Genomic DNA, 57,671 nt, shown 5'->3' on the forward strand with positions numbered 1-57,671 from the left:
CGTCGACGATCTTGCGGAGCCGCTTCGCCAGGTCGTGCGGGGACGCCGGGTCGTCCTGCGTGGTGTACGCGATGCCGAAGCCGCCGCCCAGGTCCAGCTCGGGCAGCTCCACGCCGCGGGCGTCGCGGATCTGTGCCTGGAGGGCGAGCACCCGGCGGGCGGAGACCTCGAAGCCGCTGGCGTCGAAGATCTGCGAGCCGATGTGCGAGTGCAGCCCACGCAGCTCCAGCACGTCCTCGTCGAGGATCCGGAACGCGGCCGTCGCGGCGGCGCCGCCGGCGAGGGAGAAGCCGAACTTCTGGTCCTCGTGCGCGGTGGCGATGAACTCGTGGGTGTGCGCCTCCACGCCGACGGTGACCCGCAGCAGCACCCGGGGGCGGACCCCACGCTCGCGGGCCAGCGCGGTGAGCCGGTCGATCTCGGTGAACGAGTCGACGATGATCCGACCCACGCCGGTGTCCACCGCCCGGGTCAGCTCGGCCACCGACTTGTTGTTGCCGTGGAAGCCGATCCGTTCCGGCGGCATCCCGGCCGAGAGCGCGGTGGCCAGCTCACCGCCGGTGCAGACGTCGAGGAACAGGCCCTCCTCGGCGATCATGCGGACCACCGCGCGGCAGAGGAACGCCTTGCCGGCGTAGTAGACGTCCGCGTCCGGGAAGGCGGCCCGGAACTCGCGGCAGCGTCCGCGCAGGTCGTCCTCGTCCAGCACGTACGCCGCGGTGCCGAACTCGGCGGCCAGGTCGCGGACGTCCAGGCCGGCGACGGTCAGCGCGCCGGCCGGGCCGCGCGCCACGTGGCGCGGCCAGAGCTGCGGCACCAGGGCGTTGACGTCGACCGGGGTACGCAGCCAGGCGGGCCCCCGGTTGCCGATGTCGCCGTGCAGGGCGCCGGCCTCATGCGCGCGCACCGGGGATCACATCCTTTCCGGCGCGGAGACGCCGAGCAGGCGCAGGCCGTTGGCGATGACCACCCGGGTGGCGTCGTTGAGCCAGAGCCGGGCCCGGTGGGTGTCGGTGATCTCCTCGTCGCCCTGCGGCGCGATCCGGCAGTTGTCGTAGAACCGGTGGTACGCCTGCGCGACGCTCTCCTCCAGGTAGCGGGCGATCCGGTGCGGCTCGCGCAGCTCGGCGGCGGTGGCCACCACGGCGGGGAACTCGGCGAGCGCCTTGAGCAGCTCGTTCTCCTTCTCGTGGCCGAGCAGCTCGGGGCGGAACGCCGCGGCGTCGGACCGGGTCAGCCCGATCTCGGCGGCGTTGCGGGCCACCCCGGCCGTGCGGGCGGCCACGTACTGGACGTAGTAGACCGGGTTGTCGTTCTTGGCCCGGGTCCACAGCTCCACGTCGATGTCGATCGGTGAGTCGGCCGAGTAGCGGGCCAGCGCGTATCGGGAGGCGTCCACGCCGATCGCGTCGACCAGGTCCTCCAGGGTGACCACGGTGCCGGCCCGCTTGCTCATCCGCACCGGGGCGCCGTCGCGGACCAGGTTGACGAGCTGGCCGATGAGGATCTCCAGGTTGCGCGCCGGGTCGTCGCCGAAGCAGGCGGCCATCGCCTTCATCCGGCCGATGTAGCCGTGGTGGTCGGCGCCCAGCATGATCACGACCCGCTCGAAGCCGCGCTCCCGCTTGTCGAGGTAGTAGGCGCAGTCGGCGGCGAAGTAGGTCCACTCGCCGTTGGACTTGCGCAGCACCCGGTCCTTGTCGTCGCCGAAGTCGGTGGTGCGCAGCCAGGTCGCGCCCTCGGACTCGAAGACGTGCCCCTGCTCCCGCAGCCGGGTCAGCGCCGCCTCCAGCTCGCCCCGGTCGTGCAGGTCCTTCTCGTTGAAGTAGGTGTCGAACTCCACCCCGAAGTCGCGCAGCGAGGACTTGATCTCGGCGAACATGAGCTGGACGCCCTCGACCCGGAACACCTCCTGGGCGGCGTCGTCGTCGAGGTCGAGCACCTCGGGCCGGCGCCGGATCACCTCGGCCGCGATCTCGGCGATGTACGCGCCGCCGTAGCCGTCCTCCGGCGCCGGCTCGCCCTTGGCGGCGGCCAGCAGGGACCGGGCGAACCGGTCGATCTGCGAGCCGGCGTCGTTGAAGTAATATTCCGTGCCCACGTCCGCACCGGTGGCGCGCAGCAGGCGGCTGAGCGCGTCGCCGACCGCCGCCCAGCGGACCCCGCCGATGTGCACCGGGCCGGTCGGGTTCGCCGAGACGAACTCCAGGTTGATCCGCTGCCCGGCCAGGGTGTCGCTGCTTCCGTACGCCGGGCCGGCCTCGACGATGACCTTGGCTAGCTGGCCGGCGGCGGCGGCGTCGAGCCGGATGTTCAGGAAGCCGGGGCCGGCGATCTCCACCGACTTGACCCCCGGCGCGTTGCCGAGCTGCTCGGCCAGCGCGGTGGCCAGCTCCCGCGGCGGCACGCCGACCTTCTTGCTGAGCTGCAACGCCAGCGTCGAGGCGTAGTCACCGTGATCGGGGTTACGGGGTCGCTCGACGGTGGTCTGCGCGGGCAACGCGGCAGGGTCCAGGCCCCGCTCGTCGAAGACGGCGTGGGCTGCGGCGAGGACGACCTCGGCGAGTTCTGCGGGAGTCACCGAACCATGTTATCGGGGGTAGACTCGGGCACCGCGGCGGCGACCCAGCATGTGAACAGGCCCCGCGCTCCCCTGACCGACCGACCTGACGAGGCACGATGAGCATCAGCACCCCGGGCGGCCCGGAACGCCGTCCCACCGTGGTCAGCACCGGCAAGAAGCCGGCCGCCGGCCGGCCCGCGGCTGCCGAGAAGCCCGCCGCCAAGGCCGGCGCGACCAAGCCCGGCGGCGGCAAGGGCCCACGGGCGGGCGCCGGGGGCAAGGGCCGCAAGCCGGTCACCCCGGTCAAGGTGAGCCAGGGTCGCTCGTGGGGCCCGATCGCCCTCTTCGTCGCGGTCGGCGTGCTGGCCGTCGGCATCATCGGCATCGGCGCCTGGGCGGTCTACCAGGGCGCCCAGCCCTGGCAGAAGCGGGCCGACGCGATCGACGGCATGGTCGACTTCCGCAAGAAGGACAAGGACCTGGTCAAGGGCGGAAACCACCAGCCCGGCACGATCAAGTACGACGTCTCCCCGCCGGTCGCCGGCCCGCACAACCAGGCGTGGCAGAACTGCATGGGCGACGTCTACGACGCCCCGATCGCCAACGAGCACGCGGTGCACAGCCTGGAACACGGCACGGTCTGGATCACCTACCGCCCGGACCTGCCGGCCGACCAGGTGGCGAAGCTCAAGAGCAAGGTGCAGGGCAAGGAGAAGCTGATGCTCAGCCCGTACGAGGGGCTGGACAAGCCGATCTCGCTCCAGGCCTGGGGCTTCCAGCTCAAGGTCGACAACGCCGACGACGGCCGGATCGACGAGTTCATCAAGACGCTGCGGGTGAACGCCTCGATCGAGGGCCCGAACGCGCTCTGCGACCAGGGCGTGACGGCCACCGGCACCACCCCGCGTGACAACCTCCAGCAGAACATGCCCGAGCAGCCCACCCAGTGAGGACGCCGCGATGACCGCCCCGGTGACCACCGACAGCGAGCTGGACGAGGCCCCGGCCGCCGACGAGGCCGGCCGGCCGGCGGCGCGCCGTTACGGCCTGCTGGCCGTGGCCGCCGCCGTCGTGGTCGGGCTGCTCCTCGGGTACGCCGGCGGCCTGCTCACCCCGACGCTCACCCGCCCGGGCCAGAACTCGGCCGAGGCCGGTTTCGCCCGGGACATGACCGCCCACCACAACCAGGCGGTGGCCATGGGTCTGCTGGCGTTCCGCCAGGGGCAGGACGCGGAGGTCCGCCAGGTCGGGGTGGACATCGCCACCGGGCAACAGGGTGAGATCGGCACCATGCAGACCTGGCTGCGCTCCTGGAAGCTGGACCCGACCGGGGACCAGGCCCCGATGGCGTGGATGCCGGACGGCGCGGGGCTGGTCAGGAACGGCCTGATGCCGGGCATGGCCACGCCCGAGGAGATGGCGAAGCTGCGGTCGGCGAGCGGTCGCGAGTTCGACGTGATGTTCCTGAAGATGATGATCCAGCACCACATCGGCGGGGTCCACATGATCGACGGCATCCTCGCCGAGGGGCACGACGACGACGTGCTGGCGGTCGCCCAGGTCATGAAGAACACCCAGCAGAACGACCTGGCCAACCTCACCGCGGCGCTCAAGCGCCTGGGTGGCACGCCCTGACGGTCCCGCCCTCCGCTCACCGGAGCCCGCGTCGCGCCCGCGACGCGGGCTCCAACATGTCCGAGCCCAGCAACTTTGTCCGTTATGCCGCTCGTAGACTTTTTCTACCCACATATCGTGACCAGTTGTGATTCGGGGTCGTTGCGCAGGACGTGGGGGTTGCACTCAGAGACGCAGGGCGGTCGGTGACCAGCTGGTGCCGACGCCACACCATCGGCGGTGACGGAGCGGTGGCAGCCGTCCGTCGCGGACTGCGGCAGGGCGAGCCGGGAACGCTCAGCCGCGAACAGGAACTCGAACTCATCGACGTACTGCGGGGCGTCCACCCGGACGAGTTCGGCCTCGACGAGGAGCTGTGGACACGGCAGAGCCTGACCACGCTCATCGAACGCCGGTTCGCACTGGCCATGGACGCCGGCACCGTCGGGGCGTACCTCCGGGCCTGGGGCCTGGGCCCCCGCGAGCCGCGCGAGCGGGCCTGCGGGCTCTGCGTGGGCGCGGTCGAGCGGTGGGTACGCAGCGAGTACCCGGCGATCACCCGGGCGGCCCAGGAGCACGCGGCGGAGATCTACTGGCTCGGCCGGGTCCGGCTGCGCGGCACCATGCCCGCCGCCGACGTGGTCTCCGCGGTCTCCTCCCGGGGGCGGGTGCGGTTCATGGTCACCACGCCGTCGGTGGACCCGCCGCTGCCCCGGGACTTCGTCCTGCGGCTCAGCGGCGCCGACCAACGCCCCGTGCACCTGATCGTGGACGGCTCCTGGCCTCGCAACGAGTGGCCCCGACGACTGCCCCGCCGCATCGCGCTGCACCCGCTGCCGAGCTGCGGTCGCACCGTCGCCGCCGCCTGACCGGTGAAGATCGACTCGCGGGCGATACCGATTCGGTGATCCGGGAAGGGGTTTGCTACTCTTCTCGGGTCGCTGAGCCCCCGTAGCTCAGGGGATAGAGCACCGCCCTCCGGAGGCGGGGGCGCAGGTTCGAATCCTGCCGGGGGCACCAGACAACATCTCGAAGCCCGGGCCGTCGCGCCCGGGCTTTCGCGTTGCCGGTCAGCCGGCTTCCCGGCGGGCCCGGGCCCGCCGCTTGCCCTCGTGCATCGCCTGGACCCGGGCCACCGGGATGGTCCGCCCCTCGGCGACCAGCTCCGCCGGCAGCGACTGCGGCGCGGGCAGCGCCTCGGCCCACGGGTCGCGGTCGCCGAGCAGCGCGGGCACGGTCTTCACGGTGAAGTCGGCGGGCGTCGCCGACTCCAGGTCGGCCCAGCCGATCGGGTACGACACCGGCGCGCCGGGCCGGATCCGCGGGCTGTACGCGGCCACCACCGTCGCCCCGTGCGCGCGGGTCGAGTCCACGAAGACCCGGCCCCCGCGGTCGGCCACGATGAACGCGGTGGTGGCCAGCGCCGGGTCGAGCCGTTCGGTGTGGGCCGCGAGCGCCCGGGTCGCGGCGGCGGCCTCCTCGGCCGTGGTCTCCGGTGTCACCGGCACGATCACGTGCAGGCCCTTCGCGCCGCTGGTCTTGACCGCACCGGCCAGCCCGGCGTCGCCGAGCGCCTGCCGCACCAGCAGCGCGACGCGTACCGCCGCGCCGAACGTCTCCCCCTCCGGCGGGTCCAGGTCGAGCACCAGGTGGGTGGCGTGCTCGGGCGCCCCGGCGCGGGCCAGCGTGGGGTGGTACTCCACCGCCCGCTGGTTGGCGAACCAGAGCAGCGTCCGCCGGTCGTCGCAGAGCGCGTACGAGATGCGCCGGTGCGACGCCTCCGCCCAGACCTCGGTGCGGCGCACCCACTCCGGCGTGTGCTTCGGCAGGTTCTTCTGCATGAACGGCTCCTGGCCGGGCCGGACCCGCAGCACCGACAGCGGCCGGTCGCGCAGCTCCGGCAGGATCCGCCCGTGCAGCGCGTCCAGGTAGTCGACCAGGTCGCGCTTGGTCGCACCGGCGGAGTCGAACAGCGGCTGGTCCAGGTTGGTCAGCGAGATCCCGTCCCGGGTCTCGTCAGGGGCGCCCATCCGACCACCTTCCCGGCCCGGCGGCGGCTCGGCAACCCCGACACGGCGCCGGCGTGACAGCCCGCCTGGGGGCGGGTGTCCGAACTCCCGCTGGGCGAAACGTCGAACGCCTGGGTGATGCGCCACCACGCTACGAACTTGATGGCGTGAACGGGTCAACGGGTGCGTGACGCACGTCCGGAGCCACGGTGTGGGTCGGCTCGGCCCGGCGCCCCTGAGGTCGCCCGGCTCGGCACGGTCCCGGCCCGGAACATGCCGCCGGGCTGCCCTCTCGGCGGCTGATGCATTCATGCCATCAAGTTCGTAGGCGGGAACAACCCAGGTCTTCACCGGCCCGGCACGCGGTAGCCGTACGCACTCCGGGCGGTCGGCTGCCACCCGTGACGCATGATGGTCACCGAGGCTCCCGTCGGGGCCGAGCGGAAGGAGCCGCGGTGACAACCCAGGACGACCGGTGCGCGTCCGACCCGGCCGGCCGGACCGCGGACGGGACGCAGGCGCGGGCCTGCACGGTGCGGGAGGCGCTGGACCGGGTCGGCAGCAAGTGGAGCATCGGCATCCTGATCGCCGCCTCGACCGGCCCGGTGCGCTTCACCGAGCTGGAACGGCGGGTGGAGGGCATCAGCCGGCGGATGCTCACGCTGACGTTGCGCAACCTGGAGCGCGACGGGCTGCTGGTCCGGCACGTGCATCCGACGGTGCCGCCGAGGGTGGAGTACACCGCCACCCCGATGGCCCGGGAGCTGCACGAGTCGCTTGTCGCGCTCACCCGCTGGGCGGAGCGGCACCGCGAGTCGATCAGCGCGGCCCGGGCCGCGTACGACCGGGAGCATCCTGTGGCGAAGCCCACCCGATCCGTCTGACCGATCGGTCAGGTGCTGACCGATCGGTCAGGCATGCTGGAGGGCATGGCACGCGCTACCCCGGCCACCCACGACGAGCTGCTCACCGCCGCGGCCCGTCGGTTCGCCGTCACCGGCTACAAGGGCACCTCGCTCCAGGACATCGCCCGTGAGGTGGGCTGTTCCAAGGCCACCGTGCTCTACCACTTCGCCAGCAAGGACGCCCTGCTCTGCGAGCTGATGGCCCCGGCCATCGCGATGCTGGAGGCACTCGACGCCCGGCTCGCCGACCTCACCGGCGCGCCGGCCCAGCGGGCCGCCGCCGAGGGCTTCGTCGACCTGGCGGTCCGCTACCGCCGGGAGATCGCGCTGCTCCGCGGCGAGTTCCCGGACCTGCTCCAGCAGCCGGCGTTCGCGCACATCCAGCAGATCTCCGAACGGCTGGTCGCCGCGTTCGCCGGCTTCTCCGACCGGCCGGTGGCCCGCGTCGCCGCGCTTGTCGTGCTGGCCGGCATCGCCGAGACCTGCGGCGAGTTCCTGGACATCCCCGACGAGGAGCTGCGACCCGCGCTGCTCGCCGTGGCGCACCGCGCGCTCGAACCCACCACCTGATCCCACCAGTTCGCACCCGAGGACGAAGGAAGGTCCATGGCGACCCTGCTGTACCGGCTCGGCCGGGCATCCCTACGCCGACGGCGACTCGTCGCCGTCGTCTGGCTCGTCGTACTCGTCGGCCTCGGCCTGGCCGCGGCCACGCTGCGGGGCCCGACGGCGAGCAACTTCACCATGCCCGGCACCGAGTCGCAGCAGGCCATCGACCTGCTCGCCGACCGGTTCCCGGCGGCCAGCGGCGCCACCGGCACCATCGCCGTCAAGGCGCCGCAGGACGGCGCGCTCACCTCGCCGGCCGGCCAGGCGGTGGTCAAGCAGGTCACCCAGGAGGCGGCCACGCTGCCCGGCGTGGTCGGCGCGATCGACCCCTACCAGGCGCAGGCGCTCACGCCGGACGGCCGGTACGCGCTGATCCAGGTGCAGTTCGCCGGCCGCGCGGACGACGTGACCACCGAGCAGCGCGACGCGTACGAGAAGGTCGGCCAGCAGGCCGAGGCGCAGGGCTGGCAGATCGCCCCCGGCGGCGAGGTGCTCAACGGCGAGCCGGAGGTCGGCTCGACCGAGGCGCTCGGTGTGCTGGTCGCGGCGATCGTCCTGGTCATCACGTTCGGCTCGCTGGTGGCGGCCGGGATGACCATGCTGAACGCGCTGATCGGCGTCGGCGTCGGCATGGCCGGCCTGTTCGCGCTCAGCGGCGCGGTGGAGCTGACCAGCACCGCACCGATCCTGGCGCTGATGCTCGGCCTGGCGGTCGGCATCGACTACTCGCTGTTCATCACCTCCCGGCACCGGCAGAACCTGCTCGACGGGCTCTCCCCCGAGGAGGCGGTCGGCCGCGCGGTCGGCACCGCCGGCTCCGCCGTGGTGTTCGCCGGCGCGACGGTGGTGGTGGCGCTGGCCGGCCTGGCCGTGGTGGGCATCCCGTTCCTCACCGTGATGGGCCTGGCCGCCGCCGGCACCGTCACCGTGGCCGTGCTGGTGGCGATCACGTTGGCCCCGGCGCTGCTCGGCTTCGCCGGCCGCAGGGTGCTGCCGCGCAAGCTCCGCAACCGTGAGGCGGTCGCGGACCCGGGCACCGGCTCGGAGGACCGCTCCGGCTTCGGGTTCCGCTGGGCGAACTGGGTGACCCGGTTCCGCATCCCGGTGATCCTGGTCGGCCTGCTCGGCCTCGGCCTGCTGGCGATCCCGTCGCAGGACATGCGCCTGGCGCTGCCGGACGCCTCCACCGCCGCCGAGGGCACCCCGGCCCGGGTCAGCAACGACCTGATCCGGGAGGGCTTCGGCCCCGGTTTCACCGGCCGGCTCGCGGTCGTGGTCACCGCCGACTCGCCGCAGGCAACCCAGGCCGCCATGCCGCAGGTCGCGTCGCTGATCCAGAAGACCGACGGGGTGCTGGCGGTGGCTCCGCCGCAGCTCGACCCGTCCGGCCGCACCGCGCTGCTCGGCGTGATCCCGAAGACCGGGCCGACCGACGAGAAGACCGAGGATCTGGTGCACGACATCCGCCGGCAGGTCGGCGGCATCGGCAACGCCGAGGTGCTGCTCACCGGCGTCACCGCGATCGGCATCGACGTGTCGGAGAAGCTCTCCGACGCGCTCCCGGTCTACCTGCTGCTGGTGGTGGGCCTGTCCGTGCTGCTGCTGATGCTGGTGTTCCGGTCGATCCTGGTGCCGGTGAAGGCGGCGCTCGGGTTCCTGCTCACCGTGGCGGCCACGTTCGGCATCACGGTCGCGGTGTTCCAGCAGGGCCACCTGGCCGGGCTGCTCGGCGTCGACACGCCGGCGCCGCTGGTCAGCTTCCTGCCGATCCTGCTCATCGGCATCCTGTTCGGCCTGGCCATGGACTACGAGGTCTTCCTGGTCTCCCGGATGCGGGAGGACTTCGTGCACGGGGACACCGCCCGCCAGGCCACCATCAACGGCATGGGGCACGGCGCCCGGGTGGTCACCGCCGCGGCGCTCATCATGATGTCGGTGTTCGGCGGCTTCGTCTTCCTGGACGACCCGATCATCAAGTCGATGGGCTTCGCGCTCGCGATCGGTGTCGCCATCGACGCGTTCGTGGTCCGGATGACCATCGTCCCGGCGGTGATGTCGCTGCTGAACAACGCCGCCTGGTGGCTGCCGCGCTGGCTGAACAAGCTGCTGCCCAACGTGGACGTCGAGGGCGAGGGCCTGCGCGCCCACCTCGCCGAACGCGAGCCCGCCCCGGTGAAGTGAAAGGAGGGGCCCCCTGTTAACGCCTGGCGTATAGCAGGGGGCCCCTCCCAACACCCCACTTCACACGCCAGCGGGATACGTCTCCATCTCGCCCGGTGTCACCAACGCCGGCAGGGGATGCAGGGCGGTCGTCTCGTCGCACCAGACGAACGCGTCGTACCGCTCCCCCAGCCGGGTCGGCACGTAGTTGCCCCACGACTCGAAGCTCGGGTCGTACACCACGCCGACGGCCCGGTGGTCCGCCTCCCCGGTCACCCACTCCGGCTCGTCCGGGCCGCCGAAGACCAGCACCGCCCGGTCCGGCATCAACTCGTGCAACAGGTGCTCCACCGACCCCTCCCGGGCCGGCGGCACCACCATCGTCTCGGCCGGGGAGCCCCAGCGCGGGGCGGCGATCACACTCCCCCGCCAACTGCCGAAGCCGATCAGCGCCACCGCGTCGCGGCCGTGCCGTTCCCGACCGAGCTGACCGATATTGACCATGCCGTCCGCCCCCATCTCGGTGGCCCGCGCGTCGCCGACGTGCGTGTTGTGCGCCCACACGACGCCGCGCGCGTCCGGCCCGTAGCGGTCGAGCAGCCGGTCCAGCGTGTCCGCCATGTGGATGTCGCGGACGTTCCACGACTCCGGACCGCCGCCGATCATGGCCCGGTAGTACCGCTCCGCGCCGGCCACCACCTCCGCGTTCTGCCAGGCCGAGAAACGGTCCGGGCCGTCCGCGGCGGCCTGTTCCCGGGTACGCGCCAACAACCGGACCACCTCCTCCTCGCACCGGGCGGAGACGAACCGGCTGGCCAGGCCGTACTCCTCGGCTTGTTTGCCGTACGGCTCGAAGCAGCGGTACGCCTCCTGGGCCGCCTCCAGCGACGCCGGGTCCTCCTCGCCCAGGTAGTCGAAGATGGCCTGCATCGACTCCCAGAGCGAGTAGACGTCGAGGCCGTGGAAGCCCGCCCGCTCCCCCTCCGGCCGCTCCAGGTTCCAGGCGCGCAGCCACCGGCAGAACCGGGCCACCTCCGCGTTCGCCCACATCCAGGTGGGCCAGCGTTCGAACCGCTCCAACGCGACCATCGGATCGGCCAGTCCGCCCGGTGCGCCCACCACTGAACGGTGCACCCGGTCGCAGTCCGGCCAGTCCCCCTCCACCGCGACGAAGTCGAAACCCTGCTCGGCGATGAGTCGCCGGGTCAACTGCTCCCGCAGCCGGTAGTAGTCGTAGCTGCCGTGCGTCGCCTCGCCGATCATCACGATGCGGGCGTCGCGGACGCGCTCCAGCAGGGGGTCGAAGTCGCTCGGTGCGCCGAGCCGCTGAACCAGCATGTCCGCGGCTACCCGGGCCCCGCCTGGGCAAACCGCCGTCGGGACCGGCATGCCGCGCCGCCCAGCGGGTAGCCGCGCGACATGACCGTCAGCGACGCGCAGTTGCAGGAGTTCGTCGCCGGACTCGACTACCCGGTCTCCCGGGAGGACCTGGTTCGCTGGGCCCAGGAGAACGGCGCCAGCACCGAGACGCTCCAGATGCTCCGGACGTTGCCGGCCGAGGAGTTCGACACCCCCGCCGAGCTGGGCGAGGCGCTGGCCCCGTACACCGGCTAGCCGGGGCCCCGCACGATGCCGCGTGTTAAGCGGGGCCCCCTCCTCTACCGCAGGCGTTAACAGGGGGCCCCTCCTTTCACCGCACGGTGAGGGTGATGGTGTGGTGGCCGGTGGCGCCGTCGGGGAACGGGGTGCGGCGTTGCTCGGGCTGCGTCGCTCCGGTGCCGTCGGTGGCGCGTACCCGCAGGCTGTGCGGGCCGGCCGGGGCAGGCCAGGCGTAGCGCCACTGCACCCAGGTGTCGGTGGAGGCGGTGGGTAGCAGCTCGGCCGCCCGCCACGGGCCACCGTCCACCGACACCTCCACCGCCGCGATGCCCCGGTGCTGGGCCCAGGCCACCCCGGCCACGGTGACCGGTCCGGCCGGGATGCGGGCGAACGGCGCGGGCCGGTCGATCCGGGACGCGGTCCTCACCGGCGCCTCCCGCGCCCAGCCCCGCCGCACCCAGTACGCGTCGAAGGCGTCGAAGGTGGTCACCTCCAACTCGGTGACCCATTTGCACGCGCCCGCGTAGCCGTACAGGCCGGGGGTGAGCATCCGGACCGGGAAGCCGTGCGCGAAGGGCAGCGGCGCCCCGTTCATCCCGACCGCGAGCATGGCGTCCCGGCCGTCGAGGAGCGTCTCGATCGGGGTGCCGATGGTCATTCCCTCGTCCGAGCGGGCGACGAGCTGGTCGGCGCCGGCCCGGATGCCGGCCGCCCGCAGCAACGGGGCGAGCGGCGCCCCGAGCCACCGGGCGGTCCCCACATAAGGGCCGCCGACCTCGTTGGACACGCAGCTCAGCGTGATGTCCCGCTCGATCAGGCCGCGGTCGAGCAGGTCGGCGAAGCTCACCTCGACCGGCCGCGCCACCAGGCCGTGCAGCCGTAGCCGCCAGGAGTCCACGTCGATCCGGGGCACGGTGAGCGCGGTGTCCACCCGGTAGAACTCCTCGGTCGGGGTGCGGAAGCCGGGGGCCACGCCGGCGGGCAGCGGCCGGGCCGGCGAGGCCGGCGCGGGCAGCCGGACGGCCTCCCGGGACCGGGCCGCGTCGGCCACGGTCAGCCGGCGCAGCACGGCCGCGCCGGCCCCGGCGAACACGGTTCCGGCAGCGACCAGCGTCGCGTTCCGCACCACCGTCCGCCGTGTCGGCCCGCCCGTCGATCCCGAGCTACCGGAGCCGCCCGCACCATGGCCGTCCCCATCAGGGCCGCCCTCGCCAGGACCGCCCACCCCGGCGGAACCGGCCGCGCCGCCCCCGGACGCCTCCCGGCCCACCCCCACCGGGTCGGCGGCGGCGTCCGGGGTGTTCGGGGCGGCCGGCCGGCCGGGCAGGGGCAGCCAGCGCAACAGGGCGGCGGCCACCGCGGCGCCGGCCAGGGCCGGCAGGGCGTCGGCCGGGCTGGCGTCGGGTCGGGTCAACGCGGCGCCGACGCCGGCCACCCCGAGCACCGCCGGCCCGAGCAGGCCCAGCACCGGGCGACGCCGGGCGGCGATCCCGGTCAGGGCGGCCAGCAGCGCCAGCGCCAGTGTGATGCCGCCGAGCAGCAGCGGCTTGTCGTACGTGCCGAACGTACGCACCGCCCCTTCCTTGACCGGGGTCGGCGCACCGTCCACGACGGCGCCGCCGACCGCGACCAGTGGCGCCGCCTGCGGGCGGACGGCGGTGGCGAGCAGTTCCGCGACCGCCACCCCGGCGGCGGCCACGAGCAGGCCCGTCCCGGCGGCCGCCAGGGTACGGCGGATCATCGGTCTCTCCTCTCGCCGCTCGCCGGCCGCGTCAGGACTTCGGCATCAGGACCGAGTCGACGATGTAGACGGTCGCGTTGGCGGTCTGCACGTTGCCGCAGATCACCATGGAGTTGCCGTTCACGGTGAACTCGGTGCCGCTGCCGGCGACCGTCACCTCGCCGCCCTGGAGCGTCTTGTGCGCGCCGGCGAGCTGGTCCGGGCCGAGCCGGCCCTCGACCACGTGATAGGTCAGCACGTCCGTCAGCATCTTCTTGTCGGCGAGCACCTTGTCCAGGTCGGCCTTGGGCAGCTTGCCGAACGCGTCGTTGCTGGGCGCGAAGACGGTGAGGCCCTGCGCGCTGTTCAGCGAGTCGACCAGGCCGGCCTGCTTGACGGCGGTGACCAGCGTGCTCAGCACCGGGTTGCCGGACGCGGCGGTGGCCACCGGCACCTTGGCCATGGCGGCGAAGCTGCCCGGGTTCGACGCGTCGGTCGGCACCGCGGCGCAGCCGGGGCCGAACTGGCCGTCGGCCATCGCGGGCGCGCTGCTGGCCGGCGCGGAACTCATCGGGGCGCTGCTGGCCGGCGCGGCGGTGTCGGTGTCAGTGTCGTCCCCGCCGCAGGCGGCGAGTCCGAGGCTGAGCGTGGCGGCAAGGGCGACAGCGGTGAACTTCATGGGACGCATCAGGTAAATCCCTTCAGATGGTGAACTGTCGGTCTGGAAGGGATTCGGTGCCCACCGGCCCGTGGATGGGTCGGTCCGCGAAAAAGATCAGGCGAGCGCGACCGCCACCAGCGGGGTCGTGGTCGGCCGCGCCGACCCGCCCGCCGGCTCCTCGGTCACCCCGAGGAGACCCTTGCCCCGCACCCCGGACAGCAGCGTCGAACCGCCACCCCGGCCGGCCGGCAGCACGCCGGCCGAGGTGGCCGTCGCGCCGTCGATCAGCCAGAGCTGGTAGGCCCGGCCGGCGGCGGGGACGGTCAACCCGTCGAGCAGCGCCACTCCCTCGTTCCGGCTCGGCGACGCCACCACGGTGACCCGGCCGCCCGCCGGAACCGCTCCGGTCCGGACCACCGCGTCCGGGGCGGCCAGCACGGCACGGATCCGGCCCGCCTCGTCCCGCGCCGCGCCGGCTTCGGTGCGCGCGTCGCGTACCCGCTGCTCCTGGACTGTCCAGGTGGCCGCGCCCGCGCCGCCGGCCAACAGCACGGCGGCGGCCGCGACGGCCGCCCGACGGCGCCACCCCCCGGTCCGGTCGCGGGCCGCCCGACCGACCGGGCCGGGTCGCTCCTGCGGGGTACGCCGGATCTCCGCCAGCACCGACGTACGCAACGCGGGCGGCGGCACGGACCAGGTCGGGTCGGCCAGCCGGGCCGCCGTCTCGTGGAACTCGGCCAGCTCCAGCGCGCAGCTCTCACAGCCGGCCAGGTGCCGGACGAACGCGGCCCGCTCGACGTCGTCCACCGCGTCGAGCACGTACGCCCCGGCGAGCGCGTGGATGTCGGTCATCGGCTGAACTCCACTCCCAGGCAGTCGCGGAGACGGATCAGCCCGTCCCGCATGCGGGTCTTGACGGTGGGCAGCGCGGCGCCCAGCAGGCCGGCCACCTCGCGGTAGCTGTGCCCGCCGTAGTAGGCCAGCGTGATCGCCTCGCGCTGCATCTCGGTGAGCACGTCCAGGCAGTGCCGCACCTGCTGCCGTTCCCACCGGGCCGCCGCCTCCTCGGCCACCTCGTCGTACGGCGTCTCGGCGGATCCGGCGGCGACGCGGCGGGTGCGGTCGGCGCCGGCCTGCTCGGACCGGACCCGGTCCACGGCCCGGCGGTGGGCGATGGTGAAGATCCAGGCGGTGGCCGAGCCCTTGGCCGGATCGAAGCGGGCGGCGGTGCGCCACACCTCGACCAGCACCTCCTGCGCGACCTCCTCGGCCTGCGCCGGGTCGCGGAGCACGCGTCGGGCCAGTCCGTAGACCCGGGGCGACACGATGTCGTAGAGGCGTTCGAACGCCGCCTCGTCGCCGCGCGCCATCGCCCGCACCAGTTCGTCGGTCTCCGCCCGCTGGTCCGGGGCGGCCGGGGGCACGACGTGCAGCCTCGACCGCCCCGGCACGTCACCGGCGCTGTCGCCCTCGGTCATCCGGTCCCGCCTTCCGTCCGCTCCGTCTGCCAGCACGGTAGGCATTCGGAGTCGGCGCCGCCGCGGATGGCCCCGAATTCCCGGCCCGTCCCGGATCAGCGGCGTGCAGCAGGCGGAACAGCACCAGCCACTGCTCGGGCCAGACCAGCCCGACCGGGGTGTCCGGCGCGATCCGGGCGGCCCGCAACGCGCCGTCGACCCGGCGGCGCGGGTGGGCGGTGCGCAGCGAGGCCGCGAGCGAGCCGCCGACCCCGCCGAAGCCCAGCTCCACCATCCTCCGGTACGCGGGCAGCACGCCCGGCGCCAGCAGCGGTACGGTCCGGCGCTCCAGGCGCAGGATGCCGCCGTCCACCGCGGGCACCGGCCGGAACGCGCCCCGGGGCACCAGGCCGGCCAGCCGCCAGTGGTGTTCCGGCCAGGTGAGCACCGTGAGCCGGCTCCACCGGCCGTGGTCGCCGGCGCGTTTACGGGCGTAGTCGAGCTGGGTGAGCAGCGTGGCCGCGCGCAGTCCGGGCGCGGCGAGGCACCACCGGACCACGGCCGCGGTCAGCGACCAGGGGATGTTGCCGGCCACCGAGAACGGCTCCTCGGGCGTCGGCGCGGAGAGAAAGTCGGCCGCCCGGACCTCGACGTGCGGCAGCGGCGCGCAGGTCGCGGTCAGCTCCGGCAACACGGCCGGGTCCACCTCGTACGCGATCAGCCGCCCGCACCGCGCGGCGAGCGGGCGGGTGAGCTGGCCGCGTCCGGCGCCCACCTCCAGCAGCAGGTCGGCCGGGCCGGGGCGGGCCGCCCGGACGATCCGTGCGACGGCGGCCGGATCGGCGAGGAAGTTCTGGGACAGTACGCGACGGGACCGGTCGCGTGCGGTGGTGCGGAGTCGGCGGGGCGCCACGGGTTCGTCCTGTCTGTCGCCGGACGGCGACGGGTACGGACCGCTGCGCAGAGGTCGACGCCACGCCGGACGGCGGCGGGGTCCGGAAGGAGCCAGGACGCCGCCGGGCTCGACGAGCCGGCGTGGATCGCACGGGCGGGCGGTCCGAGTGGATCGGACTCGGACGGCCCTGGGAAGGTGGTCGGGACGCGGGGCGTCAGGCGCGGTGGGCGTCCCGGCCGGCCAGGGCCGGGCGCCGGACCCGCGGACGGGCGACCAGAAGGAGCCCGGACGCGGCCGGCGCGACGGCCACGTCGATCAGGGCATGCGTGAACATGCGCGCGACGCTAGCGGCCGGCCCGCCGCCCCGCGACGGGTTTTCTCACACGTCGACCGTGCGCCCCTGCGCCCGGGCGGTCTCGGCGGCGTCGAGCACCGCCACCACGTCCCGGCCGAACCGCACGTCGCAGCGGTGGTCGCGGGTGCCGGCGTCCACCTCCGCCAGCAACTGGTCGAGCGCGGCGCCGAACGCCTGGAGCGCGCTGCCGTCACCGGGCGGGATGCTCTCGGTGCCGTTCGCGCCGAACAGGACGAAGTCACGGGTGACCGCCTCGGCCGGCGCGTCGAGGGTGAGGGAGAGCGTGCTCGTCGCGCCGCCGTCGTGGGTGAGCAGCAGGTGCACCAGGCCGCTCGGCCCGTCCATCGCGGCGACCCGGGTGACCCGGCCGAGCACCGGCAGGATCAGGGACAACGCGTGCGGGCCGATGTCCCACAGCGCGCCCCGGTCGCGCCGCCACCGCGAGTCGCCGTACGGGTTCCCGGGCTGGTAGATCGAGGCGAACATGCTCCCCCGGGCGTGCTGCCAACCGCCGGCCGCGGCGGCCGAGGCGAGGACGCCGGTGACGTTGGGGTGGAAGCGCTGGGTGAAGAAGACCACCGAGGCCACCCCGGACGCCTCGGCGGCGGCGACCACCCGGTCGGCGTCGGCGAGACTCAGCGCCAGCGGCTTGTCCAGCAGCAGGTGCCGCCCGGCGGTGGCGGCCCGGACCGCGATGTCGGCCTGTACGTCGGGCGGGAGCGCCACGGCGACCGCGTCGACGGCGTCGAGCAGCGCGTCGACGTCGGTGAAGGCCGGCACGCCGTGCCGGGTGGCCAGCGCCTCCGCCTTCGCCGGGTTGCGCCCCCACACGCCGGCCAGTCGGGCCCGGGGGTGGGCGTCGATGGCGGCGGCGTGTGTCTCCGCCGCCCAGTGACCGGTGCCGAACAACCCGAAGCGCACCCCTGCCCCCTGCCGTCGTCGTGGGCCACCGGCGTACGCCGGGACCGTGATCCACGCTAGTCGTCCGGCCCGGCCGGCGCGCCCCGACCCGCGCGGCGGCCGGCTACTACACGACTTAGTAGGCTGGGCCGGTGAACGACACTGCGTCGATGACCAGCGCCGCGGCGGCGGGCTCGCCGGTGGACGGGTTCCTCCCCACGATCGCGATCGTGCTGTCGCTGGCGGTCGCGGTCTGGGCCCTGGTGGCCGCCGTACGCCAGCAGCCGCCGGACCGGATCCAGTTCGCCGGCCTGGCCGTGGTGGAGGTGGCGCTGCTGGCGCTGACCGTGGTGGCGCTCGTCGCCCTCGGCGGTGGGGACCGGCCGGGCGAGCCGGGGGCGTTCTTCGGCTACCTGGTGACGCTGGTCTGCCTGCCGCCGCTGGCCTGGGTGCTGGCCCGGATGGAGCCGACCCGCTGGGGCTCGGCGATCGTCTGCGCGATCTGCCTGGTCACGCCGGTCGTGGTGGTGCGGTTGCAGCAGACCTGGGAGGTCGTCGGTGGTTGAGACCCGGGCGCCCGGACGCGCCACCAACCGCGGGCCGGGGCGACTGCTGATCGCGGTCTACATCCTGTTCGCCATCGCCGCGACGTCGCGGGCCGGGCTCCAGATCGCCACGAAGTTCGACGAGGCGCCGGTGGCGTACCTGCTCTCCGCGCTGGCCGCGCTGATCTACATCGTGGCGGCGGTCGGGCTGGCCCGGGCCGGGCACGCCGGCCGCCGGGTGGCGCTGGCCTGTTGTTCGGTGGAGCTGGTCGGGGTGCTCGCGGTGGGCGTGCTGAGCATCGCCGACCCGGAGCTGTTCCCGGACGAGACGGTCTGGTCCGACTTCGGCAGCGGCTACGGCTACATCCCGCTGGTGCTGCCGGCACTAGGCCTCCTCTGGCTCTACCGCACCCGCACCCGCCCCACGCCCTCCTCCTCCTGAGGCGCGCTTTCTCGGAAAGCGTGGCCATGGAGCGCGAAATGGCCCCTCTTTCCGGGAAAGAGGGGCCATCCGCCGGGGAGCAGGGGCGGTCAGTCCTTGGGGCCGCCGGCCACGTAGATGACCTGGCCGGAGACGAAGGACGCGCCCTCGCTGGCCAGGAACGAGATGGTGTGCGCGACGTCCTCCGGGCGGCCGGTGCGGCGGACCGGGATCTCGGCGGCGGCGTGCTCCTGGAGCGCGGCGAACTCGACCTTCATCCGGGCCGCGGTGGCCGCGGTCATGTCGGTGACGATGAAGCCCGGCGCGACCGCGTTGACGGTCACCCCGAACGGGCCCAGCTCGATGGCGAGCGTCTTGGTGAAGCCCTGCATGCCGGCCTTGGCGGCGGCGTAGTTCGCCTGGCCCCGGTTGCCCAGCGCGGAGGTGCTGGACAGGTTGACGATCCGGCCCCACTTCCGCTCGACCATGTGCTTCTGGGTTGCCTGGCTGAACAGGAACGCGCCGCGCAGGTGCACGCCCAGGACCGTGTCCCAGTCGGCGTCGGTCATCTTGAACAGCAGGTTGTCGCGGAGCACGCCGGCGTTGTTGACCAGCACGGTCGGCGCGCCCAGCTCGGCGGCGACCCGCTCGACGGCGGCCTCCACCTGGGCCCGGTCGGCCACGTCCGCGCCGACGCCGAGCGCCCGACCGCCGGCGGCGACGATGCCGTCGACGGTCTCCGCGGTGGCCGACTCCTCGATGTCGACCACGGCGACGGCCATGCCGTCAGCGGCCAGCCGGCGGGCGGTGGCCGCGCCGATGCCGCGTGCGGCTCCGGTCACGATGGCGACGCGGGGCTCCTCCGACATGATTACCTCCCGGTAACTTGGCTCGATCGGAGGAGCCTAACCCGCCGTCACGTCCGTCTACAGCGCCCCACCCCGGCAGAGCCGGATCCAGCGGTAACCGTGGCCGTTGAGCTTCAGCCGGTCGAGCTTGCCCACCTCGTCGTAGTTGCGGTCGCTCAGCACGTCGATCGGCAGGTCCGCCTCCGGCGCCAGGGTGCTCAGGTCGACCTCCACGTCCTCGGTGCCGAGGTTGTGCAGGAAGACCATGGTCCCGGTCCGCCCGTCGGCGCGGTGCGCGAGCACCCCGGCCGGCATCGGCACGTCGATGTGGGTGGTGCTGCCGGAGCCGACCTCCGGGGCCTCCCGCAGCGTCCGGATCATCCGCTCGAACCAGCCGAGCAGCGAACGCGGGTCCTTGCGCTGGGCGGTGACGTTGACCTGCTGGTAGCCGTACTCACCCTTGTCGATCACCGGGCGGACCAGCTTCTCCGGCTCGGCGGTGGAGAAGCCGGCGTTCTCCTTGTAGGACCACTGCATCGGGGTACGGATCGCGTCGCGCCCCTTCAGCGTCAGGTCCTCGCCCATGCCGATCTCCTCGCCGTAGCGCAGCACCGGCGTGCCGCGCAGCGAGAACTGGAGCGCGTACGCCAGCTCGATGTGCCGGCGGTCGTTGCCGAGCATCGGCGCGAGCCGGCGGCGGATGCCCCGGCCGTAGAGCTGCATGTTCTCGTCCGGGCCGAACTTCGCCAACACGTCGTTGCGCTGGTCGGCGGTGAGCCGGGACAGGTCGATCTCGTCGTGGTTGCGCAGGAACGTCGCCCACTGGCCGCCGGTCGGCAGCTTCGGGGTGTCGCGCAACGCGTCGATGATCGCCTCCGGGTCCTCCCGGGCGAACGCGAGCATCAGCCGGCCGTTCATCATGAAGTCGAAGAGCATGTGGATCCGGTTGCCCGAGCCGCTGCCGTCACCGAAGTAGACCGGCAACTGGTCCGGCTCGACGTTCGCCTCGGCCAGCAGCACCGCGTCGCCGCGCCGCCACTGGACGTGCTGGCGCAGGTCGGTGAGGAACTCGAAGTCCTTGGTCGCGTTCGGGTTGCCCGGCTCGGTCTTCTCGATGATGAACGGCACGGCGTCCATCCGGAACCCGGAGACGCCGAGCTGGAGCCAGAACGAGGTGATCTTCTTGATCTCCGCGCGGACCTTCGGGTTCTCGATGTTCAGGTCCGGCTGGAACTTGTAGAACCGGTGGTAGAACCACGCCTTGGCGGTCCGGTCGTAGGTCCAGGTCTCGTGCTGCTCACCCGGGAACACCATGCCCTGGTGCCGGTCGTCCGGCTCGTGGTCGGCCCAGACGTACCAGTCGCGGTACGGCGAGTCGGGCGAGGACCGGGCGGACTGGAACCACGGGTGCTGGTCCGAGGTGTGGTTGACCACCAGGTCGATGATCACCCGGATGCCCCGGTTCTGTGCCTGGTGCAGCAGTTCGGCGAAGTCGCCGAGCGTCCCGAGTCGCGGGTCGACGTTGTAGAAGTCGGTCGCGTCGTACCCGTCGTCCTTGTTGGGGGACGGGTGGATCGGGTTGAGCCAGAGGCAGGTCACCCCCAGCCGGGCCAGGTAGTCCAGCCGGCCGATCAGCCCCTGGAAGTCACCCACCCCGTCGCCGTCGGAGTCCGCGTACGTGTCGACGTCGAGGCAGTAGACGACCGCCTCCTGATACCACCTGTCACCCATGCGGGCTCTACTTCTCCGAACGCGCGTCCTGGCAAACCCGGTACGGTGCCGGCATGAGCGAACGCACCGAGCGGAGCGAGGGCCGTGAGGGCATGCCCAGCCAGCACAGCATGAGCGAGGACACCGACTGGTCCGGCGGCACGTGGCTCAACCCACCGGAACGGGCCGAGGCGGTCGACGGCGGGCTGCTTGTCGAGCCGCGCGGGGGCAGCGACTTCTGGCGGCGCACCAGCTACGGCTTCGTGCACGACGACGGTTCGGCGCTGCTCGCGCCGTTCGCCGGGGACACCGCCGTGGAGGTGTCGTTCCGGCTCGACTACGCCGCGCAGTTCGACCAGGCCGGCGTGCTGGTGCGGGTGGACGAGCGGCGGTGGACGAAGGCCGGGGTCGAGGTGAGTGACGGCGTCCCGCAGGTCGGCGCCGTGGTGACCGACGAGTTCTCCGACTGGTCGGTGGCGCCGGTGCCGGAGTGGTCGGGGCGGGAGGTGACGGTCCGGGTGAGCCGGGCCGGCGACGCGTTGACGGTCCGCGCCCGGGTGGACGACGAGCCGTGGCGGCTGGTGCGGGTCGCGCCGCTCGACCCGGCGGCGTCGGCGACGGCCGGGCCGTACTGCTGCTCGCCCAGCCACGGCGGCCTGCTGGTCCGCTTCACCGGCTGGCGGCGGGGGCCGGCGGACGAGGCGCTGCACCCGGAGGGTTAGCCCGGTCACCGGCGGGTGTGAGCAAAGCTCACCCGGGTACTACCCCCGGATCTCCGGCACCCGCGTGGAAGGACCGCCATGGCCCTCGCCCAGAACGTCGATCCGAACCAGTTCACCGGGCTGACCGGGTGGGTGGCGAGCGTGATCGACGCGTGGGGCGCGGTCGGCGTGGCGCTGCTCGTGGCGCTGGAGAGCATCATCCCGCCGATCCCGAGCGAGATCGTGCTGGCGATGGCGGGCTACCTGTCCGCCGAGGGCCGGTTCAACGTGGTGGTGATCGTGCTGGCCGCGACCGCCGGTTCGCTGCTCGGCGCGCTGGTGCTCTACTGGCTCGGGGCGGTGCTCGGCGAGGACCGGCTCAAGCGGTGGCTCGACCACATCCCGCTGGTCGACCTGGAGGACCTGGAGAAGGCGGACCGCTGGTTCGAGCGGCACGGCCGCTGGGCGGTGCTGATCGGCCGGGTGGTGCCGGTGGTCCGCAGCCTGGTGTCGATCCCGGCCGGCGCGAACCGCATGCCGCTGGGCGAGTTCATCCTGCTCACCACGCTCGGCAGCGGGGTGTGGAACACGCTGATCGTGGGCGCCGGCTTCCTGCTCGGCTCGCGCTGGGAGGACGTCGACCGCTACAGCCAGTGGTTCAACTACGCGATCTTCGCGGTCTTCGGCGTGATGATCGTGAGCTGGGCGGCGAAGAAGGTGCGCCGGCGGCGCGCCCGGCAGTCGGTGACCACCGGGCGCTGACCGCCGGGCCGATCAGCGGCGGAACGTGAACCAGTTGACGTTGACGAAGTCCGACGGCTGACCGCTGCTGAACGTGAGGTAGACGGTGTGCCGGCCGGTCACCGCGCCCACGTTGCCGGGCACCGACGTCCAGGTCTGCCAGCCGCCGGTGTTGCCGACCGCGAAGCTGCCGATCGGCGTCGCGGTGGGGCTGTCCACCCGCACCTCCACCAGGCCGCTCACCCCGGCCGCCGCGCCGGACGCGACCCGGGCCACGAAGTCCCGTGGCGGCGTGGAGCCGAAGTCGACGTTGTCGTAGCGGGTCCAGTCACCGTTGGCCAGGAAGCCGATGTCCTGCCCGCCCTCGGCGCACGTCTCCACCTGCACGCCGTTCTGCGCGTTGAACGACTCGGCCTGGATGGTCGCGTACGCGTCCCGCACGCCGCCCGGCGGCGGCGTGGTCGGCGTCGGCGACGGGTTGCCGCCGCCGCCCCGTGAGTAGACCGCCACGTAGTCGACGAGCATCGGCCGGCCGGAGACGGTCGACGCGGTCGGCGTGGCGGAGCCGGCGACGCCGTTCGGGAAGCCGCCGCCCATCGCCACGTTGAGCAGCAGGAAGTAGCCGGCGTGACTGGTCATCTGGGTCCAGTACGGCTCACCGACCTGGGTCTGGGTGACGGTGTGGAAGAGCTGGCCGTCGACGTACCAGCGCAGTTGCGCAGGGCTCACCGAGGTGTCCCACTCGAATCGGTAGGTGTGGAACGCCGACTGGCAGGTGCTGCCCGGGCAGGCGCGGGACGCGCCCCGGCCGTTGAACTCGTCGCACGGGCCGCCCGGCGCGACGCCGCAGTGCAGCACGCCCCAGACCGAGTTGATCCCGTTGACGTTCTCCATCACGTCGAACTCGCCGATGCCCGGCCAGTTCTGGTAGTTGCCCCGGTAGGGCGAGCCGAGCGCCCAGAACGCCGGCCAGTAGCCGGCCGCCGCCGCGCCGGTGACGTTCGGCATCTGGATGCGGCCCTCGATCGCCAGCACGCCGCCGCTCGACGGCTTGAAGTTGCTGCGTACCGTCTCGATCCGGGCCGAGGTCCAGCGGCCGGCGCTGTCCTTCAGCGGGGTGATGCGCAGGTTGCCGGCACCGTCCTGGGACAGGTTGGCGGTGCTGGAGGTGTAGGTCTGGATCTCGCCGGTGCCCCAGTTGGCCGGGCCGCCCGGGTAACTGGTGCCGGTGTCGACGATCCAGTTGGCGGACGAGGGCAGCGTGCCGGCCGCGCCGGTGAAGTCGTCGCTCCACACCAGGTTCCACCCGGCGGGTGGGGACGGCACGGCCGCCTGCGCGGTCATCTGGACGCCGGCGAGCGCGGTGGTGGCGGCGAGCACGGTCGCGGCCAGGGCGAGCCGGCGGCGGGACCGGGGCACGGTGGTGGGGGCGGCCGGGGCCGCCGGAATCGGGTTCATCGGGGTGCCTCTCTGCGGGGACGGGGCGGAGAGCGCTCTCTGAGAGCGATTTGTACGCGCCCACCCCCGCATTTGTCAACAATCTTCAATGAATGCCGGTGCCGGCGACGGTCAGGAGGACTCGCGAACCAGCGGGAAGGGCAACGTCTCCCGGATCGAACGGCCGGTCAGCAGCATCACCAGGCGGTCCACGCCGAGCCCCAGCCCACCGGTCGGCGGCATCGCGTACTCCAGCGCGGTGAGGAAATCCTCGTCCAGCTCCATCGCCTCCGGGTCGCCGCCGGCCGCCTGCAACGACTGCGCGGTGAGCCGCCGCCGCTGCTCGGTCGGATCGACCAGCTCGGAGTACGCCGTGCCCAGCTCCATCCCGTACGCCACCAGGTCCCAGCGCTCGGCCAACCGGGGATCACGCCGGTGCTGCCGGGTCAACGGCGACACCTCGGTCGGGAAGTCGAGATAGAACGTGGGCGCCCCGGTACGCGCCTCGACCAGCCGCTCGTACAGCTCCAGCAGCACCGCGCCGGCCGACCAGCGCGGATCGAACGGCACCCCGGCCGCGTCGGCCAGCTTGCGCAGCGCGGCCAGCTCGGTGTCGGCGGTGACCTCCTCGCCCAGCGCGCCCGAGACCGCCTCGTGCACCGTGACCGCGCGCCACTCGCCGCCCAGGTCGACCAGCTCGCCGCCGGGCCGGCGGGCCACCGGCGCACCGTGCACCGCGGTCGCCGCCGCCACGATGAGCTCCCGGGCCAGCGCCCGCATGTCCTGGTAGTCGGCGTACGCCTGGTACGCCTCCAGCACGGTGAACTCCGGGTTGTGGGTGGCGTCCACGCCCTCGTTGCGGAACGCCCGGCCCAACTCGTAGACCCGCTCGATGCCGCCCACGGCGAGCCGCTTCAGATACAGCTCCGGCGCGATCCGCAGACTCAACCGCAGGTCGTACGCGTTGATGTGGGTGACGAACGGGCGGGCGTTCGCGCCACCGTGCACCCGTTGCAGGATCGGCGTCTCCACCTCCAGGAAGTCCCGCCCGGCCAGCCCGGCGCGCAGGCTGTGCAGCGTCACGCTCCGGGCCCGCACCATCTCCCGGGCCGCCGGGTCCAGCGCCAGGTCCAGGTACCGCTGCCGGACCCGGGCCTCCGGATCGGCCAGCCCGTGGTGCTTGTCCGGCAGCGGGCGCAGGCACTTGGCGGTCAGCTCCCAGCCGGACACCCGCACCGACACCTCGCCGCGTCGGGTCGCGTACACCTCGCCGGTGGCGCCCACGTGGTCGCCGATGTCGACAGTCGACCGCCACCGGTCCAGGTCGTGCTCCAGCATCACCTGAAGATCGCCGCTGCCGTCCCGGACGGTGGCGAACAGGACCCGCCCGTGGTCGCGGACCAGCAGCACCCGCCCGGCCACCGCCACCGTCTCCCCGGCGCCGGTGTCCGGGGCCAGCCCGGCGTGCCGGTCCCGCACCGCCGCGCAGCTCGCCGTGCGCGGATAGCCCACCGGGTACGGGTCGACGCCGGCGGCCCGCAGCCGGTCGAGCTTCGCCACGCGTACCCGGATCTGCTCCGGCCGGCGCGCGGCGGGCGGCTCCGGCGGGACGGCCCGGACCGCCGCGGCGGTCGGCGGCACGTAGCCGATCCCGCCGCCGGCCGGCGGCACCCCGTGCAGCGGCGTGGGCCGCCCACCCGGCAGGGCCAGGAAGCCCTCCGCGGCGACCGCCGCGAGACCCACCCGGGCCAGCTCCCGGCGCTCGGCGAAGCAGAGGTAGCGCGGCGTCCAGTGCGGTTGGTACTTCGCGTTGGAGAGGTAGAGCGACTCCAACTGCCACCAGCGGGAGAAGAAGAGCAGCGTGTGCCGCCAGGCCCGGATGATCGGGCCGGCGCCGATCCGCGCGCCCTGCTCGAACACCGACCGGAACGCGGCGAAGTTGAGCGACACCCGGTCGACGCCGAGGCGCGGGCCGGCGGCCAGCAGCGCGGCCACCATGAACTCGGTGACGCCGTTCTCGGCGGCGCGGTCCCGGCGCATCAGGTCCAGCGAGACGCCGCGCGTGCCCCACGGGCTGAACGAGAGCAGCCCGCGCACCCGGCCCGCGCCGTCGCACGCCTCGACCAGCACGCAGTCACCATCGGCCGGGTCACCGAGCCGGCCCAACGCCATCGAGAAGCCGCGCTCGTGCCCGGTGTCCCGCCACGCGGTGGCCAGCCCGGCCACCGCGGCCAGCTCCTCCGGCGGGATCTCGGCGTGCCGGCGGACCCGGGCGGTGTAGCCGGCCCGCTCGACCCGGTGCACCGCCTGCCGGACCGGTCGCATGTCCCGGCCGTCCAGGTCGAACTCCCGGGTGTGCAGGATCGCCTCGTCGCCGAGCTGGAGCACCTTCAGGCCGTGCCGGCGGTACGCCCGCGCGCCGGCCTCGCTGGCGCCGAGCACCGCCGGCGTCCACGCGTACGCCCGGGAGTGCTCCAGCCACGCCTCGATGGCCGGCCCCCACGCCTCCGGGTCGCCGACCGGGTCGCCGCTGGCCAGGCTGACGCCGTTGACCACCCGGTAGGTGAGCGCGGCCTTGCCGCTGGCCGAGAAGACGGCGGCCTTGTCCCGCCGGGTGGCGAAGTAGCCGAGCGAGTCCCGCTCGCCGTGCCGGGCCAGCAGCTCCCGGATCCGCTCCTCCTCGCCGGCGTGCAGCACCGCGTTGGCCCGCTGCGAGCGGACCAGCGTGAACAGCGCGGCCAGGAACGCCGTCGCGCCGAACGCGCCGAGCAGCAGGTTGACCCAGCCGGGCGCCTGGCCCCGACGGGTCAGGTCCAGCGTGATCGCGCCACCGAAGACCTTCTCCACCGCGTAGCCCAGCCGGTCCGACCAGGTGTGCAGGCTGCCCGGCTCGACCAGGAGCAGCAGATAGCCCAGGCCGACGAAGGCGGCGGCCAGGCCGGCGAGCACGCCCAGCGCACGCCAGGTGCTGCCGGGCCGGACCCGGGCGTAGAACTCCCGCCGCGCGGCCACCAGCAGCGCCACCGCGGCGGCGGCGAACGCGATGCCGACCCAGACGCCGATCGTCTCCAGCGTGCCGAAGAGGCGCTGGCCGGCGGCGTGGTTCAGCTCGTTGGCGCCCACCATCAGCAGCAGCCCACCGGCCGTCAGGCCGACCACCAGCGTGAGACTGAAGTAGACAAGCAGCACCCACCAGGCCAGCCGCTTGCGTCGCCTCGCGGCGGCGGCGAGGACGCCGAGGAAGACCGCGTACGCGAGGTTCGCCGGCGCGGGCACCAGCAGCGCGTCGATCGCGGTGCGGACCGGTTGGACGTCGGCGGCCACCGCGCTGCTCAGCGCCGCCAGCGCGCACACCGCCGCGATCACCGCGAGCAGGATCGCGAAGCCGCGCGGAACCTGGGCGCGAACGCCGGTCACCGTGCGCGACGTGCCGTTCGGAGTCACCACGACCTCCTCCGGCCCGGCGACCGCCCGCCGGGCCGGCTCATCGTAGTCCCGCGTCCCGTCACCCGACGGCCCTCCGGGGCACGGCGGCGCACGACCGACCGGGCGAATCGGGCCGACACGCCGTCCGACGCGTTTTCGTGCATCGACACGGTGGGTAACAGAGCGTCGACCACGCGGCACCGTGTCGCGGCCGGTCGGAAAGAGACGGTGGTGGCGATGAGCGGCTCAGTGGCGGAGCGGGAACGGCACGCCGCCGAGGGCGGGACGGACCTGCTGACGGTCGGCGTGGAGGAGGAGTTCCTGCTCGCCGATCCACACACCGGGACCGCCGTGCCCGCCGTCGAGCTGGTGATGGAGCAGGTGCCGGCCGAGCTGCGCGGCCAGGTGGAACGCGAGTTCCAGACCAGCCAGATCGAGATCGGCAGCCCGCCGGGGCTGGAGCTGTCCTCGATCCGGCACTCGCTGGGGATGCTCCGCGCCGAGCTGGCCGACGCGGCCGAGCGGGCCGGCGTACGCCTGCTGGCGATCGGCACCGGGCCGGTCGACGGGCCGGTGCCGGCGGTGGTGGACAAGCCGCGCTTCGACCGGATGATCGAACGGTTCCGGCTGCTGGTGCCCGGTCCGGGCAACAACGGCATGCACGTGCACGTCGGCGTGCCCGACCCGGACACCGGCGTGCGGGTGCTCAACCACGTCCGGCCCTGGCTGCCGATCCTCCAGGCGGTCACCACCAACTCCCCGTTCTCCCGGGGCGCGGACACCGGCTACGCGAGCTGGCGCTCGATCGAGTGGGAACGCTGGCCGTCCGTGGCGCCCACGCCCTACCTGGAGTCGCACGAGCACTACCAGCGGCTGATCCGGCAGCTCATCGCCAGCGGCGTGATGCTCGACGAGGGAATGCTCTACTGGTACGCCCGGCTCTCCGCCAAGTACCCGACCGTGGAGATCAGGATCGGCGACGTCTGCCCGTCGGTGGACGACGCGGTGCTGGTGGCCGCGCTGGTCCGGGGCCTGGTCGCGACCGCGCTCACCGACATCGCGGCCGGTCGGCGGGCCGTCAACACCGACCATCACCTGCTGGTCGCCGCGCACTGGCGGGCCGCCCACGACGGGCTGGAGGGCCAGGGCGTCGACCTGACCGACGGCGAGCTGCGCCCGGCCTGGGAGCTGCTGGAGCGACTCGTCGACCGGCTCCGCCCGGAGCTGGCGCGGCACGGCGACCTCGACCGGGTGACCGAGCTGCTGGACGGCCTGCGCCGGCACGGCAGCGGCGCGGCCCGGCAGCGGGCGGTGTTCGCCCAGACCGGCAAGCTGGTCGACGTGGTCGCGGACGTGGCCCGGCAGACCCGTGGTTGAGCCGCCCCGCGGCCCGGTCGGGGCGTGACAGGATGGGCGGCGTGGCGGAGCGGATGATCGTCGTCGGCGGGGACGCCGCCGGCATGTCGGCGGCCTCCCAGGCGCGGCGCCGCCGCGACCGGGCGGACCTGGAGATCGTCGCGTTCGAGCGGGGACACTTCACGTCCTACTCGGCCTGCGGCATCCCGTACTGGGTGAGCGGCCTGGTGCCGGAACGCGACCAACTCGTCGCCCGCACCCCGGCCGCGTTCCGCGACGACTTCGACATCGACGTCCGGACCCGGCACGAGGTCACCGCCATCGACCTGGACCGCCGCGAGGTGGTCGCCCGGGACCTCGACGGCGGCGGCGAGGTCCGCGCCGGCTTCGACACGCTGGTGTACGCCACCGGCGCCACCCCGGTGCAGCCGGAGTGGGCCCGCGGCGAGGTGGCCGGCGTGTTCGGCGTGCAGACGCTCGACGACGGCGCCGCGCTGCTCGACTGGCTCGAACGCGAGCCCCGGCCGCGGCACGCGGTGGTGGTCGGCGGCGGCTACGTCGGCGTCGAGATGGCCGAGGCGCTGGTGCACCGCGGGCTCACGGTCCAGTTGGTCGAGCAGGCCGCGCAGCCGATGGCCACCGTGGACCCGGACATGGGCGAGCTGGTCGGCGAGGCGATGCGGCAGGTCGGCATCGGCATCCGCACCGGGACGACGGTCACCGGCCTGGAGGAACGGGACGGCCGGATCGCCGCGGTCGTCACCGACGAGGGGCCGGTCCCGGCCGACGTCGTGGTGCTGGGTCTCGGCGTACGCCCCAACACCCGGCTCGCCGAGGCCGCCGGCCTGCCGCTCGGGCCGTCCGGCGCGATCCGGGTGGACCGCCGGATGCGGGTGCCCGGCGTGCCCGGCGTGTGGGCGGCCGGCGACTGCGTGGAGAGCCTGCACCGGGTCAGCGGCATGCCGGTGCACGTCCCGCTCGGCACGCACGCCAACAAGCAGGGCCGGGTCGCCGGGATCAACATCGGCGGCGGGTACGCCACGTTCCCCGGCGTGATCGGCACCGCCGTCACCAAGGTCTGTGAGCTGGAGGTCGGGCGCACCGGGCTGCGCGAGCGGGACGCCACCGAGGCCGGGTTCGAGTTCGTCACGGTGACCGCCGAGTCGACGAACCGGGCCGGCTACTACCCGGGCGCCCAGAAGATGACCGTGAAGCTGATCGCCGAACGGCCCAGCGGGCGGCTGCTCGGGGCGCAGATCGTCGGCTGGTCCGAGGCCGCCAAGCGGATCGACGCGTTGGCCGTGGCGCTGTGGAACGGCATGACGGTGGACGAGATGACCGCGCTCGACCTGGGCTACGCACCCCCCTACGCCCCGGTCTGGGACCCGGTGCTGATCGCCGCCCGCAAGGCCGTCGACGCCCTCGCCGAGAGGTAAGGAGGGGCCCCCTCTTAACGCCTTCTGCATAGGAGGGTGCCCCGCTTAACATCCGGCTCCCTGTCAGGGGGTGGGGCTAACTTGTGCGCGTTGCTGGTTCGGCGCTTTCCTTGGAGGTCCCCTTGTCGCCGGAGACGACTTACCTCGAACTGTCCGAAGTGGATGGTGCGGCCCACAAGTTCTACGAGGTGGTGGTCGACGACACCGTGCTGACGGTCCGCTACGGGCGGATCGGGGACCAGGGGCAGGTGAAGACCAATGCTTTTCCGGACAACACCCGGGCCCGGGCCGCCGCGGCGAAGAAGATCGGCGAGAAGATCCGCAAGGGCTACGCTCCGGCAGTGCCCGGCGTGCGCCGGAAGCGGCCGGTCTCCCGCCGGGAGATCGTGAGCACCCGCTCCACCGCCCGCACCGCCCCGGTCCTCTGGCGGTACGCCTCGGGCGCGCCTGCCTTCGGCATCTTCGTGGACGGGCGGCACTGCATGGTCGGCAACGAGCACGGCGTGATCACCACGCTGGACCACGACGCCCGGATGGTGAACCAGGTCCGGCTCCCCGACGGCGTGAAGTGCATCGTCGCCGACGACGCCTGGGTCTACGCCGGCTGCGACGACGGCAACGTCTACGACCTGTCCGGCAAGGTGCCCCGGGCGGCGTACGCGATCGCACCGGAGATCGACATCTACTGGCTGGACATCCACGACGGCGTCCTCGGCGTCTCCGACCGCGAGGGCGGCGTCGCCGCGTTCGACCACGAGGACGAGTTCCTCTGGCGCCGGGCCGGGCGTGGCCGGTCCGCCTGGATGGTGCGCTGCGACGCCGACGCGCTCTACCACGGCCACTCGCAGGGGGTCACCGGCTACGACTGGCGCACCGGGCGGGAGCTGTGGCACACCCGTACCGGCGCGGTGCTCTTCGGCTGGCAGGAGCGCGACACGGTGTTCGCCGGCACCGGCACCCGGGAGGTGGTGCGACTGCGCAAGGACGGCCGCGCCGAGCGGACGTACCGCTGTGACGCCGCGGTCTTCTCCTGCGCCACCGCCGAGGACGGCCGGTACGTCTTCGCCGGGGACAGCGCCTCCTCGATCTACTGCTTCGACGAGGCCGGCAACCGGCTGTGGAAGCTCGGCACCGGCTGCGGCTCGGCGTACTCCATGCAGTATCACGACCAGCGGCTCTACGTGGTGACCACCAGCGGCCACCTGGCCTGTATCGACGCCGACGAGACGGCGATCCGGGCGGCCGAGACGGGCGACGTGCCCGAGGTGGTGGACGTCAAGGCGCCGGCCCGGCTGCCCGAGCCGGCCGCCTGGGCCACGGTCGAGGTCACCACCGACGCTCGGGACGGCGTGGTGGTGCAGTGCGTCGAGCACGGCGGCCGGCTGCGGGTCCACGTCCTCTCCGACGGCTACCAGCGGGACTGGTCGGTCCAGTTCCCGAAGGGCATCCGGGAACCCGGGGCCCGCTACCTGGTCAGCGAGGTCCGCGAGTCCGGCCGGGGTGGCTTCTACCGGGCGTACGGCGACATCCGGCGGCTGCGGTGACCGCGACCGGGTCCCGACGGGCCGGGGTCGGGGCGGCGCCGGACGCCGCGCTCGGTCAGGATGGCCGGATGCGGTGGGAGATCCCGGACGGGTTGCGGTGGACCGAGCGGACACCGCTCGGGCGGGCCTGGCTGGCGGAGCTGCCGGACCGGTTGGCGGAGTGCGAGGCGCAATGGGAGCTGACGGCCGTCGGGCCGCCGTTCGCCTACGCGTTCGCCTCGCTGGCCCTGCCGGCCGAGCTGCCGGACGGCACGCGGGCGGTGCTGAAACTTCAGTACCCGGACGACGACAGCGTCCACGAGGGCACCGCGCTGGCGCACTGGGCGGGCCGGGGCGCGATCCGGCTGCTCGCCCACGACGCCGACCGCCGCGCGCTGCTGGTCGAGCGCTGCGACCCGGGCGTACCGCTGCACACGCTGGCGCTCGACGAGGCGCTCGACGCCGCGGTCGGCCTGCTGCCCCGGCTCGCGGTGCCGGCCGGCCCGCCGTTCACGCCGCTCGCCGAGGAGGCGGCCGGCTGGGCCGAGCGGATGCCGGCCAACTGGCGGCGGACCAACCGGCCGTACGAGCGGCGGCTGCTCGACGCCGCCCTCGGCCTGCTCGCCGAGCTGGCTCCGGACCAGGGCGAACAGGTGCTGGTCAACCAGGATCTGCACGCCGGCAACGTGCTGGCGGCCGACCGCGAGCCGTGGCTGGTCATCGACCCGAAACCGCTTGTCGGCGAGCGGGAGTTCGCGGTCGTGCCGCTGGTCCGGGGCGCCGAGCTGGGGCACTCACCGGCGGCGGTGCGGCACCGGCTCGACCGGCTCAGCACCGAGCTGGGCCTGGACCGGGCCCGGGTCCGCGGCTGGGCGATCGGCCAGACGCTGGCCTGGAGCGTCGGCGGCGACGAGGTCTTCCCCGGCAACATCGAGGCGGCCCGCTGGCTGCTCGACGAGACGTGACAGGCCCACCCACCCGCCGGCCGGGCCGGCGACGTCACCCGGGAAGCCACCTGCTGGCCGGGGCGGCGAGCCGGCGGCGTGCGGCAGCTCAGTCGGCCTGGCAGGTGGGGCACCAGTAGAGGTTGCGGCCGGCCAGCGTGCCCCGGCTCACCGGGGTGCCGCAGACGTGGCAGGGCGCGCCCGGGCGGCGGTAGACGTACACCTCGCCGCCGTGCCGGTCGACGCGCGGCGCCCGGCCGGTCGCCTCCGGCAGGTCCGCGTCGCGCACGGTGTCGATCCGGCCGCGCCCGACCGCGCGGGTCATCAGCATCACCAGGTCCGCCCAGAGTTCCGCCCAGCCGGCCGGCGTCAGCTCCCGTCCGGGCAGCAGCGGCGGCAGCCCGGCGCGGAACAGCGCCTCGGTCACGAAGATCAGCCCGGTGCCGGCCACCACGGACTGGTCCAGCAGCAGCGCGGCGAGCGGGGTGGGGCTGCGCCGGATCCGCGCGTACGCCCGGTCCGGTTCGGCGTCGGCGCGCAGCGGGTCCGGGCCGAGCCGGCCGCGCAGCACCGCCACCTCGGGCGGGGTGAGCAGCTCGCAGGCGGCGGGGCCGCGCAGCTCCAACCAGTTGCGGTCGCTGTGCAGGCGCAGCCGGAGCTGGCCGACCGGGGCCGGCGGCTCCCCCGGCCCGTCGGCGAACCTGCCGTACAGCCCGAGGTGCACGTGCAGCGTCAACTCGCCGGCGTAGTGGTGCAGCAGGTGCTTGCCGTACGCCTCGGTGCCGTCCAGGACGGTGCCGGTGAGCCGGGCCGCGCCCTCGGCGAAGCGCCCCTGCGGGCTGTCGGCGTGCACCTTGTCGCCGGCGAACAACTCGGCGTGGCGGGCGGCGAGTCGGTGGATGGAGTGTCCCTCTGGCACAGGTGCCAAGGGTAGCCAGCCCCGCTCACCTCTGCCGGCTGACCGCCGCCAGGTCGAGCAGGTGGGCCAGGCGGTACCGCAGCACCCGCGCCTGCCCGACCGACAGCACCACGGCGGAGGCCGCGCCGCCCAGGCTCACCATCGTCTGGGCGGCGGGATGCAGCGCCCGCACCAGCCCGACCTCGACGACTGACGAGTCCGAGCGGTTGGTGTCCACCCGGCGGGCACGGGAACAGTGTCGGCCGCGGAGCCGGCAGCGGTCCCGGTCGCACCACCGTGGGTGGGCCAGGTCGTCCGGGGCGGCGAGGGCACCGGTCGGATAGACGAACACGTGCCCGCAGGGCCGCGACACCCCGGGCCCCAGACCGATCGGGTACGCGTCCAGCCCGGCCCGGCCCAGCGCGGCAATCGCGTACGGGGTGTGCGCCGTACAGCTCGATCCGCAGCGTCGCCGGTGCTCCGCACTCGGGCAGGGTGGGTAGGTTGCTCACGGACGCCTCCTCGTGGGTGGCTGAGGTCGCCTGACTCAATGCCAAACTACCAGTGTTCATTTGGCCTCATCAAGTAGCTTTTCTTGTTGACTGTTGGCCAATTATGATCGCGAAATTTACGCTGTATTTGGCCGATGAGATCATCTGTGGCATGGCCAACCGACTGGCGGATGCGGTGCGCGCGTTTCACATGGCGCAGGCGACCGCCGCTGCCTCCGCCCAGCGCGCGGCGGAGGATCGGGAGAAGGTCACCGAGGCACGCGACCAGCTCGCCACCGCCATCGTGGAGGCGTCCCGGGGCGGCATGCGCCAGGTCGACATCGTGCGGGTCACCGGTTACACGCGTGAGCGCGTACGCCAGATTCTGCGCTCCCACGGCATCGCGCCCGACTAGTCCGCGCCGCCCGCCCGCCGGGTGACCACGGCACGGGACGTCATTGAATCGACGTCTGTCGAATGCCAGACTGACTCCGGTCGCGCTCGGGAGCCGGGGCGAGCCGCTCGATCCAGCAGGAGAGTGACGCGCGGGGTGGTGTGCCACCCGGCGCCGGGCAGTCCTCTCCGGCAGTCCGCCGTGCCGCCGTTGCGCCACCGGGGCGGTTGAACGCCACCACCGCCGATCGCGCCGCGGGGCCCGCAGCTCAGCTCAGGAGCGCAGATGATTCGTACCCTCGGCGCGGCTCTGGCCGCCGCCCTCACCCTGACCGGCCTGGCCGCCTCGACCGGCGCCGCCCGGTCGCCCGCCACCGTCATGACGACGCCCGCGCCCACCCCGACGGTGGCGTGCCCGCCGGCGCTACCGGTCAGCGGCCAGGTGACCGGCACCACCGCCACCAGCGTCGCCATCAGGTACTCGATCCTGCTCCGCCCGCCCTGCGGTTACGACCCGCCGATGGTCGTCACGCTCTTCACCAGCCGCGAGGACGCCACCGGTTGGCGCAATCCGGTAGCCGAGGCCGTCTCCGGGCCAGAACTCTTCGGGACGGTGACCGTCGACGGGCTGACGCCCGACACCGACTACTGGTTCCGGTTCAGCGACGCGCACGGCACGCGCGATCCGTACATCGTCGGCGGGCCGGCGCGGACGCTGCCGACGTCGACGTGCGCCGCGACGGCCACCATCGACAGCAGGTGGTACGGCGGCTTCATCGCCACGGTCACCGTGCGCAACACCGGAACCGAGCCGATGCGTGGCTGGTTGGTCTCGTGGCGGTGGTCCGGCGACGAGCGTATCCAGTCGATCTGGGGCGGGGTGGCCGAGAGCGCCGGCCAGAACGTGACGGTCCGCAACGCCTCCTGGAACGAGACGCTGGCGCCGGGCGCCTCGACGACGTTCGGGCTGATGGTGGCCGTCAGCGGCTGGTCCAGCGGCTTCACGCCGGTCTGCGGTCGGTGACCGGCATGCGGTCCCCCACGGACGGATCGATCGGACGCCTGCTGGCGGCCGGGACGGCGCTGGTCATGGCCCTCGCGATGACGGTCGGGCCGGCCACAGGCGCGCTGGCGGCACCGGTGACGGTCACCAACGGCACGCAGTTCACCGACACGAGCGGCGCGGTGGTGCACGCCCACGGCGGCGGCGTCCTCAAGGTCGACAACTACTACTACTGGTTCGGCGAGAACCGGAACCCGGACAACACGTTCCGGGCGGTCTCCGTCTACCGCTCCACGGACCTGCGCACCTGGGAGTTCCGCAACAACGTGCTGACCCAGTCGTCGGCGGCCGAACTACAGCGGGCCAACATCGAACGGCCGAAGGTCATCTACAACGCCGGCACCGGTCGGTTCGTGATGTGGATGCACAAGGAGAACGGCTCCGACTACAGCGAAGCCCGGGCCGCCGTCGCGTCGTCGGCCACGGTGGACGGCGCCTACACGTACCACGGCAGTTTCCGGCCGCTCGGGCAGCACATGTCCCGGGACATCACGCTCTACAACGACAACGGCACCGCATACATGATCTCGGCGGCCAACGAGAACCGCGACCTGAACATCTACCGGCTCACGTCGGACTATCTCAACGTCGCGGGCCTGGTGGGCAACTTCTGGGCCGGCGCGACCCGCGAAGCGCCCGCGATGTTCAAGCGGGGCGGCACGTACTTCCTGCTGACCTCCGCGGCAACGGGCTGGAGCCCGAACCAGGCCCGGTACGCCACCGCGTCGAGCATCTCGGGGCCGTGGAGCGGCTGGACCGACGTGGGCAACGGCACCACGTTCAACTCCCAGCCCGCCTTCGTGCTGCCGATCCAGGGCACCGCCACCACCAGCTACCTCTACCTGGGTGACCGGTGGGCGGGGGCATGGGGCGGGCCGGTCAACGACTCGCAGTACGTGTGGCTGCCGATCTCGTTCCCGACCAGCACCAGCATGAGCCTGACCTGGTACCCGTCGGTCACCATCGACGCGGCCGCGGGGACGGTCACCGGTGACACGCCGGTCTCGTACCGCGTCACCGCCCGGCACAGCGGTCGGGTGCTGGACGTGATCGGCAACTCCACCGCGAACAACGCCGAGGTCAAGCAGTGGGCGTGGAACGGCGGCGGGAACCAGCGGTGGGAGTTCCAGGACGCCGGCGGCGGCTGGTTCCGCCTGGTGAACGCCAACAGCGGCAAGTGTCTGGACGTCGCCGACGCGTCCACCGCCGACGGCGCGAACATCATCCAGTACACCTGCGGCGGGGGCGCGAACCAGCAGTGGCAGTGGGCCGCGGTCGGCAGTTGGTTCCAGCTCCGGGCCCGGCACAGCGGCAAGTGCCTGGACGTGGTCAACGCCGCCACCGGCGACGGCGCGGACGTCCAGCAGTTCACCTGCGGCGGGGGCACGAACCAGCAGTGGTCACGTACCCAGTCCTGACGACGTCCACGTGACGGAGCCGGGCCCGTCCCCGCCGACCGGACGCCGGCCGGACGGGCCCGGTTCCGTCACCGGGTGTCGACTTCCGCACGTCTGGGTACCTCCGTACTGTCATGCGCGGCCTCCGCGCCTGCATCAGGAGGTACCAACGTGAACATCCTGTCCCGCCGGAACTCTCCGGCGCGTAGTACCGATGTGAACGGCGACGGGGTCGTGGACGCCCGCGACGGGGCCCCCGCCGCCGACGGCACCCCGGCCGTGGACGGAACGGCTGACCGGCCGGTGGTGACCGACCGGGACGCGGTGCGGACCACGTACCGCAGCGGCGCGACCGCCACCGAGGCGGAGCGGGCCGCCGACGCCGGGCCGGTCGCCGACGCGAAGCCGGCCGGCGACGCCGGACCGGTCACCGGCACCGGACCGGTCACCGACGCGGCGCGCGTCGAGACCGCGCCCCGCACCGGTGAGGCGGAGCGGCGGGCGGCGCAGCGGGCCGCCGCGGCCCGGGCCGCGACCAGCCGGCCGTCGGGTCGGAGCACGCGGACCGTCGACCCGGAACCCGCCCGGGAGCAGACCGTCGACCTGAACGGGGACGGCCGCCCGGACCGTGCCGTCGACCTGGACGGCGACGGCCGCCCGGATCGTGCCGTCGACCTGGACCGGGACGGTCGCCCGGACCGTGCCGTCGACCTGGACCGGGACGGTCGCCCGGACCGTGCCGTCGACCTGGACCGGGACGGTCGCCCGGACCGTGCCGTCGACCTGGACGGCGACGGCCGCCCCGACCGGGAGGTCGACCCGGAGCTGACGAAGAAGCCGCGGGCCAGCCTGCTCGCGACGCTCGGTCTGATCGTGTCCGTGGTCGGCGCGCTCTTCGTGCTGTCCGGCACGCTGGCCGGCTACGGCATCGCGGTCGGCGCGGTCGGCGCGGTCCTCGCGGTGCTGGGTCTGATCGCCACCCGACGCCGGCACGTGGCCGGGAAGACCGACGCGCTGATCGGCATCCTGGTCGGCCTGGCCGCCGTGGTGCTCGGCATCGTGGCGATGACCGGCCAGTTCGACTGGCCGACCACGGACGGCGAGTGGGTGGGCCGACTCCGCGAGTGGCTTGATTCACAGTTTGTCGATCGATTCTGAGGGCACTGTTCCACTCGCCGGCAGCGACCGGCAGCCCGACAAAGCTCCGGTGGTTCACCGGGCAGCTCCGGTGGTTCACCGGCAGGGCAACACCCTTTCGGGGGGCGGCGATTCGCCGCCCCCCGAAGTGTTTTCCCGCCCCGAGCGCCCCGAGATCTTGGTACGGAATGGCCCCCAGAGGGGCCGCAACCTTCCAAGATCTCCGCGGATCTCGACGGGTGGAACGGTCTTTCCTGATGGTGGGAGTGGCGGGATGCCGGGGCGCGAGGAGGGTGGAAAGGCGCGTCGAGCGACGTCAGGTCGCCGTGATGGCGGCAAACCGGAGGCGTCCGACGCTGAGCGGCGGCGAGGGAACCGGACGGCCACGGAGTGCGTGGACGCAACAATCGGCCGAGGAAGAGCCCTTAGACGCAACGATTAGCTGCTCAACGCACGGTATCGCGGTGGAAGTCGACGCACCGGGCCGCATACGGTTGAGCCACGGCGCCAGCCCGTGGGCCGACCGTGGCCGGGCGCGCCCGACCCTGGGAGCACCACATGACGATGGACGTTACCCGCCAGCGCCTCCTGATGTGCCGGCCGACGTACTTCGCCGTCGACTACGCGATCAACCCGTGGATGGACCCCACCGCCCCGGTCGACGCCGACCTGGCGATCCGGCAGTGGGAGCAGCTCCACCAGACGTACCTCGACCTGGGGCACGAGGTCGAGCTGATCGACCCGGTCGCCGGCCTGCCGGACATGGTGTTCGCGGCCAACGGCGGCACCGTGATCGACGACAAGGCCATGGCGGTGCAGTTCCGCGACCCGCAGCGCGCCGACGAGGCGCCCGCGTACCGGGCCTGGTTCGAGGCCGCCGGCTTCGAGATGTACGACCCGAAGCACCTCAACGAGGGCGAGGGCGACGTCCTGCTGGTCGGCGACCACCTGCTCGCCGGCACCGGGTTCCGCACCGCGCACGCGTCGCACGCGCAGCTCCAGGAGGTCTTCGGCTACCCGGTGGTCACCATGCAGTTGGTGGACGCCCGCTTCTACCACCTGGACACCGCGCTGACCGTGCTCGACGAGCGGACCGTGGCGTACCTGCCGGAGGCGTTCTCGCCGGGCAGCCAGGCGGTGCTGCGCCGGCTCTTCCCGGACGCGATCCACGCGACCATGGCCGACGCCGAGGTGCTGGGCCTGAACGCGGTCAGCGACGGCCGGCACGTGGTGCTGCCGGCGCAGGCCACCGACCTGGCCGCGAAGCTGCGCGACCGGGGTTACGAGACCATCGGGATCGACCTGTCCGAGCTTCGCAAGGCCGGCGGCGGACCGAAGTGCTGCACGTTGCGACTCCGTCAGGGAAAGGCGATCAAGTGATCATCGACGACATGCTGCGGACACCCTCCGCGGTCCGGGACGCGGAGCGCCACACGGCGCACAACTACCACCCGCTGCCCGTGGTGATCTCCTCGGCGGAGGGCGCCTGGCTGACCGACGTGGACGGCCGCCGCTACCTGGACTGCCTGGCCGGCTACTCGGCGCTGAACTTCGGCCACCGGCACCCGAAGCTGATCGAGGCGGCGCACGCCCAGCTCGACCGGCTCACGCTGACCAGCCGCGCGTTCATCCACGACCAGTTCGCCGACTTCTGCCGGGAGCTGGCCGCGCTCTGCGGCAAGGAGCTGGTGCTGCCGATGAACACCGGCGCCGAGGCGGTGGAGACCGGCATCAAGGTCGCCCGCAAGTGGGGCTACCAGGTCAAGGGCGTCACGCCGGGCCAGGCCAACATCGTGGTGGCGGAGGGCAACTTCCACGGCCGGACGACCACCATCGTCAGCTTCTCCACCGACGAGGACGCGCGGGCCGACTTCGGGCCGTACACGCCGGGCTTCACCGTGGTCCCCTACGGCGACCTGGCCGCGCTGACCGCGGCGATCGACGAGAACACGGTGGCCGTGCTGCTGGAGCCGATCCAGGGCGAGCAGGGCGTCGTGGTGCCGCCGGAGGGCTACCTGCCCGGCGTACGCGAGGTCTGCACCGAGCGGAACGTGCTGTTCATCGCCGACGAGATCCAGTCCGGGCTGGGGCGCACCGGCGCCACGTTCGCCTGCGACCTGGAGGGCGTCGTCCCGGACATGTACCTGCTGGGCAAGGCGCTCGGCGGCGGCATCGTGCCGGTCTCGGCGGTGGCCGCGAACGCCGACGTGCTGGGCGTGCTCCAGCCGGGTCAGCACGGCTCCACGTTCGGCGGCAACCCGCTGGCCTGCGCGGTCGCCACCGAGGTGGTCCGGCTGCTCGCCACCGGCGAGTTCCAGCGTCGCTCGGCCGAGCTGGGCGAGCGGCTGAAGGCCGGCCTGGAGGCGCTGCTCGGCAAGGGCCTCGTCGCGGTCCGGGTGCGCGGTCTCTGGGCCGGCGTCGACATCGACCCGGCGCTGATGAGCGGCCGGCAGGCGTGCGAGCGGCTGATGGAGCGCGGGGTGCTGGCCAAGGACACCCACGGCTCGACCATCCGGCTCGCCCCGCCGCTGGTGATCACCGCCGACGAGATCGACCACGCGGTGGCACAGCTCGCCGCCGTGCTGGCCGGCTGACGGCGTACGCGAGAAAGGGCGCCGGGACCACGACGGTCCCGGCGCCCTTCGCGCTCGTGGGTCAGGGACGCGGCAGCCGCATCGCCATGGTCGGCGCCTCGGCCATCACCGAGTTCGGCGTGTACGTCGCGTCGCTGGCCGTCTCGGCGGCCCGCCCGATCTGCACGCCCGGGTACAGCTCGATCAGGTCGCCCTCGCCCAACGCCCGGGACTGCTGGGGCGGCAGCGGGATCCGCTCCGTCTCGACCATCGACCCGCCCGGCCGGATGCCGGAGCCGTTGGTGCTGGTGTCGGTGACCACCACCTCGCCGCCGCGCCCCAGGTCGAACCGGACGTGGCTGCGGCTGATCCAGCGGCGGGCCTCGTCGTTGAGCCACTGGCCGAGCGTCACGCCGCCGGGGCCGTCCGGGGCCCGGCCGACCGCCACCGGCTCGGCCTCGGTGAGCACGAACCGCTTCCGCACCAGCCCGCCGATCCGCACCGCCAGCACCTCGCTGCGCGGGCGCTGCCCGGCGTCGGAGAGGCGGCTGCCGTGCCGGGGGCAGGTCGGCGCGCCGGTGCGCAACGTGGGCGGCGGCTGCTCGGACGGGGTCCGGTCGATCGCGGCCAGGTCGGCGAAGGCGCCGCCGCCCCCGCCGCCGCCGAACAGCGCGCAGCCCGGCTCGGGGCAGCGCCACTGCCGGGAGAGCAGCTTGACGCCGGCCGGTGAACGGGTGCCGGCGACCGGATCCTGGCCGCCGCCGACGTGCGCGATGAAGACCGGCCCGCCGGCGCCGGGCACCGGCGCGAGCACCCGGCCGGCCTGGCCGAGCCACGGGTACCGGCCGACGAGCCCGTCCAGCCGGGCGCGGGTGAGCACCGGCAGGCCGAGCAGGTCGGCCACCTCCAGCATCCGGTCGCCGGGCTGGTCGAGCACCTCCACCAGGCCGTCGTCGGCCCAGCGGCGGACCACCATCCGCTCGTTGGAGGTCAGGTCGGCGTCGGACAGCAGCGCCCGGTGCACGATCGCGTAGACCTGGACGCTGTCCTCGCCGATCTGCCGGGACAACGCGTCGATCACCATCCCGAGCCGCAGCAGGCTGGCCGGCCGCCCGCCGTCCAGGTTCTGCCAGCGGATCACCTCGGCCAGGTCGACCACGGCCCGCGCCAGCAACGGGTCGGTGCAGACCCGCCCCTCGATGGCGTCCAGCACCTTGCTGATCTCGAATCTCATGCCGCGCTCCGCACCATGTCGTCGCTTGACCCGGCCGGGGCCGGTCGCCCACCGGGCCGCGCGTCACCCCGGCGACGCGCCGTCCCACCACTGCGACGACCCTACCGGCCGCGTCCGACGGCGGCGTTCCCCCGCACGCCGGAAGCGGCGCACGCCACCGGCCGGGCCGGGCGGGGACACCCCCTCGACGCCCCCGCCCGGCCCGCCCGGCTCAGCCCGCGCGCAACGGTCGCCCCACGTCGTGCAGGTGCGCCAACCCCTGCCGGTACGACTCGACCAGCCCGGCCTCCGCGTACGGGATGCCCTGCTCGGCGCAGTACGCCCGGACCAGCGGGCGGGCCCGGCGCAGGTTGGCGCGCGGCAGGTTCGGGAACAGGTGGTGCTCGATCTGGTGGTTGAGGCCGCCCAGCGCCAGGTCGACGAACCGGCCGCCGCGCACGTTGCGGGCGGTGAGCACCTGCTTGCGCAGGTAGTCGAGGTCGTCCTCGGCGGTGGGCATCGGCATGCCCTTGTGGTTCGGGGCGAACGCGCACCCCATGTAGAGCCCCCAGAGTCCCTGGTGCACGGCGGCGAAGAGCAGCGCCTTGCCCGGTGACATCACCGCCAGCAGCAGGCCGACGTAGCCGGCGGTGTGCGCCGCGAGCAGCGTCGCCTCCACGGCCCGGTGCCGCACCGGGACGCGCCACCGGCCGTCCGGCTGCCGACCGGCCAGCGCCCGGACGCTCGCCACGTGCAGCGCCAGCCCCTCCAGCAGCAGCATCGGGAAGAACAGCCACGCCTGCCGCCGGGCCAGCCACCGGCTCAGTCCCCGGGTCGCCTGCGCCTGCTCGTACGTCCAGACCAACGCGCCCGCGCCGACGTCCGGGTCCTCGTCGGCGTGGTTCGGGTTGGCGTGGTGCCGGTTGTGCTTGTCCACCCACCAGCCGTAGCTGAGCCCCACGGCGAGATTGCCGGCGACCAGACCGGCCACCTCGCTGGGCCCGCGCCGACGGAACATCTGCCGGTGCCCGGCGTCGTGCCCGAGGAACGCCACCTGGGTGGTGGCCACCGCCATGACGACCGCCAGCGGCAGTTGCCACCAGGAGTCGCCGACGGCCGCCACCACCGCCCAGCCGGCCAGGAACGCGCCCAGGGTGAGCGCGATGCGGACCGCGTACCGGCCCGGCCGCCTGTCGAACAACCCGGCCTCGGCGACCCGGCGGGACAGCCGCGCATAGTCGCTGCCCCGCCGGCCCTCCGGTGCCACCACCGTCGAAGTCGTCATCCGCGATCCCCCCGCTTGCCGTGGGCCACGCCTATTCGTGACCCTCGGTGATCATTCTGTCGAAATTCGTGGCCCTGGGTAATCCCGTCATCCCCCGAACCACCGGTGGGGTTGCCCCCACCCCTGGCCGGCGTACGGCGGTCGGTCAGGTCAGGCGGGTGACGGCGGCACGCAGGCGGGCCAGGTCGCGGCGGCGTCGCTCGTACGTGGCGGCCAGACCGATCAGCGCCAGGCCACCCAGCGCGAGGAAGACCCAGCGGGGCAGCAGGTCCCAACTCCGGGCCAGCTCGTGCAGCGCCAGCGGCACCAGCGTGGCCGCCCCCAGCAGGACCGGCGCCTGCCAGCGCCGGACCGCGCCGCCGAGCACCGCGCCGAGCGCCACCGCGCCCAGCGCCAGCCGGCGCAGCGGCTGCGGGTCCGGCGCCGCCAGCACCGAGACCAGGCTGGGCAGCAGCGCCGCGCCGAGCCCCGGGCCGAGCGCCAGCCAGCTCGTCAGCCCGGGCCGGCGCCGCAGCGCGAACAGGCCCGCGCCTAGGGCCAGCGCCGCCGCCGGCACCGTGTACGCCTCCAGCACCGCCACCCCGCCGGCCGCCAGCAGCAGCCAGCCGCCGAGCAGCTCGCTGCCGCCCGCGACCGCCGCGAGAGCCGCGCGCCGGCCCGGCGTCTCACCACGACGCAGCACCCGGACCGCCACCACGACGCCCCAGAGCGCGCAGACCGCCGCCGCGTACCGCAGCGCGCCGCCGGTGAGCAGCAGCGCGAGCAGCGCCACCGCCTGCGCCACCCCCTCCAGCACCGCCCCCGCCGCCCCCGCCCCCGCCGCCGCCCCCGCCGCCCACTTCGTCGATCTTGGAGTTGTGGCGCCCATGATGTCGGGATCGCGCTTTTTGCGAACGACCACAAGTCCAAGATCGACGATCCGGGGGGTGGTCCGCAGCGCCGGTGCGGCGTGCAGGGTCACCGCCGCGACGGCCAGCACCGCGAACCCGGCGGTCCGCAACGGCAGGCCGCCGGCCAGCGGCGCGGTGACCGCGAAGCCGGTGGCCGCGGCCACCGCGCCCAGCCAGCCGGCGAGCCGGACCGCGCCCGACCACCCCGCCAGGCCCGCCACCACGCCGGCCACCACCAGCGCCCCCAGCCCGGCCAACGTCCCCGCCCGGGTGGCGACCAGCCCGCCGAACCCGAACCCGCCGAGCACCGCCCCCGACAGCACCAGCACCGGCGACCACCAGCCCGGGGCCGACACCGGACCCGCCCCCACCGAGCCCGCCACCGACGCCGGACCCGCCCCCACCGGACCCGCCTCCGCCGGGGCGACCCCGCCGGCACGCACCGTCGACACCGGACGGTCGCCCACCGGGGCGGCCGGCCGTCCGACGCCGCTGGCACCAAACGTCGACACCGGACGGTCGCCCAGCGGGGCGGCCGGGACCGGACCCGCCGTGGCGGCGGTCAGCAGCGCGGCCAGGCCGGTGCCGAACGCCACCGCCGGCACCACCGGCCAGGGCGCGCCGGCCGCCGCGAGCAGCACCGGCAGTGCCACCGCGCCGAACGGCAGCGCCGCCCGCACGCGCCGGCCGACCGGCGTCCCGACCCGGGCGTACGCCGCCGCGGCGACGCCCAGCAGCAACAGCGTCAACCCGGCCCGGGCCGCCTCCGCCGGAACCGCCGTGCCGGCCGGCGCCCCGGACCAGGGCCGGACCGGCAACTCCCCCAGCACCGCCAGCGCGCCCGGCGCGGCGGCCAGCCCCGCCAGCCCGGCCAGCGCCGCGCCGACCACCCGCGGGGCGTACGCCGGCCGGGTCGTCCCACCACCGGCGGCCAGCGCCAGCAGCACTCCCGCCGCGGCGTAGAGCGCCACCGGTTCCCGGCCCGGCACGACAAGCGGCCCGAGGCCGAGCGCGGCGAGCGCCACCGCGAGCGCCGTCGAGGCGTACCCGGTCAGGTCGGGCCACCGGCGGCGGACCGCCAGCACGGCGACCACCGGCACCACGACGGCGGCCGCCCCGCCCCGCAGCTGCCACCAGGTCGGCGCGCCCAGGCCGAGCAGCGCGACGGCCACCGCCGCCGGTACGGCGAGCAGCGCCACGGCCAGCGCGACCCCGGCGACGACCGGCTGGGCGCCCGCACCGCGCCGGCCGAGCGCCGCCGCCGTCACGCCGAGCACTGCCGTCACCGCGAGCACCGCGACGGCGCCGGCCGGCGCGGCGCAGCCGACCAGCAGCGCGTGCCCGACCAGCACCGCGCCGGCCGACGCGGCGACTCCGACGACGACCCGGCCCCGGCGCGGCCGGGCCACGGCGCCCAGCAGCAACGCGGCGGCGACCGCGAGGTCGGCGACCAGCACCACCGGCCACGGCGTGCCCACCACGGCCGGCGCGGCGAGGACGGTCAACCCGGCGGTCACCACCCCGACCAGCGGCCGGGCGGCCCGGGGCGTCAGCAGCGCCACCGCGCCGGCGACGAGCAGCAACGCGGGCGGCAACTGCCAGCCCCAGGACGGCACGGAACCGCCGGGCCGGGCCCGGACCGCGGCGACCGCGACCGCCGCGGCCGTCACCCCGGTCAGCACGACGGTGACCTGTCCCAGCCCGGCGGCCACCGCGAGCGCACCGATCCGGGGCCCGGTCCGCAACCGCGCCGGAAGCGCCCGGACCGCGCCGGCCAGCACCGCCACCGTGAGCCCGGCCGCGAGCAGCAGCAGCCCGGGACGCTCGGCGGCGACCGGACGCACCAGCGCGGCGGCCAGCACCGGCACCAGCAGCCCGGCGGCCACCGCGCGCCACGTCCGGCCACCGGCCGTGTACGCGCCCGCGACCAGGGCGAGCGCCACCACCAGCAGCGGACCGCCGGCCAGCAGCGGGGTGCCGGCCGCGCGGCCGACCGCCAGCGGCACCAGCGCGAAGCCGGCGGCCAGGGCCAGCGCCGCGCCGTGCCCGAGCCAGCCCAGCACCTGCCCGGCCCGGACCGCCCCGCCGGCCGGGCCCGTGCCGGCGCCACCCCCCAGGCGCGCGCCGCCGGCACGGGCGGTCCGGCGGCGCAGGGCGACCACCACCGCCAGGTCACCGAGCGCCAGCACGGTCAGGGCCAGCGCCCAACCGGCCGCCGCCGGCCGGGCCGCCGCCACCGCCAGCGGCAGCACCGGCTGGGCCGCCAGCCACGCCGCGAACCACGGCGCGGTCAGCCGGCTGAGTCGCCCGTAGCCGGCCGCCACGGCAGCGCTGCCGGCCGCGACCAGGGCGGCGTACCGGCTGCCCGGCCAGCCGGCCACCCCGAACAGGTCCACCGACCAGGCGGCGTACCCGTCCAGGAGCACCAGCAGCAGCCCCACCGCGGCGATCGTCTCGGCGGTGCCGCGCAGCCCGCGCGCCCGGGCCAGCAGCGGCGCGGCGAGCGCCAGCACGGTGACGGCGAGCAGGATCAGCGCCCGGCCGGCCACCCCGAACGCGGCCCAGGCGACCGCGGTGAAGACGATCGCGGCGGTGCCGAGCAGCAGCCCACCGAGCACGAAGAGCAGGCCCTGCACCGCCCGGCCGGACGTCTCCGCGCCACCGGCGCGGGCCGGTCCGGCGACGGGCGGCGCCGGCCGCACCGGCTGCATCGGCTGCGGCGGCACCCCGGCGGTGACCGGCCGGGGCGCGGGGATCTCCAGGCGGATCCGCGCCGCCAGCGCCGTCCGTCGCTGCCGGGCCGTGGACAGCCGGCCGGCCAGCTCCTGGTACGCGACCCGGGCCGCGTCCACCCGCGGGGTCAGCGCGGCGATCTCCCGGTCCAGCCGGACCACCTCGGCGGCGGGCGGGTAGGGCGGGCGACCGCAGGCGCGGCAGCCGGCGACGAGGTCGGCCGGTGCGCCGCACCCGGGGCAGGGGTAGCCGGTGTTCTCCACCCGGTCAGCCTCGCCGGTGGCGGGGCGGGCGGACAGAGTAGGGGTACCTAGGGCCGGGTGTGTTCGCGTACCCAGGCGGTGTAGTCCGGGTTGCCGCTGTCCTCCCGGGCGACCAGGATCTCCGGCACCTCGTACGGGTGGCTGGCCCGGATCTGGTCGACAAGCGCGTCCACCCGGTCCGGCGTGGTCTTGAAACGCACCGACCACTCGGCGGTGGTCTGGATCGCCGACTGCCACCAGTAGGTGCTGTCCACCGGGCCGCCGACCTGGGCACACGCCGCCAGACGGCCGGCGACGGCCGCAGCCGCCAACACGTCCGCCACCCGGCGGGCGTCCACCACCGTCGTCACCACGCAGATCTGGTCCACCAGCGCACCCTACGCGGCGTCCGGGCCGGACCGCCGCAACCGGGCACGAAAGCCACTCAGGCGTCGACCGTGCCGTCCCGGGTGGCGGCGATCCACTTGTCGATCCGGGCCCACCAGTCGAACAGCCAGTCGATGCGTTCCTGCTTGCCGGCGGGGACCTCCTCCGGCGGCACGGACCAGAACCGCATCACGATCCGCTTGTCCATCGGCAGCTCACGCCACACGTCCGCGACCGTGAGCAACTGGTCCAGGCCGGTGTGCGCCACGAAGATCACCCCGGCGTCCGGCGCGGCGTCCAGCGCGGCCAGCAGTCCACCGGGCTGCGGGGCGAGCACGTGCTGCATCCGCTCGGCCCGCAGCGCCATCCGCTCCAGCCCGAGCGACCGCAGCCGGGCGATCGCCCGCAGCCGGCGCGACGGGGTGAAGTTGCCGCCCTCCGGGAAGATCACGAAGGCGTCGTCGTCATCGAGGCCGGCGGCCAGGTGGCTGATCTGCCGTACCGCCGCGTCCCGGCCGTCCGCGCCGGGCGCGATGAACCGGTTGGGCAGCCGGTTGAGCAGCACGTCGATCGCCGGGTCCCACTGGAGGCTCTCCTTGAGCACGATCCGGGGCTCCCGGTGGAACCAGTTCACCAGCGCGTGGATCAGGATGAACGAGTCACCCGGCCCGGCGTGCCGGCAGAGCACCAGCTCGGGGCGGCCGGGCAGCGCGGTGTCCGGGTCGGTGCCGACCACGTCGATGCTCAGCCGCAGCGTCCACCGGGCCTGCCAGAACAACACCCGCAGGAAGCGGCCGGCGACCACGTAGTGGGCCCGCTGGAACGCCGGCGACCGCTTGTACCGGCCGAAGCCGGAGGCCAGCCAGAGCACGAAGAGGGTGAGCAGCGCGGCGGCGTCCCAGACCAGGTAGACGGTGCCGATCCAGAGCAGCCGCAGCGGGCGCAGCCGCCCCGGCACCAGCGGTGACGCGGCCAACGCCAGCAGCGCCCAACCGGGCAGCGTGGTGACCACGACGACGGCGAGCAGCACGACGCCGGGCCCGAGCAGCAGCCGGCGCAGCCAGCGGGGTGGCAGCGGCATCAACGCTCCAGCGCGGTGTCCAGGTAACGGCGGGAGGCGGTGTACGCCCGGCTGATCCGCCGCCCCACGGCCGCCATGTCCCGGTACGCCCACGGGCTGTCGTCGCGCGGCTCCAACCCGCCGGTCGGCAGCACGTGCACCTCGACGCCGTCGGGCAGCGCCGCCATCTCCCGGGCGAACCGGTGCCGGCGGGCGACCTCGAACGCGACCTGGGCGACCTCCCACGGCCGACGCGGCGGGCTCAGCTCGCGCTCGATCCGGCCCACCTGAAGCACGAAGATCTGCGTCGCGCCGGCCGCCACCGCCTCGCCGACCGGGATCGAGTTGACCACCCCGCCGTCGATGTAGTGCTGGCCGGCGATCTGGGCGGGTGGCAGCAGCCCGGGCACCGAGGCGGACGCGAGCACCGCCGGCACCACCGGCCCGTCGGAGAACCAGTGTTCGGCGGCGCGCTCGATGTTCGCCGCGCAGCACCGGAACGGCACGGCCAGGTCGGCGAAGGTGGTCGCCTCACCCAGTTCGCTCTCCAGCAGGCGGCGCAGTGGGCGGGGCGAGTGCAGGTGGGTCCGCGCGGCGAAGCGGCGGAGCTGCCGGGCGACCGAGTCGCCGTACACCTCGCTCGCCTCCGGGGAGGCCCAGAGCCGGACCAGCCGGTCGGTGACCGCCTCGGTCGGGTCGGCGGCGACCAGAGCGCCGTTGACCGCGCCGATCGAGGTGCCGAGCACCAGGTCGGGCCGGATCCGGGCGCGGAACAGGGCGCGCAGCATGCCGACCTCGACCGCCCCCAGCACTCCCCCGCCACCGAGCACGAACGCCACCGGACCGCCTGCCATGCCGTTCATCCTGGCACGGGGCGCGCGGTCCGGCCCGGCGTGCCCGACCGGGCACGGTGCGCCACGGCCGACGCGCGGATCGTGACGGGCTTCCGGACGCCGTTGACAGGCCGGACACATTCCCGCAACCTGGTAGCGCTCCCGAGCCCAGGCAGGTGCGAGGTGAAGGCGACACTCCAAGCCGGCCGTCTGCTGGCCCGGCGGTACCGGCTCATCGACCGGATCGGCGCCGGCGGCATGTCGGTGATCTGGCGGGCCCGCGACGAGGTGCTCGACCGGGTGGTGGCGGTGAAGGTGCTCGCCCCCTCGCTCGCCGCCGACGCCCGGTTCCGCGACATGGTGCGCGAGGAGGCCCGCTCGGCCGCGCAGCTCGACCACCCGCACGTCACCGCCGTGCACGACTACGGCGAGACGGTGGCGCCGGACGGCTCGATCACCTCGTTCGTGGTGATGGAGCTGCTCAGCGGCGAGGAGTTGGAGCACCGGCTGACCGAGGGGCCGCTGCCCTGGGCGGCGGCGGTGGAGACGGGCGCGCAGGTGGCCGAGGCGCTGGCCGCGGCGCACCGGCTCGGCATCGTGCACCGCGACGTCACCCCCGCCAACGTGATGATGACCGGCGTCGGGGCGAAGGTGCTCGACTTCGGCATCGCCACCCGGGTCGGCGCGCCGGACGAGGACGAGGACGGCGGCACGTTCGGCACCCCGGCGTACGTGGCGCCGGAACGGCTGGACGGGGCGCCGGCCCAGCCCGCCACCGACGTCTACTCGCTGGGCGTGCTGCTCTTCGAGACGCTGACCGGCCAGCCGCCGTACCCGGCGGACACCTGGGAGCAGCTCAGCGCCGCGCTGGCGGAGCACGCGCCGCCCACGCTGGACGGCGTACCCGGGCTGCCGCGGCCGGTCGCGGAGATCTGCCTGCGCTGCCTGGCCCGCGATCCGCGGGACCGGCCCACCGCGCACCGGGTGGCGGCCGTGCTCCGCGACCAGTTGCTCCCCGCCGATCCGCAGGCCGCCACCATGCTGGCGCCGACCATGACACTGCCCGCGCTGAGCCGGACGGCGGCCCCGCCGACCCAGCCGGTCCCTGTCCCGCCCGCCCCGGCGGCCCAGCCCGGCCCGGCGGGCGGACCCGGTCCGGTGGACGAACCGGCGCCGGTCGGTGGGCCGGGCCGACGCCGCGTCCTCGCGCTGGCGGGGGCCGGGGTGGTGCTGGTCGCCGCCGCCGCGTTGCTGGTGCCGGCGCTGACGCCGGACCGGACGGTCGAGCCCCGGGTGCTGCCGACCGCCGGGCCGGTGGAGACACCCACCGGCGTGCCGACCGGTGACGGGGACCCGACCACCACGCCGCCGCCCGAGCCGACCCGCGCGCCGGCCGCCACCGTCCCGGCCGCGCCGACCGACGAGCCGGCCGATGCGGCCGAGCGGGTGGACGGGCTGATCGAGGCCGGGCTGACCGACGGTCAGATCCGCAGCGACGTCGGCGTGGACCTGCGCAACCTGCTGCGCAACGCGGTGGCCGCGAACGGCGAGGACGAGGTGACCGCCGCGGTGGAGCGACTCCGCGGCAAGATCGCCGAGCGCCGACGGGAGGGCAGCATCACCCCCGGGTACGCGCGGCAGCTCGACGCCGCGGCGGCGGCGCTGGTGGTCGGGCGCACCTGACCGGTCAACCGGCGACGAGCCGCGCGACCGCCCGAGGGCCGTCGGTCGTCGCCCGCCCGGCCAGGAACCCCCGGTACACCGCCTCGTAGCCGGCGGCCATCCGCTCCACCGAGAAGCTCTCGGCGACGTGCGCGACGCAGTCGGCCGGGTCCAGGTCGGCGACCGCGCGCAGCGCCGCCGGCAACTCGTCGGCGTGGTCGCACACCAGCCCGGTGACCCCGGGACGGACCAGTTCCGGCACCGCGCCCCGGCGCAGCGCCACCACCGGCGTACCGGTCGCCATGGCCTCCACCATCACCATGCCGAACGGCTCCGCCCACTGGATCGGCATGATCAGGCAACGCGCGTCGAGCAGCAGCCGCAGCACCGCCTCGCGCTCGGCGTTCACCACAAGCGTCACGTCCTCGCCCAGCAACGGCTCCACCACCTGCTCCAGGTAGCGGCGCTCGGTCGGTTCGTTGCACTTGCCGGCCAGGGTGAGCGGCAGCCCGGCCGCCCGGCAGGCCCGGATCGCCACGTCGGGGCCCTTGTCCGGGCTGAACCGGGCGAGCCAGAGCACCGGCCCGGCCCCCGGCGCGCGCTTGTGCGGGAAGTCCCGCAGCGACATCGCGTTGTGCACCGTGCCGACCCACGGCAGGCCCGGGTTCGCCCGGCGCTGGGCGTGCGAGATCGCGATCAGGCCGACCCCCCGGTCGGTGTTGCTGAGCACGGTGCCGTACTCGCCCACCGGGTTGCCGTGCACGGTCGCCACGGTCGGCACCCGGCGGCGGCCGGCCACCATCGGGCCGATGGTGCTGTGGTCGTGCACCAGGTCGAAGTCGGCCGGGTCGACCAGGTGGTCGACGTGCGCCAGGTGGGCCAGCTCGGGCAGCGACTCACCCAACCGGTCGAACTGGAGTTCGGCGCAGGTGGAGACGAACTCGGCGGCGGTGCCGTGCTCGGTGCCGGCGCCGAACAGCGTCACCGCGTGCCCGCGGTCGATGAGCGCGTCGACCAGCCCGGCCACCAGCGTCTCCAAGCCGCCGTAGCCGGGTGGCGGCACCGACAGCCACGGCGGGACCACCATCGCGATCCGGAGCGGCCCGGCCCGCGCCCGGTCAGGCGGTGGCTGGTCGACGGCCACGAATCCCTCCCCCGCTGGTCCCCGGCGTACCCGATCGGCGGCGGGTTCCCGACGCGGCACGCGGTAAACGGCGCCCGCGCCCGGACCGATCACCGGGCCGGTGACCGGCTCACCCGGACCGGGTGAGACACGAAGAGGGGCGGTGGGCGACGAAGCCAACCCCCTTGGCTCCGTCGCCCACCGCCCCGGGAGGGAGGTAGGTCTTGCGGACTATGACGTTTCGGCGAGCGTCACGGTTGCCGTCTCGTCGGATCCGTTTCGCTTGAACTGAAGTTCGACCCGGTCGCCGACCTTGCCGGCCTGCACGGCGCCGACCAGGTCGTTGGAATCGTTGATCACCTTGTCGCCGAACTTGGTGATCACGTCACCCCGCTGGATCCCGGCCTTCTCGGCGGCGCTGCCCGGGGTGACCGCGGCGACCATCGCGCCGCCGTCCTCCGCGGCGTTCACGCTGACCCCGAGCGACGGGTGGCTGATCTTCTCGCCGCGCTGGAGCTTCTCGGCCACGTCCTTGGCCTTGTTGCTCGGGATGGCGAAGCCGACACCGATGTTGCCGTTGCTGCCCTGCCCGGCGGTGGCGATCGCGGTGTTGATGCCGATCACCTCGCCCCGGGTGTTGACCAGCGCGCCGCCGGAGTTGCCCGGGTTGATCGGGGCGTCGGTCTGCAACAGGCCGGAGATCGAGCTGGCCCCCTGCTGCGGGGTCTGCTGCTGGCCGCCCTCACCGGCGGAGATGGTGCGGTCGCGGGCGCTGAGGATGCCGGCGGTCACCGAGCCCTGAAGGCCGAGCGGGCTGCCCAGCGCGAGCACCTGGTCACCGACCTGCATGCCGTCGCTGTCGCCGAACTTCGCCGCCTTCAGGTCGCTCACGCCGCTGGCCTTGACCACCGCGAGGTCGGTCTTCGGATCCGTGCCGACGATCTTCGCCGAGGCGTTCTTGCCGTTGGCGAAGACCACCTTCACCGTGTCGCCGCTGGCGGAGGCGACCACGTGGTTGTTGGTCAGCACGAACCCGTCGGCGCTGAGGATCACCCCGGAGCCCTCACCGCTGTCCGTCATGATCGTGACGATGCTGTCCTGCACGGCAGCCGCGATCTTGGGCAGGTCGGCGCTGTTGATCACCGGAGCGGCGGAGTAGGTGCGGGTGACGCCGCCGCCGTCGTCGAGCGCGAGGGCCAACGCGCCGCCGGCCACGCCCGAGCCGAGCATCAGGGCCAGCGCCAACGCGCCGGCGCCGACGAACTTGCCGGCCCGGCTGGGCCGCGCCGGCTGCTGCTGGCCCCACGGCGGGACCGGCTGCCCGGCCTGGTGCGGCTGGTGCGGGGGGTACGGCTGCGCCTGGTACGTCGGAACGGGCCCCCCGGCGTGCGACGACGGGTAGCCGGAGCCGCCCTGCTGCGCCCACCCGCTCTGCTGCGGCGACCCGTACCAGTTCTGCGGTTGCCCCGAGGCGGGGTACGGCGGCGCGGAGGGCTGGGCGTACGGGCTGCCGGACGGCTGGGCGTACGCGCCACCCGGCGCGTACGGGCCGGCCGGCGCGGCGGAGGACGGCGCGTACGGGTTGGTCGACGTGTCGGACGACGGCGCGTACGGGCCGGCCGGCGTGTCGGACGACGGCGCGTACGGGTTGGTCGGCGCGTCGGCGTGGGCGGTGGTTCCGGCGGCCGGGGAGTCGGCCGGAACCGACGCGGCGGCCGGAGTGGAGTCCGATGTCCCGCTCTCGACGCGGGGCAGCTCGGCGGTGTGGTGCGACGGCTGGGCGTCGGCAGGTGCCGGCGACCGCTGCGGCTCGGTCTCGTGGTCGGTCATGACTACAGCTTTCCCCGTGGCACTGTCACCAGCCTGGAATCCGCCTGAATGTTTTCTGTAAGTCACTCGCCCGACTCCGGCGACTCCGGCAGCAGCGGCAGTTTCACCCGGAACGTGGCCCCGCCGCCCGGCGTGGCGACCGCCTCGACGGTGCCGTGGTGCGCCGCCACCAGCGCGGCGACGATGGCCAGGCCGAGGCCGGTGCTGGTCGGCCCGGCGGCCCGCCGGGTCCGGGCGGCGTCCACCCGGTAGAACCGCTCGAAGACCCGCTCGGCCTGCTCCGGGGTCAGACCGGGGCCGGTGTCCGCCACCTCCACCACCGCGACGTTCCCCGCCTCGGCCCGCAGCCGCAGCGTGACCGCGGCGTCCGGCGGGGTGTGGGTGAGCGCGTTGGTCATCAGGTTGCCGATCACCTGCCGCAGCCGGGCGTCGTCGCCGAGCACCACCAGCGGGCCCGCGCCCGGTTCCAGCTCCAGCTCGATCCGCCGTTCCGGGTCGACCACCCGGGCCGCCTCCACCGCGTCCGAGGCCAGCACCGGCAGCTCCACCGGGGCCAACGCGATCGGCCGTTCCCGGTCCATCCGCGCCAGCAGCAGCAGGTCCTCGACCAGCAGCCCCATCCGGGACGCCTCGTCCTCGATGCGGCGCAGCAGGTCGGCGGTCTGCTCCGGGGCCCGGGCCGCGCCCTGCCGGTACAGCTCGGCGAAGCCCCGGATGGTGGTCAGCGGTGTCCGCAGTTCGTGCGACGCGTCCGCGATGAACTGCCGCATCCGCTCCTCGGACCGGCGGGCCCGCGCCTCGGACGCCTGCGCCAGGGCGGCGGCGTCCCGGGCGCCCGTCTCGGCGCTGCGCGCCGCCGCCTCGGAGGCGGCCCGCGCGGTGAACGCGGCCTCGATCTGGGCCAGCATCGTGTTCAACGCCCGGGAGAGCCGACCCAGCTCGGAGGTGGGGCAGGCCCGCCCCTCCTCCGGGTCGGGCACCCGCCGGGTCAGGTCGCCGCCGGCGATGGCCCCCGCGGTCCGCTCGATCTCCACAAGCGGCTTGAGACTGGTACGCACGATGCCCGCGCCCACCGACGCCAGGATGATCAGCACCGCGCCGCCCACCAGCAGGTCTATCCAGAGCAGCTGCCGCACGGAGAGGTCGACGTCGTCAAGGTTCTGCCCGATCGCCCGGTACGAGTCCTCGCTGTCCTGCCGGATCATCATCCGCCACCGGACCTGCCGGTCCGCTCCCTCGACGGTGAACGCCTCCCCGTTGGCGTGCTCCTCGTACCAGCGCTGCTGCTTGATGCCGGCCGGCAGGTCCTGCTCGCTCAGCGCCCGGTCCCGGGCGAACGCCACGCGCTGGTACGTGCTGTTCCACTGGGCCACCATGTAGTCGGTGGGCAGCGTGTTCAGGTTCTCCTGACTGACCGTCACGCCGCGGTCGAGCTGGTCGTTCAGCTCGCCATCGATCCGACCCACCAGGTAGTTGTGCAGGAAGTACGCGGTGGAGACGCTGATCACGAGCAGGGCGCCGGCCACCAGCGCGAGCACGGCGGTGACCAGCTTGAGCCGGAGCGGGATCCCGCGCAGCCAGCCCTTCGCGTCGTGGACGGCGCTCACGCCGCCGGCTTGCGCAGCACGTACCCCACCCCACGCAGCGTGTGGATCAGCCGGGGCTGGGTGTTGTCGACCTTGCGGCGCAGGTAGGAGATGTACGACTCGACGATGTTGTCGTCGCCGCGGAAGTCGTAGTTCCAGACGTGGTCGAGGATCTGCGCCTTGCTGAGCACCCGGTTGGCGTTGAGCATCAGGTAGCGCAGCAGCTTGAACTCGGTCGGCGAGAGCTGCACCCGCTGGCCGGCCCGGTGCACCTCGTGGGTCTCCTCGTCCAGCTCCAGGTCGGCGAACGTGAGCCGGGACGGCGCCTGCTCGCCGGTCGCGGTGCGCCGCAGCACGGCCCGGATGCGGGCGGTCAACTCCTCCAGGCTGAACGGCTTGGTGACGTAGTCGTCGCCGCCCAGCGTCAGCCCGCGGATCTTGTCGTCGGTGGCGTCCCGCGCGGTCAGGAACACCACCGGGGTACGCGTCCCGCCCTCGCGGAGCATCCGGATGACCTCGAAGCCGTCGAGGTCGGGCAGCATCACGTCGAGCACGACCAGGTCGGGCCGGTGGTCCTTGGCGGCGTGCAGCGCCGCGCTGCCGCTGGTCGCGGTCGCCACGTCGAAGCCCGCGAAGCGCAGGCTCGCGGAGAGCAGTTCGAGGATGTTGGGATCGTCCTCGACGACGAGCAGTCGAGCCTCGGTCTGGGTAGCCGCCATGGCCCCCATCATCCGTGCTCCGGCTGCGGTCGCGCTGGGTGGTGGCTGGAAACAACCTGTGAGCTCAGCGGAGCAGTCGCCGCAGCCCGTCGAGCGCGCCGTCGAGCAGCCGGATCGCGGTCCGGAGCTGGTTGTCGCTGAGCCGCCCGGCCCGCACCAACGCGCCGACCTCGACGGTGAACGCGGCCAGCCGCTCGTCGAACTCGACGAGCAGCGGCGCCTCCGCCGGTCGGGCCGCGCCGTCGTGGTCACCGGGCCGGGTGGCCGGTGGCGGCGTCCAGCGGCCCTGCCGGGTCTGCCGGGTCACCTCGCGCAGCTCCCGCTTCAGGTCGCGCACCGAGCCGCGTACCTCGGTGCGGATCTCACCGGCCAGCGCGGAGAGGTCCTCGACGGAGGCGCTGATGTCGGCCTCCAGCGTGGCCAGCTCGTCGGCGCGTTGGCGCAACTCGGCGCGGCCCGCCTCGGTGATCTCGTAGACCTTGCGCCCGCCCACCGCGGTGTGCGTGACCAACTCCTCCACCTCCAGCCGTTGCAGGCGGGGGTAGATGGTGCCGGCGCTGGGCGCGTACAGGCCGAGGAACCGCTCCTCCAACAGGCGGATCAGCTCGTAGCCGTGCTTCGGCCCGTCGTCGAGGAGCTTGAGCAGGTAGAGCCGGAGCCGCCCGTGGGTGAACACGGCGGTCACGGCAGGTCCTCCACGTCGTCGGCGTCCGCGACCGGGCGGGCCAGCAGCGCGATGCTGCCGGACGTCGCGGACGCCCAGAGCTTACCCGCGCCCCCGCCCAGCACGCCGTGGCTGTCCTTGACCGCGCCGAACCCGTGCTGGCCGCCGCAGATCTGCGGAAAGCCGCTGGTGATCCGGCCGGAGGTGGTGTGCAGGTGCACGCTGAGGTCGCTGTCCTCGCGGACCCGGACGGTGATGCTGCCGGAGATGGCGCTGAGCCGGATCTCGCTGCCCCGTGGGTTGTCCAGGTCGCAGGTGATCGAGCCGGAGACCGCGTGGGCCCGCACCCGTTCGGGCGCGCTGTCGGCCAGGATCAGCTCCCCGGAGACCGTCTCCAGGTTGAGGTCGCCGCCGATGCCGAGCGCCTCCACCGGGCCGGAAACCACCTTGGCGGTGGTGCGTCCGCGCAGCCCCATCAGGGTGACCTGGCCCGAGGTGACGTCGACCCGGGTCTCCCGGCGCAGCCCGGAGGCGACCAGCGCGCCGTCGATCAGGTGCAGGTCGGCGAGCGCCTGGGCGGGCACGGCGACCGACACCTCGGCGCGGAACCGGCGGCGGAGCTGACCGAGCCACCAGAGCACCCCCGGCCAGCGGGGTGTCCGCTCGTGCCGGACGGTCAGCCGACCGTCGCGCAGCTCGACCACGATCGGCCGGCGGCTGATCCGGGTGACGTCGACCCGGGCCGGGCCGTCGGTGGCGACCACGTTGAGCCGGCCGCTGACCAGCCGCACGTCCAGCCGGGTGACCGGCTCGTCGAGCGTGAGCCGGCGCGGGCTGTCGACCGTCCAACTGGCCATGGCATCCTCCCCTCGCCGACGTGCCGGACGACACGTCGAGTGACGGGAGAAGCATAACGCGATACATCGCGACTGAACAAGACTGTGTCGCGTCCCCGAC

At 74.1% G+C, this 57,671-nt stretch carries 49 protein-coding genes, 1 tRNA gene and 1 pseudogene (1 of these 51 cut by a window edge); 23 read left to right on the plus strand and 28 right to left on the minus strand.

The window, feature by feature from the left end; translation table 11 throughout:
- Together lysA and argS are read right to left on the minus strand one after the other, a co-directional pair.
- On the minus strand, window positions 1-907 hold the 5' portion of the coding sequence (gene lysA / locus OG767_RS26740; protein ID WP_405091007.1) for a diaminopimelate decarboxylase. 479 nt of this gene lie to the left of the window's left edge; 907 of the gene's 1,386 nt are visible here — the first part of the coding sequence; its start codon is at window positions 905-907; its stop codon lies off the left edge, out of view.
- Window positions 908-913: 6 nt separating this feature from the next.
- Window positions 914-2,581, minus strand: a complete 1,668-nt coding sequence (gene argS / locus OG767_RS26745; protein ID WP_405091008.1) for an arginine--tRNA ligase — start codon at window positions 2,579-2,581, stop codon at window positions 914-916.
- A gap of 98 nt (window positions 2,582-2,679) precedes the next feature.
- On the opposite strand from argS, the gene OG767_RS26750 reads away from it, so the two are divergent.
- The 4 genes from OG767_RS26750 (at window position 2,680) to OG767_RS26765 (ending at window position 5,197) form a co-directional block, all read left to right on the plus strand.
- Window positions 2,680-3,513: a DUF3105 domain-containing protein gene (locus OG767_RS26750; RefSeq protein ID WP_396777818.1), complete on the plus strand. Its 834-nt coding sequence runs from the start codon at window positions 2,680-2,682 to the stop codon at window positions 3,511-3,513.
- Window positions 3,514-3,523: 10 nt separating this feature from the next.
- On the plus strand, window positions 3,524-4,198 hold the full coding sequence (locus OG767_RS26755) for a DUF305 domain-containing protein (protein ID WP_405091009.1): 675 nt from the start codon (window positions 3,524-3,526) through the stop codon (window positions 4,196-4,198).
- 152 nt (window positions 4,199-4,350) lie between these two features.
- Window positions 4,351-5,046: a winged helix-turn-helix domain-containing protein gene (locus OG767_RS26760; protein WP_281937651.1), complete on the plus strand. Its 696-nt coding sequence runs from the start codon at window positions 4,351-4,353 to the stop codon at window positions 5,044-5,046.
- 76 nt (window positions 5,047-5,122) lie between these two features.
- A tRNA-Arg gene (locus OG767_RS26765) sits at window positions 5,123-5,197 on the plus strand.
- Between the two features lie 50 nt (window positions 5,198-5,247).
- On the opposite strand, the gene ligD is transcribed toward OG767_RS26765, so the two are convergent.
- Window positions 5,248-6,207, minus strand: a complete 960-nt coding sequence (ligD, locus tag OG767_RS26770; protein ID WP_405091010.1) for a non-homologous end-joining DNA ligase — start codon at window positions 6,205-6,207, stop codon at window positions 5,248-5,250.
- A 512-nt stretch (window positions 6,208-6,719) separates the two neighbouring features.
- Between ligD and OG767_RS26775 the strand changes: the two genes are divergently transcribed.
- From OG767_RS26775 to OG767_RS26785, 3 genes are read left to right on the plus strand one after another with little or no spacing between them, the layout of a single operon-like run.
- Window positions 6,720-7,070, plus strand: coding sequence for a winged helix-turn-helix transcriptional regulator (locus OG767_RS26775; protein ID WP_405094320.1), 351 nt, complete (start codon window positions 6,720-6,722; stop codon window positions 7,068-7,070).
- Window positions 7,071-7,115: 45 nt separating this feature from the next.
- On the plus strand, window positions 7,116-7,661 hold the full coding sequence (locus tag OG767_RS26780) for a TetR/AcrR family transcriptional regulator (RefSeq protein ID WP_405091011.1): 546 nt from the start codon (window positions 7,116-7,118) through the stop codon (window positions 7,659-7,661).
- Between the two features lie 36 nt (window positions 7,662-7,697).
- A complete protein-coding gene (locus tag OG767_RS26785) occupies window positions 7,698-9,881 on the plus strand; it encodes an MMPL family transporter (RefSeq protein ID WP_405091012.1) in 2,184 nt (727 codons plus the stop codon).
- 60 nt (window positions 9,882-9,941) lie between these two features.
- Here OG767_RS26785 and OG767_RS26790 read toward each other — a convergent pair whose 3' ends face one another.
- The gene (locus OG767_RS26790; protein ID WP_405091013.1) at window positions 9,942-11,198 is read right to left on the minus strand and encodes an erythromycin esterase family protein; all 1,257 of its coding nucleotides are present in this window, start codon (window positions 11,196-11,198) and stop codon (window positions 9,942-9,944) included.
- 81 nt (window positions 11,199-11,279) lie between these two features.
- Here OG767_RS26790 and OG767_RS26795 point away from each other — a divergent pair, with 81 nt between their 5' ends.
- Window positions 11,280-11,474: a DUF2795 domain-containing protein gene (locus OG767_RS26795; RefSeq protein ID WP_405091014.1), complete on the plus strand. Its 195-nt coding sequence runs from the start codon at window positions 11,280-11,282 to the stop codon at window positions 11,472-11,474.
- Between the two features lie 76 nt (window positions 11,475-11,550).
- On the opposite strand, the gene OG767_RS26800 is transcribed toward OG767_RS26795, so the two are convergent.
- The 6 genes and pseudogenes from OG767_RS26800 to OG767_RS26825 form a co-directional block, all read right to left on the minus strand.
- Window positions 11,551-13,200 carry a molybdopterin-dependent oxidoreductase gene (locus tag OG767_RS26800; RefSeq protein ID WP_405091015.1) on the minus strand — a complete coding sequence of 550 codons (1,650 nt, stop codon included), beginning with the start codon at window positions 13,198-13,200 and terminating at the stop codon, window positions 11,551-11,553.
- A gap of 31 nt (window positions 13,201-13,231) precedes the next feature.
- Window positions 13,232-13,867, minus strand: coding sequence for a fasciclin domain-containing protein (locus OG767_RS26805; RefSeq protein ID WP_405091016.1), 636 nt, complete (start codon window positions 13,865-13,867; stop codon window positions 13,232-13,234).
- An 87-nt stretch (window positions 13,868-13,954) separates the two neighbouring features.
- A complete protein-coding gene (locus tag OG767_RS26810) occupies window positions 13,955-14,692 on the minus strand; it encodes an anti-sigma factor domain-containing protein (RefSeq protein WP_405091017.1) in 738 nt (245 codons plus the stop codon).
- Window positions 14,689-15,318, minus strand: coding sequence for an ECF RNA polymerase sigma factor SigK (sigK, locus tag OG767_RS26815; RefSeq protein ID WP_405091018.1), 630 nt, complete (start codon window positions 15,316-15,318; stop codon window positions 14,689-14,691). Before sigK ends, OG767_RS26810 begins: the two co-directional genes overlap by 4 nt.
- Before the next feature lie 100 nt (window positions 15,319-15,418).
- Window positions 15,419-16,210: pseudogene (gene erm, locus OG767_RS26820) on the minus strand (ErmE/ErmH/ErmO/ErmR family 23S rRNA (adenine(2058)-N(6))-methyltransferase); the annotation flags it as partial.
- 361 nt (window positions 16,211-16,571) lie between these two features.
- On the minus strand, window positions 16,572-17,468 hold the full coding sequence (locus tag OG767_RS26825; RefSeq protein ID WP_405091019.1) for a Gfo/Idh/MocA family protein: 897 nt from the start codon (window positions 17,466-17,468) through the stop codon (window positions 16,572-16,574).
- 149 nt (window positions 17,469-17,617) lie between these two features.
- Between OG767_RS26825 and OG767_RS26830 the strand changes: the two genes are divergently transcribed.
- Together OG767_RS26830 and OG767_RS26835 are read left to right on the plus strand one after the other, a co-directional pair.
- Window positions 17,618-18,013 (plus strand): hypothetical protein, encoded by a 396-nt coding sequence (locus tag OG767_RS26830; RefSeq protein WP_199199984.1) that lies wholly within the window; start codon window positions 17,618-17,620, stop codon window positions 18,011-18,013.
- Window positions 18,006-18,434 carry a hypothetical protein gene (locus OG767_RS26835; RefSeq protein ID WP_405091020.1) on the plus strand — a complete coding sequence of 143 codons (429 nt, stop codon included), beginning with the start codon at window positions 18,006-18,008 and terminating at the stop codon, window positions 18,432-18,434. The genes OG767_RS26830 and OG767_RS26835 overlap by 8 nt, the downstream gene beginning before the upstream one ends.
- Window positions 18,435-18,523: 89 nt before the next feature.
- Here the strand turns inward: OG767_RS26835 and fabG are convergent, their stop codons facing one another.
- Together fabG and OG767_RS26845 are read right to left on the minus strand one after the other, a co-directional pair.
- Window positions 18,524-19,282 (minus strand): 3-oxoacyl-ACP reductase FabG, encoded by a 759-nt coding sequence (gene fabG, locus OG767_RS26840; protein WP_107162571.1) that lies wholly within the window; start codon window positions 19,280-19,282, stop codon window positions 18,524-18,526.
- Window positions 19,283-19,339: 57 nt separating this feature from the next.
- A complete protein-coding gene (locus OG767_RS26845; RefSeq protein WP_405091021.1) occupies window positions 19,340-20,992 on the minus strand; it encodes an alpha-amylase family protein in 1,653 nt (550 codons plus the stop codon).
- Between the two features lie 53 nt (window positions 20,993-21,045).
- On the opposite strand from OG767_RS26845, the gene OG767_RS26850 reads away from it, so the two are divergent.
- A complete protein-coding gene (locus tag OG767_RS26850) occupies window positions 21,046-21,693 on the plus strand; it encodes a DUF1349 domain-containing protein (protein ID WP_405091022.1) in 648 nt (215 codons plus the stop codon).
- 78 nt (window positions 21,694-21,771) lie between these two features.
- Window positions 21,772-22,434 (plus strand): DedA family protein, encoded by a 663-nt coding sequence (locus tag OG767_RS26855; protein ID WP_405091023.1) that lies wholly within the window; start codon window positions 21,772-21,774, stop codon window positions 22,432-22,434.
- 12 nt (window positions 22,435-22,446) lie between these two features.
- On the opposite strand, the gene OG767_RS26860 is transcribed toward OG767_RS26855, so the two are convergent.
- Both OG767_RS26860 and lysX read right to left on the minus strand, forming a co-directional pair.
- Entirely contained in the window at window positions 22,447-23,871 is a 1,425-nt protein-coding gene (locus OG767_RS26860) for a carbohydrate-binding protein (RefSeq protein ID WP_405091024.1), read from the minus strand.
- 111 nt (window positions 23,872-23,982) lie between these two features.
- Complete coding sequence (gene lysX, locus OG767_RS26865; RefSeq protein ID WP_405091025.1) at window positions 23,983-27,294, minus strand: bifunctional lysylphosphatidylglycerol synthetase/lysine--tRNA ligase LysX; 3,312 nt, start codon at window positions 27,292-27,294, stop codon at window positions 23,983-23,985.
- A gap of 210 nt (window positions 27,295-27,504) precedes the next feature.
- Here lysX and OG767_RS26870 point away from each other — a divergent pair, with 210 nt between their 5' ends.
- The 4 genes from OG767_RS26870 to OG767_RS26885 all read left to right on the plus strand — a co-directional run bounded on the left by OG767_RS26870 (window position 27,505) and on the right by OG767_RS26885 (window position 32,556).
- Window positions 27,505-28,653: a glutamate--cysteine ligase gene (locus OG767_RS26870; protein ID WP_405091026.1), complete on the plus strand. Its 1,149-nt coding sequence runs from the start codon at window positions 27,505-27,507 to the stop codon at window positions 28,651-28,653.
- A gap of 41 nt (window positions 28,654-28,694) precedes the next feature.
- On the plus strand, window positions 28,695-30,068 hold the full coding sequence (locus OG767_RS26875; RefSeq protein WP_405091027.1) for an FAD-dependent oxidoreductase: 1,374 nt from the start codon (window positions 28,695-28,697) through the stop codon (window positions 30,066-30,068).
- 122 nt (window positions 30,069-30,190) lie between these two features.
- Window positions 30,191-31,612: a WGR domain-containing protein gene (locus OG767_RS26880; protein WP_405091028.1), complete on the plus strand. Its 1,422-nt coding sequence runs from the start codon at window positions 30,191-30,193 to the stop codon at window positions 31,610-31,612.
- Entirely contained in the window at window positions 31,609-32,556 is a 948-nt protein-coding gene (locus OG767_RS26885; RefSeq protein ID WP_405091029.1) for an aminoglycoside phosphotransferase family protein, read from the plus strand. The genes OG767_RS26880 and OG767_RS26885 overlap by 4 nt, the downstream gene beginning before the upstream one ends.
- An 88-nt stretch (window positions 32,557-32,644) precedes the next feature.
- Here the strand turns inward: OG767_RS26885 and OG767_RS26890 are convergent, their stop codons facing one another.
- Window positions 32,645-33,454, minus strand: a complete 810-nt coding sequence (locus OG767_RS26890) for an Fpg/Nei family DNA glycosylase (protein WP_405091030.1) — start codon at window positions 33,452-33,454, stop codon at window positions 32,645-32,647.
- Window positions 33,455-33,479: 25 nt separating this feature from the next.
- The gene (locus tag OG767_RS26895; protein ID WP_405091031.1) at window positions 33,480-33,785 is read right to left on the minus strand and encodes a hypothetical protein; all 306 of its coding nucleotides are present in this window, start codon (window positions 33,783-33,785) and stop codon (window positions 33,480-33,482) included.
- A 311-nt stretch (window positions 33,786-34,096) separates the two neighbouring features.
- Between OG767_RS26895 and OG767_RS26900 the strand changes: the two genes are divergently transcribed.
- The 6 genes from OG767_RS26900 (at window position 34,097) to rocD (ending at window position 40,508) form a co-directional block, all read left to right on the plus strand.
- Window positions 34,097-34,339 (plus strand): hypothetical protein, encoded by a 243-nt coding sequence (locus OG767_RS26900; RefSeq protein WP_405091032.1) that lies wholly within the window; start codon window positions 34,097-34,099, stop codon window positions 34,337-34,339.
- 264 nt (window positions 34,340-34,603) lie between these two features.
- The gene (locus tag OG767_RS26905) at window positions 34,604-35,341 is read left to right on the plus strand and encodes a cellulose binding domain-containing protein (RefSeq protein ID WP_405091033.1); all 738 of its coding nucleotides are present in this window, start codon (window positions 34,604-34,606) and stop codon (window positions 35,339-35,341) included.
- 5 nt (window positions 35,342-35,346) lie between these two features.
- The gene (locus tag OG767_RS26910; protein WP_405091034.1) at window positions 35,347-36,798 is read left to right on the plus strand and encodes an RICIN domain-containing protein; all 1,452 of its coding nucleotides are present in this window, start codon (window positions 35,347-35,349) and stop codon (window positions 36,796-36,798) included.
- A 150-nt stretch (window positions 36,799-36,948) separates the two neighbouring features.
- Window positions 36,949-37,935 carry a thrombospondin gene (locus OG767_RS26915; protein ID WP_405091035.1) on the plus strand — a complete coding sequence of 329 codons (987 nt, stop codon included), beginning with the start codon at window positions 36,949-36,951 and terminating at the stop codon, window positions 37,933-37,935.
- Between the two features lie 543 nt (window positions 37,936-38,478).
- A complete protein-coding gene (gene ddaH, locus OG767_RS26920) occupies window positions 38,479-39,294 on the plus strand; it encodes a dimethylargininase (protein ID WP_405094321.1) in 816 nt (271 codons plus the stop codon).
- Window positions 39,294-40,508, plus strand: coding sequence for an ornithine--oxo-acid transaminase (rocD, locus tag OG767_RS26925; protein WP_199199986.1), 1,215 nt, complete (start codon window positions 39,294-39,296; stop codon window positions 40,506-40,508). The genes ddaH and rocD overlap by 1 nt, the downstream gene beginning before the upstream one ends.
- 61 nt (window positions 40,509-40,569) lie before the next feature.
- Here the strand turns inward: rocD and OG767_RS26930 are convergent, their stop codons facing one another.
- The 6 genes from OG767_RS26930 to OG767_RS26955 all read right to left on the minus strand — a co-directional run bounded on the left by OG767_RS26930 (window position 40,570) and on the right by OG767_RS26955 (window position 49,151).
- Window positions 40,570-41,721, minus strand: coding sequence for an FHA domain-containing protein (locus tag OG767_RS26930; RefSeq protein WP_405091036.1), 1,152 nt, complete (start codon window positions 41,719-41,721; stop codon window positions 40,570-40,572).
- 211 nt (window positions 41,722-41,932) lie between these two features.
- Window positions 41,933-42,985, minus strand: a complete 1,053-nt coding sequence (locus tag OG767_RS26935; protein WP_405091037.1) for a fatty acid desaturase family protein — start codon at window positions 42,983-42,985, stop codon at window positions 41,933-41,935.
- A gap of 145 nt (window positions 42,986-43,130) precedes the next feature.
- Complete coding sequence (locus OG767_RS26940) at window positions 43,131-46,871, minus strand: SCO7613 C-terminal domain-containing membrane protein (RefSeq protein ID WP_405091038.1); 3,741 nt, start codon at window positions 46,869-46,871, stop codon at window positions 43,131-43,133.
- 47 nt (window positions 46,872-46,918) lie between these two features.
- On the minus strand, window positions 46,919-47,239 hold the full coding sequence (gene cutA / locus OG767_RS26945; RefSeq protein WP_107160928.1) for a divalent-cation tolerance protein CutA: 321 nt from the start codon (window positions 47,237-47,239) through the stop codon (window positions 46,919-46,921).
- A 56-nt stretch (window positions 47,240-47,295) separates the two neighbouring features.
- Window positions 47,296-48,318, minus strand: coding sequence for a 1-acyl-sn-glycerol-3-phosphate acyltransferase (locus OG767_RS26950; protein WP_405091039.1), 1,023 nt, complete (start codon window positions 48,316-48,318; stop codon window positions 47,296-47,298).
- Window positions 48,318-49,151 (minus strand): patatin-like phospholipase family protein, encoded by an 834-nt coding sequence (locus OG767_RS26955; RefSeq protein ID WP_405091040.1) that lies wholly within the window; start codon window positions 49,149-49,151, stop codon window positions 48,318-48,320. Before OG767_RS26955 ends, OG767_RS26950 begins: the two co-directional genes overlap by 1 nt.
- Window positions 49,152-49,313: 162 nt before the next feature.
- On the opposite strand from OG767_RS26955, the gene OG767_RS26960 reads away from it, so the two are divergent.
- Complete coding sequence (locus OG767_RS26960; RefSeq protein ID WP_405091041.1) at window positions 49,314-50,813, plus strand: serine/threonine-protein kinase; 1,500 nt, start codon at window positions 49,314-49,316, stop codon at window positions 50,811-50,813.
- Between the two features lie 4 nt (window positions 50,814-50,817).
- Here the strand turns inward: OG767_RS26960 and OG767_RS26965 are convergent, their stop codons facing one another.
- The 6 genes from OG767_RS26965 to OG767_RS26990 form a co-directional block, all read right to left on the minus strand.
- Window positions 50,818-51,879, minus strand: a complete 1,062-nt coding sequence (locus tag OG767_RS26965; protein WP_405094322.1) for a glycosyltransferase family 4 protein — start codon at window positions 51,877-51,879, stop codon at window positions 50,818-50,820.
- Between the two features lie 267 nt (window positions 51,880-52,146).
- Window positions 52,147-53,745, minus strand: coding sequence for a trypsin-like peptidase domain-containing protein (locus tag OG767_RS26970; protein ID WP_405091042.1), 1,599 nt, complete (start codon window positions 53,743-53,745; stop codon window positions 52,147-52,149).
- A 62-nt stretch (window positions 53,746-53,807) separates the two neighbouring features.
- Window positions 53,808-55,352, minus strand: a complete 1,545-nt coding sequence (locus OG767_RS26975) for a sensor histidine kinase (protein WP_405091043.1) — start codon at window positions 55,350-55,352, stop codon at window positions 53,808-53,810.
- On the minus strand, window positions 55,349-56,050 hold the full coding sequence (locus OG767_RS26980) for a response regulator transcription factor (RefSeq protein WP_091068807.1): 702 nt from the start codon (window positions 56,048-56,050) through the stop codon (window positions 55,349-55,351). Before OG767_RS26980 ends, OG767_RS26975 begins: the two co-directional genes overlap by 4 nt.
- 64 nt (window positions 56,051-56,114) lie before the next feature.
- On the minus strand, window positions 56,115-56,735 hold the full coding sequence (locus OG767_RS26985) for a PadR family transcriptional regulator (protein WP_107160942.1): 621 nt from the start codon (window positions 56,733-56,735) through the stop codon (window positions 56,115-56,117).
- Window positions 56,732-57,571: a DUF4097 family beta strand repeat-containing protein gene (locus OG767_RS26990; protein ID WP_405091044.1), complete on the minus strand. Its 840-nt coding sequence runs from the start codon at window positions 57,569-57,571 to the stop codon at window positions 56,732-56,734. The genes OG767_RS26985 and OG767_RS26990 overlap by 4 nt, the downstream gene beginning before the upstream one ends.
- Between the last annotated feature and the right edge of the window lie 100 nt (window positions 57,572-57,671).

The organism is Micromonospora sp. NBC_01392 (assembly GCF_045040125.1).
GTDB lineage: Bacteria > Actinomycetota > Actinomycetes > Mycobacteriales > Micromonosporaceae > Micromonospora.

Coding starts and splice junctions, on each gene's coding strand:
- OG767_RS26750 (WP_396777818.1), top strand. CDS start 2,680: ATGAGCATCAGCACCCCGGGCGGCCCGGAACGCCGTCCCACCGTGGTC.
- OG767_RS26755 (WP_405091009.1), top strand. CDS start 3,524: ATGACCGCCCCGGTGACCACCGACAGCGAGCTGGACGAGGCCCCGGCC.
- ligD (WP_405091010.1), bottom strand. CDS start 6,207: ATGGGCGCCCCTGACGAGACCCGGGACGGGATCTCGCTGACCAACCTG.
- OG767_RS26780 (WP_405091011.1), top strand. CDS start 7,116: ATGGCACGCGCTACCCCGGCCACCCACGACGAGCTGCTCACCGCCGCG.
- OG767_RS26785 (WP_405091012.1), top strand. CDS start 7,698: ATGGCGACCCTGCTGTACCGGCTCGGCCGGGCATCCCTACGCCGACGG.
- OG767_RS26790 (WP_405091013.1), bottom strand. CDS start 11,198: ATGCTGGTTCAGCGGCTCGGCGCACCGAGCGACTTCGACCCCCTGCTG.
- OG767_RS26795 (WP_405091014.1), top strand. CDS start 11,280: ATGACCGTCAGCGACGCGCAGTTGCAGGAGTTCGTCGCCGGACTCGAC.
- OG767_RS26800 (WP_405091015.1), bottom strand. CDS start 13,200: ATGATCCGCCGTACCCTGGCGGCCGCCGGGACGGGCCTGCTCGTGGCC.
- OG767_RS26805 (WP_405091016.1), bottom strand. CDS start 13,867: ATGCGTCCCATGAAGTTCACCGCTGTCGCCCTTGCCGCCACGCTCAGC.
- OG767_RS26810 (WP_405091017.1), bottom strand. CDS start 14,692: ATGACCGACATCCACGCGCTCGCCGGGGCGTACGTGCTCGACGCGGTG.
- sigK (WP_405091018.1), bottom strand. CDS start 15,318: ATGACCGAGGGCGACAGCGCCGGTGACGTGCCGGGGCGGTCGAGGCTG.
- OG767_RS26830 (WP_199199984.1), top strand. CDS start 17,618: ATGACCAGCGCCGCGGCGGCGGGCTCGCCGGTGGACGGGTTCCTCCCC.
- fabG (WP_107162571.1), bottom strand. CDS start 19,282: ATGTCGGAGGAGCCCCGCGTCGCCATCGTGACCGGAGCCGCACGCGGC.
- OG767_RS26845 (WP_405091021.1), bottom strand. CDS start 20,992: ATGGGTGACAGGTGGTATCAGGAGGCGGTCGTCTACTGCCTCGACGTC.
- OG767_RS26850 (WP_405091022.1), top strand. CDS start 21,046: ATGAGCGAACGCACCGAGCGGAGCGAGGGCCGTGAGGGCATGCCCAGC.
- OG767_RS26855 (WP_405091023.1), top strand. CDS start 21,772: ATGGCCCTCGCCCAGAACGTCGATCCGAACCAGTTCACCGGGCTGACC.
- OG767_RS26860 (WP_405091024.1), bottom strand. CDS start 23,871: ATGAACCCGATTCCGGCGGCCCCGGCCGCCCCCACCACCGTGCCCCGG.
- OG767_RS26900 (WP_405091032.1), top strand. CDS start 34,097: ATGGCCAACCGACTGGCGGATGCGGTGCGCGCGTTTCACATGGCGCAG.
- OG767_RS26905 (WP_405091033.1), top strand. CDS start 34,604: ATGATTCGTACCCTCGGCGCGGCTCTGGCCGCCGCCCTCACCCTGACC.
- OG767_RS26910 (WP_405091034.1), top strand. CDS start 35,347: ATGCGGTCCCCCACGGACGGATCGATCGGACGCCTGCTGGCGGCCGGG.
- ddaH (WP_405094321.1), top strand. CDS start 38,479: ATGGACGTTACCCGCCAGCGCCTCCTGATGTGCCGGCCGACGTACTTC.
- OG767_RS26930 (WP_405091036.1), bottom strand. CDS start 41,721: ATGAGATTCGAGATCAGCAAGGTGCTGGACGCCATCGAGGGGCGGGTC.
- OG767_RS26935 (WP_405091037.1), bottom strand. CDS start 42,985: ATGACGACTTCGACGGTGGTGGCACCGGAGGGCCGGCGGGGCAGCGAC.
- OG767_RS26950 (WP_405091039.1), bottom strand. CDS start 48,318: ATGCCGCTGCCACCCCGCTGGCTGCGCCGGCTGCTGCTCGGGCCCGGC.
- OG767_RS26955 (WP_405091040.1), bottom strand. CDS start 49,151: ATGGCAGGCGGTCCGGTGGCGTTCGTGCTCGGTGGCGGGGGAGTGCTG.
- OG767_RS26965 (WP_405094322.1), bottom strand. CDS start 51,879: ATGGTGGTCCCGCCGTGGCTGTCGGTGCCGCCACCCGGCTACGGCGGC.
- OG767_RS26970 (WP_405091042.1), bottom strand. CDS start 53,745: ATGACCGACCACGAGACCGAGCCGCAGCGGTCGCCGGCACCTGCCGAC.
- OG767_RS26980 (WP_091068807.1), bottom strand. CDS start 56,050: ATGGCGGCTACCCAGACCGAGGCTCGACTGCTCGTCGTCGAGGACGAT.
- OG767_RS26990 (WP_405091044.1), bottom strand. CDS start 57,571: ATGGCCAGTTGGACGGTCGACAGCCCGCGCCGGCTCACGCTCGACGAG.